The sequence below is a fragment of the Sphingobacterium sp. UBA5670 genome (genome assembly GCF_002420705.1).
Taxonomy (GTDB): Bacteria; Bacteroidota; Bacteroidia; order Sphingobacteriales; family Sphingobacteriaceae; genus Sphingobacterium.
This window is the reverse complement of sequence record NZ_DIIM01000005.1, coordinates 595,048-637,656: the sequence shown is the minus strand read 5'-3', so window position 1 is coordinate 637,656 and position 42,609 is coordinate 595,048. Positions and strand designations below refer to the sequence as shown.

Sequence of the window (42,609 nt, the reverse complement as noted above, 5' to 3'; positions counted from 1 at the left end):
TAAATTTCTTAAAAAGAACCGATCATTGCAACCGGCTCTTCCTTTAGTAGCGGGGACCAGACTCGAACTAGTGACCTTCGGGTTATGAGCCCGACGAGCTACCAACTGCTCCACCCCGCAATATATTTTTGAACAAAATTGCTTTTTTCTTTTGAAAAAACAAGATTATGATCCTTCCGAATTGGAGTACAAAGATATATTTTGTTTCTTTGTAATCCTAATAAAATTTAGAAAAATGTCACATAAAGCAGGATTCGTAAGTATCATCGGAAAGCCAAATGCTGGTAAGTCCACCCTAATGAACGCTTTAGTGGGTGAAAAAATGTCTATCATTACACCCAAAGCGCAAACGACAAGACACCGCATTATCGGTATTGTAAACGATGAAGACCATCAAATTGTGTTTTCGGACACCCCTGGTGTTATCAAACCAAACTATTCTTTGCAAGAATCAATGATGAATTTTGTCCAAGGATCGTTGATCGATGCAGACATTATTTTATTTGTGACAGATATCCACGAAAAATACGATGAGAACGATGTCCTGGAGAAATTGCGTAAAACAAATTCCCCTGTTGCTGTGCTCATCAACAAAATTGATAAATCTTCGGAAGAAGAGGTTAAAGCGAAGATTGAATTCTGGCAGGAAAAATTAAATCCTGATACTATTTTTGCCATTTCAGCAAAATTAAATCATAATGTCGCCGCTGTGATGCAATACATTAAGGACAAACTGCCAATTCACGAAGCTTATTATGAAAAAGATGAATTAACGGATAAATCCATGCGCTTCTTCGTCTCTGAAATGATTCGTGAAAAAGTATTCAAACTATACGATAAAGAGATCCCCTACAGTACAGAAGTAATCGTTACATCTTACAAAGAAGAAGCAAATATTACACGTATTGCTGCCGAAATTATTGTTGAGCGCGATTCTCAAAAAAATATTATCATTGGAAAAGCAGGAGCGATGATCAAAAAAGTCGGCACCTATGCGCGTCAGGATATTGAAGAGTTTATCGATGGGAAGGTATTTCTCGAACTTTTCGTGAAGGTAATCCCCGACTGGAGAAGTAAAAAGAACTACCTTAAACGTTTCGGTTATGACGATTAATTTGCATTGAAAAGTTCGTACGGGGATCTTTTTGTATCGACCCCTGCTGCACGAACCTCTCTTCATTTAAATTTTTACTTTGCAAAATATTCACGAAGTGCTTTAATCTGTTTCAGATTAAGCACTTTTTTTAGCTCTTCATCTGAGGCTTCTTTCACTCTTTTCACCGATTTAAATTCAGTTAATACTTTCTCAACAGTTGTTTTACCTATGCCCGGAACATTTTCCAGCTCTGAAACGAAGGTTTTCCTACTTCTTTGATTACGGTGGAAAGTGATTCCGAAGCGATGGGCCTCATCCCGAAGATGTTGAATAACCTTTAAGGTTTCAGATTTTTTATCTAAGTAAAGCGGATATTGATCCCCTGGATAGAAAAGCTCCTCCAGTCTTTTAGCAATACCGATGACAGTTACCTTCCGCTCGATACCCAATAAGCGAAGACTCTTCAGAGCCGCACCCAATTGCCCTTTTCCACCGTCAATAATGATCAATTGTGGCAAAGGCTGATCTTCATCCAATAATCGTCTATAGCGTCTAAAAACAGCTTCCTCCATCGTGGCAAAATCGTTGGGTCCTTCCACTGTTTTCACATTAAAGTGGCGGTAATCTTTCTTCGAAGGTTTTGCGTCCTTAAATACAACAATAGCCGATACGGGATAATTTCCCTGAATATTCGAGTTATCGAAACATTCAATATGCTGTGGGAGCACATTCATGCGAAGATCTTTCTGCATTTGCTTTAAGATGCGCTCGGTCCGGATATCGGGATTAAGCTTTTCATATTGCAACAACCTCTCTTTTCTGAAAAATGCCACATTCTTTTGGGAAAGCTCCAGCAATTTTTTCTTTTCGCCCAACTTTGGAATCGTAAATCGAATCCGTTCGTTCTCTTCAATATCCAATTCAAAAGGCACGATAATTTCTCGTGAAAGGCTTTTGAATCGCTCCCGGATCTCTGGTATCGCCAAGGACAGAAGCTCCTGTTCACTCTCATCCAAACGCCTTTTCATTTCGAGAGTTTGTGTTTGAATAATAACACCGTTCATGACCTTCAGGTAATTAACAAAAGCGTAACCGTCATCTGAAGCAATGCTAAACACATCCACATTTGTAATGGATGAGTTTACAACTGTAGACTTGCTCTGGTAATTGTCCAGCTTATCCAACTTCGCCTTCATTAACTGCGCTCTTTCAAAATCCAAAGCTGCTGCTGCGGTACCAATGCTCTCCTTTAAACGATTGGTCACCACAGCTATTTTTCCGTTCAGAATATCTTTGATATCACTTAGGTTCTGATCGTAGTCTTCTTCGGACTGATACCCTTCACAGGGCCCCTTACAATTTCCAATTTGATATTCAAGACAGATCTTAAACTTCCCTTTCCGTATATTTTCCTGTGTGAGAGCCAAATTGCAGGTACGGAGGGGAAACAATTCACGGATCAGATCCAATACAATATGCATCATCCCCACCGAAGGATAGGGACCATAATAGCGGGAACCATCCTTGATATATTGTCTGGTCCAAAAAACCCGCGGAAAAGGTTCATTCTTGATGACAATCCATGGATAGGTTTTATCGTCCTTTAACAGAACATTATATTTGGGTTTGTGTTTCTTGATTAATGAATTCTCAAGCAACCAAGCATCAATCTCTGTATCAACTATAGTAAAAGATATACGATTGATCTTCCGAACCAAAACACGGGTTTTGCCATTCAGCTGATTTTCATTAACGAAATACGAACCGACCCGATTACGCAGATCCTTCGCTTTACCGATATAAATCAGCTCGCTATTTTTATCAAAATACTGATAGACTCCCGGTCGATGTGGTATCTTTTTTAATTCTTCTCTATAATCAAATACGTCCATTACGTTCCTATATCAAACATTTCCAGCAAAAAGGCCAGACAACAAATCTCGAAAAAATTTATTATCTGGCCCAATGGTATTCGTTAAAATAACTTAGAAACCTAAGCGATCATCTTTTAATTTAGTCGCATCTTTACCGCTTGAATCCGTAGACCCATCTTCGACATCGGAGCCTCCACCGCCCCAATACTGATTACAGTCAATGACACGGGTAAGCCCACCCTGAGGTTGCTCAAAATCACCCTTGGTATACTTCAAATTTGAATCTTTATACACTTTCTGCATGTAGTAAGCGAATACAGGCATAGCTGCCGCTGCCCCCTGCCCGTACTCCATCCTGTCAAAACTGATGCCGCGATCTTCTGCACCAGTCCAAACCCCTGTAACCAGTTCTGGTGTAATACCGATAAACCAGGCATCTGAGTTATCATTGGTTGTACCTGTTTTACCACCAATTGGATTTGTGAGCTTATACATCCATTGAATACGTCTCGCCGTACCTTGTGAGACTACCTTCTTCAACATATCAACAATAATATAAGCAGATTCACTGTTTAGCGCTTTTACGACCTTTGGTGCTTTATCATAGATCGGTGTACCATTTTTATCTTCAATCCGTAAGATCGCTGTTGGCTCAATCCAAGTTCCTTGATTCACAAAGGCCGAATAGGCTCCCACCATATCAAAAACAGATGCTTCATAAGCCCCTAATGAGATCGAAGGATAATTAGGCACATCACTTGTTATACCCATCCGTTTTGTCAATGCAGCTACTTCCGCAGCGCCCACTTCGTGCACCAAATAGGCCGTCGCATAGTTTTGCGAATAGGCCAATGCTTTCGCTAAAGTAATGGGGTTTCCACCTTGTGCATTTCCTCTTGGTGTCCATCCATTATAGGTTTGTTGGTAATTCGGAATACTGTAACATGGTGAATAACCATTGTCAATCGCCACTGCGTACGTAAATGGTTTCGCCGTTGATCCGACTTGACGCGTACCCATTTTCACCTGATCATATTTGAAGTGGTCAAAGTCAATACCTCCTACCCAAGCTTTGATATGTCCGGTCTTCGGTTCCATAGACATCATTGCATTGCGCAACATGAGTTTATTGTACTTAATGGAATCCATTGGCGTCATCATCGTATCTACGCTTCCTTTCCATGTAAAAATGTTCATCGGAACCTTTACATTGAAAGCTTTTTTGATCTCATCTTCATTCAAACCTTCTTCTTTCAAAATACGGTAACGGTCAGAGCGCTTCATTCCACTAATGAGCAACTTCGCTTTATCTCCTTTAAAAGGATCTCTATTTTTCCATTGCGCAGCAAATTTAGATTGCAATTGCTTCATCCACTCTCTTTGCGAATCTTCTGCATACTGCTGCATCGACATATTGATCGTTGTATAGATCTTCAATCCATCGCGGTCAAGATCATAAGGAGTACCATCTGGTTTGGTGATGGACAATTTTGCAAATTCTTTTTTGATTTCATCCTTTAATACCGCTCTAAAATATGGCGCCAAACCTTCACCGTAATTTGCGATCTTAAGTTCTAAACCAAGTGGTTTTTCTTTCGCTTTTGTCGCCTCCTCAGCCGAAATAAAATTAGCGGCGACCATATTGTTCAACACCGTATTACGACGAGTACGTGATTTTTCGGGATACCGCACTGGAGAATATGCCCCCGGGCCTTTCAACATACCCACCAAAAGAGCCGCTTGATCGGCTGTCAGTTTATCCGGAGTCGTATTGAAATAAGTCCGTGATGCAGATTTGATTCCGTAGGTATTGTAGGCACCAAAGTCCACCGTGTTAAAATACATGGTAATAATCTCATCTTTGGTATAATTTCTTTCCAAGCGAACCGCTGTAATCCATTCCTGAAATTTTTGGATAACACGTTTCAAAAAATTCTTTTGCCGTCCATCTGAAAATAGATTAAGTGCCAACTGTTGTGTAATTGTACTCCCCCCTTGTTTGTTACCTGTCAAAGTGTGAAAAATAACTGTAAATGTACGGGAATAATCGATCCCAGAGTGATCGTAGAAACGTTTATCCTCGGTCGATACCAAGGCTTTGACCAAATAAGGAGACAACTCACTATACTTTACATTGGAACGATTTTGAACATAATAGGTCCCCAATACTTTATGATCCTCCGTAATAACTTCAGAAGCTAAATTGCTTTTTGGATTTTCCAAATCACTGAAGGATGGTAATTTTCCAAATAACCCAAGACGTATACTCAATATAAACAAGAAACCTACCGCGACGATCCCGACGATAATTTTCCAAAAATTGAACGTATACCGCTTAATATCAGCTTCAGTAAGTTGATTTTTTTTTGATACTCGTTTCATCTATTTACTAAATTTCAGACGTAAATATTATTCATTTAAAAGATCGTACTACATAGCCCATGTTTCCATCCACAATTGTGTTTTTGTAAACTTTGATCCTGTATTATTTTGATCTTTACAGACTTCAATTAAGACATTAATGCTCACTCTAACAGATAGTGTGCCAAGAATCCCTGCTTTGGCAAAGGTATTACTAATTGGGCCAAATGCAAGAATTTAAACGTGAAAATATTGAGGCGAACTACGCGCGTTCAATCAAGCAAACCGCATAGGCAACCACCCCTTCCTGACGACCGATAAATCCCATTGTTTCATTGGTTGTTGCTTTGATAGAGATGTCGTCGATATCCAAACCCGTTGCTTCAGCCAGTTTAACTTTCATTTGTGGGATATAGGGTTTTATCTTCGGTGCTTCCAGACACAGCATCGCATCAATATTGCCAAGCGCGTACCCCTTCGCAGCAATCAGCGCCATACATTCTTTTAACAACAATAAACTGCTAATACCTTTCCAGCGCATATCTGTATTCGGGAAGTGGTAGCCAATATCTTCTAAATTGGCGGCGCCTAAAATGGCATCACATATCGCATGGACCAATACATCGGCATCAGAATGCCCAAAAGCCCCAGCATGATGCTCCAATTGCACTCCGCCGACAATAAATGGATGACCTTCTTTCATCTGATGGACATCAAATCCAAATCCTACCTTAATTTTCATTACACGAATTATAGCTATGGTGTTTGTTCATATCCTAGAAACATGCCCAAGCACGCGATTTATATACAATAAAATACGGTCAATGTATGCTATTTGATAAGCTAGCATAGGTACAGATCAAACCTGGTTCATCTTCGCTGAGATCCCCTGGTATGAACATATAAAGACAATGACAGATTACTGCGAAGATAGCAATTCGCAGCTATATTTTACCGCTGCAAAAGGTTTCTAGCTGCCACCGTAACCAAAATCATTGCGTTAACAATTCGCCCAAACGAAAAAAACGCATAAAAAAAGACTATCCTTGAGAATAGCCTTTTTTTATATTATTGTCTATTTGTTTTTCGAAACGCTTCGAAAGAGAAAGCTTAAGCTTCTACTTCTTCGGGCGCAAACTGATCATATACTTCTCCAAAAGCATCGTAGTCCTGATCGCCATTAGGCTCAAAAACCTGAATATCTTTGGATCGAGCAAAATCAACTATTTCCGTGTTGACATTTTCGTCAGCGACAACCACCATATCGGTAAAATGCAAAGCACCTTTATAGATCGCCTCATAACTACCATCACCGTACACCTGCGCATCCGCAGCTTTAAAAGAGCCCTCTGGCGCCATTTCAGCATACTTCGTACCTAATGTACCTTTAAACTCTTCATTGAACAAAGAGTACATCACTTTTGCATCCTTGAATGTTGGGTCGTCTTTATACGTTGTCTTCACGTAAGCAGGTACCAAAGCAGAGAACCATCCATGACAGTGCACTACATCAGGGGACCATCCTAATTTCTTCACAGTTTCCAACGCTCCTTTACAGAAGAACACCGAACGCTCATTATTGTCTGCAAAGAATTCACCATGCTCATCACTAAAAACTTTTTTACGCTGAAAGTAGTCTTCATTATCCAAGAAATACACCTGCATACGGGCCGCAGGTAATGAAGCAACTTTAATAATTAGCGGATTATCATTATTATCCACAACAATGTTCAAGCCTGAAAGACGAATAACCTCATGTAATCTATTTCGACGCTCATTGATATTCCCAAAACGCGGCATTAAGATACGGATCTCAAAACCCTTTTCTTGCATCGCTTGCGGAAGTTGACGTGTAATTTCAGAAATTTTAGTTAATTCGAGGAAAGGCGACATCTCGTGAGTAATAAACAATATCTTCGTTTTTGCCATCTCCAGTTATTTTTATTTATTATTTTCGAACAGTAAAATCGGTCTACAAAGGTACGAAAAAAATACTTACTATGCAATTTACTATTAATCATCGTTTTATATTCCCAAAATAATATGCACCTTTGCCAACAAAAAACTAAATAGCAAAGTGGAAATTTTCAAAACGAAAGCATCTCTCCAAGCATACCTGCAAGAAGCCCGATCAACAGGTCAAAAAATCGCCCTAATCCCTACGATGGGCGCTTTACATGAAGGACATTTATCCTTATTAAATTATGCAAAACCAATCAGTGATATTCGTGTTTGCAGCATTTTTGTTAACCCCACGCAATTTAACGATCCGAAAGATCTCGAAAAATATCCACGGCCCATCGAAAACGACATCAGCTTACTGGAATCCGTCGATTGTGACATCCTATTCTTACCAAGCGTTGATGAGATGTACCCCGATAAAAATGAGGTCTGGCATCTCGATCTTGGTGAGCTGGACCAAATTTGGGAAGGTGAAAAACGCCCCGGGCATTTCCAAGGTGTCACCCAGGTGGTCTATAAATTATTTACATTGGTACAACCGGACATTGCTTGTTTCGGGCAAAAAGATTTTCAGCAGGTCATGGTCATCAAACGCATGATAGCAATGAAAGATCTCCCGATTCAATTGGCAATATGTCCTATTATTAGAGATCAAGATGGCCTGGCACTGAGCTCTAGAAACATGCGCTTAAGCGAAGCTGGAAAAAGAACAGCTCTGGCACTCTCCCGTTCGCTACAATACGTAAAAGATCATATACATGACCCTATCCCGCTAGCAGAAATAAAAAAGGAGGCGCTGAAAATTTTAACAGACACCGATGGACTTAACGTTGAATACTTTGCAATATGTGAAAGTTCTTCTTTAAAAGAAGTCAATCACATCGATTTCAGCAAGCAACATGTCGCACTTGTCACAGCCTGGGTCGAAGGAGTCCGTTTGATTGATAATATGATTCTTAATAATTTGTCAAATTAATCGACAAATCTTTCAAATTCAGTAGAAAGCCCTACCTTTGCGCCATGGTTATAGAAGTAATGAAATCCAAGATTCACCGCGTTAAAGTCACACAAGCGGAATTGAATTATGTGGGTAGTATCACAATAGATGAAGATTTGATGGATGCCGCAAATATCATCGCTAACGAGAAAGTTCAAATCGTAAACAACAATAATGGAGCCCGTCTTGAAACATACGTCATCCCAGGTCAACGTGGTTCAGGTATTATTTGCTTGAATGGCGCCGCTGCCCGCTTGGTCCAAGTGGGCGATATCGTCATCATCATTTCCTACGCAAACATGGACTTTGAGGAAGCCAAACAGTTCAAACCTTCGGTTGTATTTCCAGACGACAACAATCATCTGATTAAATAACATGAAATTATAGTTGACAATCGGACAAAAATTAGCTATCTTATTGTCAACTTATTTTTCTTTCATTCCGACATCTTACTTCCTATTATTTAAACGGTACTACTAAAAATAAGTCCATCAAAGTCCGCCGAAGCCCATTAAAGTCCGTCAAAGTCTGCCTTAACAAGCGCTTATCCTCATCTTAACATATACTCTACCCCTTATCAATTGATATTGCTTATTTTGTGTAGCGCAATGGATATACTTAAAAATAAAATCGTATTTTTGAAGCGTTACCCTAAAAAGTAACATTTTTTATGTACAGAAAAACAACAAAAAACCCACGTCAGTTCATCGCATTTTGCCAATTGGTATTAATGTCGCTGATTATTATTTCGGGTGTTGTTTTTATGCACAAAGAAGTAAAATCAACTGGTGAAATTGTCATGCACACTCACCCCTATGATTTTACAAAAAAAGAGAAGCCACAAGAAACAGATGACCAAATCGAATACCTGAATGTCATCTATCACAATACCTACGTACAGACCGAATTTACCGTCCTTGAACTTCCAGTTCCACGCGAAGTAAAACAGACGCGCTATAATTCCTTTTGTCCGGAAGCGATTACCTCAACCATTGACTATCACCACTTACGTGGTCCCCCCAGCTTAGCATAAAACTAAAATTAGAGATTTCGAGAACCTGTATGCTGGAATAACAGAACTCAACGCAAATAAGCAGGACATACTGCATGCGCCGGGTAACCTTATTCTATTTCTATTGTATGAAATACAGTTATCGGTACACCATCTTTGATGAATTTCTTATTGGCCTCTTTTTCGAGAATTGTCTTTAATCCCAAGGCGACAGCCTTCGTTGGACTCCTTTATCATGGTTTCATTGAAGCCATTGGAATAAACAACCTTGCAGCGAGACAAGTTATTTTCTTGTTTCCTATCAGCGTCCGATACCTTGAACCCTGTCATCACGAGGAATAAACAAATCTATATGAGGCTTGTATTTTTAAAATTTTTATAAAATTACGATGCTAAAGCAATACACTTTATTGGCTACATTACTGGCTAGTACATCCACTATATATGCCCAGTCAAAACTTGAAGGCTACTTATTCAATAAAAATCTTGAGGCGATTCCTTCTGGTAACCTAACTTTAAAAAATAGCAAGCTCGCAACTACATCTGATACCGATGGGCACTTTAAGTTGGCGGCAATAACAACGCAAAAAGTAACTTTAAATATATCCGCAGTAGGTTACCGCTCTATCAGCAGAGTCATCTCTTTAGATACGTTGAAGGCGCCTTTACAAATTCAACTGGAAGAAGACAACCTCAATTTGGATGAGGTTGTTGTTTCGGCTACACGCTATGGCGTAAAGCGCAAGGACGCGCCCGTGGTTGTTAATGTCATAGGTCCAAAATTATTTAATGCGACACAATCTGTCGCCATGTCGGAAACGTTGAATTATCAACCGGGTGTACGTGTAGAAAACAATTGCCAAAATTGTGGTTTTTCACAAGTTCGACTTAATGGTCTCGAAGGCCCCTATTCACAAATACTGATCAACAGTAGGGCGGTATTTTCCGCACTAAATAGCGTATATGGATTGGATCAAATTCCAACGAGTATGATCGATCGTATCGAGGTGGTGCGCAGTGGCGGTTCGGCACTCTTTGGCGCCAATGCGATTGCTGGAACAATCAATATTATTACAAAAGATCCTGTCGAAAACGACTGGCAAGTCAAATCCACCAACTCACTCATTGGTGGCAAAAGCTGGGATAACACAGTTGATTTTAATACTTCCACAGTATCGGAAGACCTCAAAAGAGGAGCCACATTCTACGGTATGCACCGTAATCGGGAAGCTTATGATGCCAATGGTGATGGTTTTTCGGAAATAACCAAACTCCGTAACACCACTTTCGGCACAAAGCTATTTTACAAACCGAGTGATCTTGATAAGATAACTGTTGATTTCAGCACCGTGAATGAGTTCCGTCGCGGTGGCGATCAACTCGACAAGGTGCCGCACCTGACGCAAATCACAGAACAATTGGAGACCAGTTCACTTGTTGGCGGAATCACGTACGATCATTATTCCACAGATTATAAGCAAAAAATATCGCTTTATGGCTCTGTACAGAAAACTGTTCGCGATAGCTATTATGGCGGTCTTGGGGGCGGAACAACACTTGCCGACAGCACATTAGCTGCAAATGCTTATGGCAAAACAAATGATATCGCGCTAGTCACCGGGGGACAATATACTTACAACTTTGACAGAGATGTATTTACTGCCGGAGTGGAGTTTTCATACAACGATACCCAGGATGAAATACCGGGGTATAAACGAACCATTGATCAGCAGAACAAAGGACTAGGTAGTTATGCCCAATACGAATGGAAGCCTTTAAGCAATTTTAAAACGTTAATCGGAGCACGATATGATTATACCTATGTCGACGGCAAATATAGTCTCGCAGGTATAGATCGAAACTCAGATCAGCGCTTTGGTACTTTTAGCCCACGGTTGACCATCTTATACGATATCACAAAAGATCTTCAATTTAGAGGGGGCTATGCTCGCGGCTTCCGCGCACCACAGGCATTTAATGAGGACATGCATGTCACTTCCATTGGCGGAAACCAAGTATTTGTATTGATCGGTGAAAATCTAAAAACAGAATACTCCAATGCGTATACAGGTTCATTTAGTTACAACAAAAATTTTGGAAATGTACAGACAAGTTTGCTCGTGGAGGGATTTTACACGGATCTCAACAATCAATTTGTCAACGTGATGGCATCCGAAAAAGATGGATTGATCATCCAGGAAATGCAAAATGGTGAAGGTGCCCGGGTATATGGCTCCAATATCGAAATCAATATCGCACCGTCTTCCTGGTTTTCGTTTCAAACGGGCGGAACAATCCAGCGCTCACGTTATAAGAAAGATCAACTTATCTATGAGGGGAAAGAAGATGGACAGGATATCCTGACCAAAAAATATGTCCGTACACCCAATATTTATGGCTATATGAATAGCAATCTAAAGGTTACCAAACAATTTGCGATCGATCTGACAGGCGTGTACACGGGAAAAATGATTGTTCCACATATTCAACAGGATGTGATGACGCTCAAAAATGCCAGGGACTTTGTGGAATTAAATCTCCGTTTGGGTTATACCTTCCCAATACATAAGGATTTCAGCGTTGAAATCTTTGGTGGTGTACAAAACATGTTCAATGCTTTCCAGAAGGATTTTGACAAGGGAGCGCTACGTGACTCAGACTATATCTATGGTCCAACGCGCCCCCGTACCTATACGTTTGGCCTTCGTGTTGGTCATTTTCATTAATATAATTTGGGATATGAAGCATTTCCAAAAAATATATGTGCTCTTGATCCTATTCTTTTATCCGCTCTGTCATTATGGACAGGAGCGGATAAATTGGATTGATTTTACGCAACTGGATTCACTTCTGACCGTTGCCCCACGCGAAACACTGCTCTTTATTCATACAGATTGGTGTAGCTACTGCCGGAAAATGGAACAGGAAATCTTTACAAAAAAAGAGATCGTCCAATTAATCAACAAGCGCTACCACGCCGTTCATTTAGACGCTGAATCTATTCAGGACATTGCTTTTGACAACAGTATATGGAAGCCTAAAAACAAAAGAAAGAAAACGGGGCAATTCCATCCATTAGCATTACAGCTGCTACAGGGACGAAAAATAATCTTTCCAACTCTCCTACGTTTTGACAGTGAATTTCGTCTAAAAAGTATACAGCAAAAATACCTGAATTCAAAAGAGTTAGCTGCTTTTTTAGAATAATTTAACATTCACTTGTAGCGAACTCCTGTATTCCTGCGTTTTGGATTTTATAATTAATACACACTTTAAGAAATTATGAAAAATATCACGAAATTTTTAATGGCGTTTTTGTGTCTGGGAACAATCTTCGCATCTTGTAGCAAAAGCGATGGTATCGACTGGGCAGCTGAACAAGAAAAACAAAGATTAGAAATGATCCGAATTGATTCTACAAGAAAAGCTCAGGCCCCCTTACTTGAACAATATGCCAAAACACATTTTCAAAACCCAGTTAAATCTGATTCTTCCGGAATCTGGTATGAAGTTCTTGCTGTTGGTCAATCAGATTCTTATGATTATAAAAATGGCTACCCATCAATCAGTGTAAATTATACTGGTCAACTTACAGATCAAAATGGAACTGTTTTTAGTAAAAGTAAAGAAGGTACTCCAGCAAATTTCACTAATTTATTATTGGCCATTAGACAAAATTTTGGAATATGCTGGTATTATGCATTTGTGCCACAAACACTTAACCAAAATGGCCAAGATGCTAAATTAGGTGGTTTGCTACCAAAAGGTTTACAAAAAGGTTCTAAGATTCGATTTGTTTCATCTTCGGTATTCGCTTATGATAATCAAGAATATAAAGGTACAGAAAATGTAACTGTTCCTAAAAACTCTCCAGTTGTATATACTATTGAAGTAACAGATATTGCTAGAGCTACTTCCAACTAAGAAACACACACAGTGCATTCATCAAAGCCATTTTCCAAGTGAGAATGGCTTTTTTGTAAACAATCGCCAAGAGATCGCCAATGCACTAGCATATCAAACATGTTGATATGAGTAATTACGTCGGTTCAATCCCAAACAACTTACTCCACTTTTAGAAGTGTAAATTACTGTATCAAAATGTTAATTATTAACGCGAAAACTTTTAACGAAGAAAAAATAATATACATTTGCAAAGTTACTTTCATAAAGAAAATAGCTTTTCCTTGAAAAACCAATAAAAAATACAATGAAAAAACTGTTATCACCACTATTCATGGGAATTGCAACAATCGCTTTCCTAATTGTCAGCTGTAACAAAAGCGATGATGCCCCCGTTTATGATGCAAATGCTCAATTTAAAACGGATTCCATTACGCTGAAAAATTATGTTAGCCAAAATTACCCTGATGCACAATACAACAGCGAAACAGGAATTTGGTATGAAATTCTAGCCGAGGGGACAGGAAACTATGAATATAAAGTGGTTGACACATTAAATGGCAAATACTTAAAATTTAAACCGACTGTAAAATACGTTGGAAAATTATTGAGCGGAAGTGTGTTTGATCAAACAGATACGGCCAAAGAATTTGAAATCATCACAAACACGGGGTATCAATATCCATTTTACAGCACAATTATCCCTGCTTGGACCTTTGCTTTTGCTCCGCAAAAAATCGGTGATATGAATTTGGGCGGCTTAACAGAAAAAGGCTTACAAAAAGGCAGCAAAATTCATATCATGGCACCTTCGCTATATGGATACCAAAACCAATCTGTGGGAACTATTCCGGCAAACTCCCCATTGGATTTTGTAATTGAAGTAACGGATATCAAATAATTAACGCTTCTTTTGAAGCAATAACGGATAGAAGCTCCTAAAATGATTTGATTTTAGGAGCTTTATCGTTCAATAGGATCTTCAACAATAAACCTGCGCAAATATCATCGCATTGTGCCGGCCCTTCTCTGTGGGCAAGTATCTTCCCGCAATCTCTTCAAAATAGCGAATACCGATTAATACGATCAACGCATTTCCATCATCTAGTATCCGATCAATTAAAAATCTCGCTTCGCTCCATCATTCAACCTACTGTTAGATTACTGAACGATAGTTGTAATACAAGCAAGAAATACCATAGGCCTAAACTTGAAAAAGAAAGAAATTTAGCTGTAAAAAATAAAAGCTCGAAGTGGGGAACTCCGAGCTTTACCTAACCAATTATTAACCTAAATTATGAAAAGTTCTTTATATATTATTTTTAAATATCTTTCGTTTCTTTTGATATATCAAAGGTACTACAGATCTGCTTTCATGTCAAGAAATTTAACAGCATTTAACGTTGTTAAAATTATGTTAAAACAATTTAGCACTCCCTTATTCTAAAATAGTTCGCTTTTTTATTCACATAAGGTCAGACTGAGTATCAAAAAAAAGAAATAAATTTGTGAGAAGATCCACACGTAATTGGTATCTTATTTTAGTTATACGATTAATAGCATATGAAAATAGCTTTAGCACAGTTGAATTACCATATCGGTAATTTTGAAGCAAATACTAAAAAAATAATTAGCGCGATCCAACAGGCCAAAGAAGCAACGGCCGATCTTATTATTTTTGCCGAACTCGCTATTGGTGGTTACCCTGCCAAAGATCTTTTGCGGAGCAAGGCATTTAAACGTCAATGCGATGAAGCCGTTCATCAAGTCGCTGCTCATTGTAAGGATATCGCCTGTATCATTGGGGCTCCAGTCAAAAACAGCGATCCTGAAGGCAAAGAACTCTATAACACTGCTATATTTATTGAGCATGGGGCCGTCCGAAACATTGTTAAAAAAGGCCTTTTACCCGATTATGATGTATTTGACGAATATCGTTATTTTGAACCCAGCAGACGATTTGACTGCATCGAACTGAACGGAGTAAAAATTGCGCTAACAATCTGTGAAGATTTATGGGATGATGACGAAGGTGGAAATTCTTACGTTGGCGATCCAATGGAAGAGCTGAGAAAAGAAAACCCGGATCTGCTCATCAACATCGCCGCCTCCCCTTTTTCCTATACGCATTTTGATGAACGGATCAAGGTCCTAAGCAAACAGGTAACAAAGTCTAGCAGACCGCTAATTTATGTCAATCAGATTGGCGCTCACATGGATATTATCTTTGATGGCCGCTCGATCGCCCTAAATAATGAAGGAACAAAAATTGCTGAATTAAAAAGCTTTGAAGAAGATCTTCAATTTGTCACCTATCATCAACAAAATATAACCTCCACCACAGCTTCTTCGAAAGAATCTATAGCTGAGATAGCTCTTATACATGATGCACTGATCCTTGGGCTTCGCGATTATTTTCAGAAATCTGGTTTCAAAAAAGCCGTTTTGGGTTTGTCCGGTGGACTGGATTCAGCCTTAGTTGCCGCTTTAGCCTGTGAGGCTTTGGGGGCCGATAACGTGTTAGCCATACTCATGCCATCGGTTTACTCTTCTGATCATTCGATAAAAGATGCGATGGATCTCGTCAACAATACGGGTTGCAAACATTTTATTGTTCCAATCAAAGATATCGCCAACGCCTACGAACATAGTTTGGCTCCTCTTTTTGAAGGACGGCAGCCAGATACAACTGAAGAAAATATTCAAGCCCGCGCACGTGCAGTAATTTTGATGGCTGTTTCCAATAAATTCGGCAATATTTTACTCAATACATCCAACAAAAGCGAGGCTGCTGTAGGATACGGTACCCTCTATGGTGATATGGCAGGTTCCATCTCTGTAATCGGCGATGTTTACAAATCCAAAGCCTATGATTTAGCGCGCTATATCAACCGGGAACGGGAGATCATTCCAATCAATACCATTGAAAAAGCACCTTCTGCAGAACTTCGGCCTGATCAAAAAGATTCAGACTCCCTACCGGAATATGAACTATTGGATCAAATTCTGTTTGAACTCATCGAAAATGAGAAAGCAGGATCTGAGGTTGTAGCAATGGGCTTTGAAAAATCGTTAGTAGAAAGAGTATGTAAATTGGTTAATAATGCTGAATTCAAACGTTTTCAAGCTCCTCCGATCCTGCGGATTAGTCCAAAGGCATTTGGTCCCGGAAGACAGATTCCGCTAGTGGCAAAATATCCCTATTAATTTTATAATGAGGATTAAACCATCTCTATAGTTTTTTGTCTAAAGTAATAGATTGTAAAATCAAAAAGGATAATTGCATCCCGAACGATTAAAAAAAATTGCCATAAAGACCGTCAACTGTACTATTTTTACAATTGAAAGGCATGCGGGTAAAGAATAAAAACAAATTAAATAAATATAAGTTCCATATAGGCCATGAACCATCATGAGTGTGTTTGCCAAATGCGACAACAAAATACTCATGGTAGATTCATCACAGTTGATAAATAAATTACTACGATGAAAAAGATTCTATTATTTTTGGTGCTTTGCGTTGCACTCGCATCATGTTCGTCTTATCAGTACAATACCACTCGGGTAGAAAAGATGGATTTTACTCCTTTTAAGACGTATGCTTGGTTACCTCCGGTAGACTCACTTTCGAAGTCTTATTTTGACAATGATATCGCTAAAGCCAATATCTTGGATGCTGCGAATACTGCGTTGGAGGCAAAGGGCTTACAATATTCCAAAGATAATCCTGATTTACTATTCCGCTACATTACCATTGTCAATAACAAAAGCCGTTTGGTCTATGGCGGAGGCGGTTATTACGGTTGGGGTGGTCCCTGGGGCTGGTATCGTCCATGGTTTTCACCTTATTACTATGGTGGAGGCTATTACCCAGTTGCAAAAGAACGCTATCGCTACGGCCATCTTATTATCGAAGCTATCGATCGCAAAACAAACTCGGTAATATGGCAAGCACGTGGTTCAGGCGATGTCGATAACCCAGAAAAAGCAATTAATAACATCAGCAAGGTGGCAAAAGGAGTTATTGACTTGTTCCCTGTAAAAACAATAAAGAAATAAACGAATTTATAAATTCACAAAAGGAGAGACTGGTTTACTCAAATTAACCAGTCTCTCCTTTTGTAAGCATCTGTTTCTTTTGCCCAAAAGAACCTTCGATTGCTTTTCCCCTTATTAGTTCTAAAGGAGTTTTATATTCAGTTCATAGCATTCATAAAGGGCATATAATCCCATCTTGAGACTATACAGACGGCCTCAGCTTCAAGTAAAATGGTACCTCTACACGATCTTTGGATTTATTGATGATCAGTTCGGCAGCCATCCTTCCCATCATTTCAAAGTCGGTAGATATTGTTGTAATACCATTAAGAATAAATTTTTTCAATGGGGTTTCATTATAGGAAATGATGCCAACATCTTTTCCTATAACCAGTTTTTTTTGAATAACTTTGTTTAACAATTTAACCAAGTCGTCTTCAATGATATTGATATAACAAGTGCCTTTCTCTACTTTCTCTTCATCGATATCAGAAACCAGCTCATGTTCAAAGGCATATTGTTGGCAAAATTTATAAAAACCTTTGATAATGGCTTTTGGGAAATCACTATAATCAGGAAATACCAGCTTCAAGCTTTTATACTTACTCAATACTTCATTAGCTTCCTCCAATGCGGAGTAAATGTCATGTTCATAATTTTCATAAACCGCAGGAAAATCACCGGGAACATCTTCAATGAATTTCCCAAGCAACATCAGCTTTTCGGCTGGAATCTTACGGATGATATCCGGGGCTTTATCCCTTCCTTCTTTAAAATGAGGGAAGAGCACATAATGGTCATAAGTTTTCGTTAGACTTCCGAGTAATGTATTCAGATACGATAAGTCTGAATTGTAAACAAACAAATCTAAATTGGCATAATCACTAAGTTCTCTTGCAAAGGAATCGTACACTATTTTCTTATGTGCACTCAGCTTATTGAGAAAAAGCGCGATCTTAAGTTTCGACTGTACATCAGTTTTATTTACATAATATCCTTTTCCTGGATTGGATGCAATGATCTCATTTTTCTTTAGGTAACGGTATGCTTTTTCAACTGTATCACGTGATATTTCTAGATAGGCGCTCAGCTCATTAATGGAAGGCAACATATCATCTCTGACCAATATTTCATTTTTAACAGCATCAATGATGGTATTTGCCAGTTGCAAATACTTTGGAGTAGCGGAAAAATCACTAATTTCTAAAGTTTTCAAAAATTGATTTACGGAATTGGTCATTGTTAGATTTTAAGAAGTATAAAATTAACGATTTGTTTATAAATATTTTAAAAAACTTTAAACTGACAAATTTAAAACCCCGCCTCTAAGCAGCCCATAATAAACGGGCCAGTCGCTTTGCTGTCATTTGCACGAATGCGTTCACCCACATAGTAATCATAGCTACCGTCCCGATAAGGATTTCCACCCAAACCGGCGACAGCATTACACTGTGTCAATATCCATAATCCATTTTCATGCTTTAATAACTTCTTTTGAATCCCCTGATACAGTTTATCAACCAACCCTCTATATTTTTTTGAAAGGTATTTTCTATTCATACCTTTCGAGTATGCATACAGAAACATGCTATTTACTGACGCTTCCTGATAATTTTTTTCTCTCCCAGCTTGATCTATTACCTGCCACCACAACCCTTCATTATCCTGATATTTAGCCAAGTTCTCGGCAAGCGATTGAACAAGTGCAATTAATTCACCTCTACGTGAATGATCTACCGGTATCCCTTCCAAAACATCAATGATCGCCATAAAATACCAACCAATGCTTCGTCCCCAAAAATTGGGCGACTGGCCCGTCTGGGGATTTGCCCAGGTTTGTTTTTTACTTTCGTCCCAAGCATGATAATACAATCCCGTCTTTTCATCACGTGTATGTTTAGCTGTAATCAAAATTTCGTCAATGGCTTTATCGTAATACCGATCTTGTTTGCTCAATTTAGCGTATTTCACTAAAAATGGTGCTGTCATATATACCCCATCCAGCCAAACCTGATGTGGATAGATCAATTTATGCCAATAGGCACCTTCAAGGGTCGTCGGTTGATATTTCAATTGATGGATCAATGTTTCAATCGCCAAGCGATATTTTTCTTTCTTGGTTTTCTCATAAAGTTCAAAGAGTATCTTCCCAGAATTGACATAATCCACATTATAGGTACTAAGCTCATATAGATGGATTTCACCCTTTTCATTGATGAGCGTATCTGCCCACCTTTCTACATAGTCAAAATACTTCCTATCGCCTGTTTCTTCGGCCACTCTTAACATAGCAAGACAACCTAAACCTTGTGCATAACCAAAATAAAGTCGTTTACCATGATCTAATTGCCATGCTTCAGGGAAACGCTGCATTTCTGAATCGGCAAATTGTTGATACAATGGCTGTGCTCTTGCCCCAAGCGCATAGATCAAAAGATACAGTATGAAGTTTATTTTTCGGAATATCATAGCATTCTTATTACGTAAAATATTCCCTGCAATTAGCACTAAGACAAGAGCAAACACTAATCGCAGAGAATACTGTCTTAATAAAGTGGATGTTGCTGCCCTGCAAGCCCCGGGTTATTATCTATTGTTGATGTACTTAGGGGCACTAGTTCAACTTTATTCTTTTCCAGGCCTCTATAAATATTATTCACCCAAGTTGCCGTCGGGGTCAATGCATTTCCGAAAAAGATTGATTGATTGCTATACATGTCTAATAAGGTATAACCCTGTGCAGTCAATTCGGCTCTTTTTACCGCATCGGGAGCCTCTTTAAATGAGATAAATTCCTGTACAACCAATGGATCATTAAATGTATTGGCGGGAGTCATTTTATACGCGCGGAATAGATCAACCTGTGCATATTTTCCTTTATGTGCTGCCAAATCCAATAATTCCTGTTTGGTTAAGGTCAGCTTCTCAAACAATATCCCCCAACGAATCAAATCAGTTCGCCGCCATCCTTCAAAGCCGAGCTCCAGCTTACGCTCTTGAATAATCGCATCTTTAAATCCTTGGTAGGAGCTCGGTGTTAACCCAATTTTAGATCTATCATTTTTAAATGCGCGCAGACGTACTTGTTCGTATAAATCTTTTGCGATTGCAGTTGGCCCCTGATTAATTTCATTTTCAGCTTCGGCATACATCAATAAGATATCTGCATACCGTAATTCAATCCAATTGATATCCCTTTTATTTACAGCGATACCTTTTTCTGCTTTCCAATTGACACGGAATTTACCAATGGTATTGCTCGCGTAGGTATTCATTTGGTGCTTGCTATCTGATGTAATAGAATAAGATGCAATGGTGACATCCCGCCGGCTATCACCCGCTTCAAATTCAAAATAATAAGTAGGAAATGCGGCCATTGCCGGCTGCGCTTTGCCATAGAAAGAATTTGTATGCGAAAAGAATCCATTGGTATAACCGATCTGCGCATCATTTCGATCTGCACCTTTTTGTCCATATTCCAGCATAGACTCATTGTCATACTTTCCATTAATGAGGTTTCTAAAAATCGTTTCGTAATCAATCAAATTATTTTCACCACGCTCTACGACCGCCTTACAAGCATCCCTAGCAATTTGATATAACTGCTGTATTCTACCCTGATCCGAACGCCTATTCAACTGTACACTACTTGCTGCATATGAATTTAAATCCCAACGTAGGGAATATCCCGCCGCATACAACGCTGTTCTAGCCAAAAGACCATATGCTGCATTTTTTGAGATACGTTCAACCGATAACCCTGATTCACCTTTCCAAGGAAGTAACGTGATAGCTTTTTGCAAATCTTCAATACAACCGTCTAATATCGTATCCCGGCTTACGCGAGAAGAAGAAAAACTTCCAGCATCGACGATAGGAATACGCGGAAAGGGAACATCACCAAAATAACGTACCACATTCAACATATTCTTGGCCCGTATAGCCAATGATTCTCCAAGTAGCATATCCAGTTTTTTCTTTTCTATTTCTGTTCCCGGCTGCATTAACGGAATATTCTTTATCAATACATTGACCTGTTCAACACCCGAATACATTGCTGTATAGGTAGAAGACGGACTTGTTGCCGGGGTATAGATATAATTAGATACCTGATTCTTTGAGTTTGTCTCTCCTTCCGTCGAAAAACATTCATCTGTCCCCATACCGAATTGGTAATATAATTCAGAATTAAAGACACTTGTATAAGCACCCAATAATGCCATTTCTACGCGATCGGCATTTTCAAAAATGTTACTGCTATCGTAATCACTTTGGGAAGGAAGGTCTAGAAATTTCTTACATGCCCCTGTTATCAATAAACAGGCTATACCTCCTATTATTACAATTCTTTTCATTGGAATATAATTGTTTTATCTCTTATGAATCTGCCACGCTCCTGAAATTGGTCTCATAGCTTGCATTTCATAGAAATTATTTTTCTGTTTATAAACGGGTCTTCAAATCCTGATATATTATTTATCAATCTTTTCAGCTCCATTTTTCTTTACACATCTTAATTCAATCAAAAGGTCAAATTAAGGCCTACGACAAAACTTTTTGTCCTCGGATAAGCGGAGTTGTCTACACCCCTCGTTAAAATCGATGATGTTGATGCCACCTCAGGATCATATCCTGAAAACTTAGTGAACGTATGAATATTGTTGAGGGTAAGGAATACTCTCATTTTTTGAATAAATGCACGTTTTGACAATTCTTGGGGCATGGTATAACCCAACGTAATATTGTTAATGCGTAGAAAAGAGGCATCTTCCAAATAATAGTCTAAAGCGTCGCTAATGGCAATATTATTGGTCGAATTTAGACTCCAGACCTGGTCTTTCTGGTATTGATTGGGGTTCAGTTCGGCCAAACGATTGAGATCTTTTGTTTCGGTTCCTGTAACTGGATCGACCAGTGTAAACCGCTCGGCCATCTTTCCCAGTGAATTCTGGTTCGGTAAATAGGGGCCCATAAAACGTTGTGTATTCATATTAAATGCCTTATTACCATAAGCAAAATTCAGAAATACATTTAAATCGAATTTTTTATAAGAAAAGGTATTCCCCAGTCCGCCGAAAAACTTCGGTTCAGGATTCCCTATCACCGTACGATCATTGGTCGACCATACAGGATTACCGTTACTATCGGTCTCCCCTGCTGTCGGCAAGTATTTGACATCTCCAGGTTTAATACTCGCTCTGTTTTTTCCCTTCAAAGAGGCTACGCCATCTTTCAAAGTATAGCTACCATCTGCGTTTTGGGTAAAATTATCGGTGGTATATACACCATCGTATTTGTATCCATAAAATTGCCCCACTGTTTCGCCAACCCTTGTAATAAAGTCTATCCTAGAGCTGAGATTATTTAACATAAAGTCACTATTTTCACTACTGGAGCCATACAGTCCCAGTGTTTTCGATCTATTGAATGTAATATTAAAATTGGTCTGCCACTGAAAGTCCTGCTTTTTGATATTCACTGTTCGCAAGGTAAACTCCACTCCCCGATTGCGTAGAGCGGCAACATTCTGATTTTGATAACGATAGCCAGTTGACGTTGGAATGGTCTGTTTCAGCAAGAGGTTGCTCGACTTGTTGGAATAAAAGTCTGTAGTTAAACTAATCCGATTCTTTAGAATAGCGATATCAAGCGCAATATTGGACGTCTGTGTCTTTTCCCATTGTAATTCAGGATTACCCAGCAAATCACTTGGCTTCAAACCAATAACTTCTGTATTGTTAATGGCTGCGATTGTGGATCCATATAATGTAGCGTAAGTCACGTTACCGATATTATCATTCCCTGTAGATCCATAACCAGCACGTATCTTTAACTGGTCGAAAAAGGCCTGTCCTTCCATAAAATGTTCTTTATGTATATTCCAGGCTGCAGATGCTGACGGGAAGTACCCCCATTGATGGCCTTCTTTGAATTTAGAATTACCATCCGCGCGCAAGGTGGCCGTTAACAAGTAGCGGTCATTATAATTATAAATTCCGCGTGCAAATCCAGAGACCAATCCATATCGGCCTTCGTCAATATCTGCACGGTCTATCCGGGTCGCCAGGGATACATCATTCAATCCAAAATTACTTTGTGGAAACCCATAATATGTATGTCCTAAACTTTGGTCTTTGGAATAAAGGATTTCATGACCAATCATGAGATTTAAATTGTGCTTTTCCAGCTGTTTCATCCAGGACAACGTATTGGTCAACTGCCACTGATAGCCTTCGGCATTACTCCTTGAACCGTAAGGACCACCATTATTGCGGGCGTTAACAGTACGTCCATCATCCCACATATCATTTCTTGTCTGCTTCCACTGATATGAACCTGCAGTACGAAATGTAAAATCATCGAGAAATTTAATATTTAAACCTAAGTTGACCACAGCTAAACGACTTGCTTTCGTCTTCGTAACAGCATCATTCATGATGATCGGATTATAAATGTCATATTGCGAATCTACCGCCTGAAGCTCTTCTGCTATATCTGCATGCAACAACTGTTCGTTAGTAAATCGGATCCCCCCTGTTACGGGCTGCAAAATAGACATCTTAAGCATCCCTCCCAACGATCCCCCTCCTTGTGTATTTGCATCTTGTAATAGCGAATTGAAGTCCAAATCTACTCCCTTAAAAAGATTATGATTGATTTTAGCTCTTATACTGTTACGATTATAACCAGATTTGGCCAAAATCCCATCTTGACTCATGTTATTGTAACTCAACATCAATTTGGTCTTTTCATTTCCACCATTAATATTGACATTATGATTCTGCAAGATCGCCGAGCCGCCAAAAACTTCGTGTTGCCAATCGATTCCAGCCCGCCCCGCGTAATCCTGCTGTATACGAGCATAAGCATTACTCGCAAAATCCGGGGCTGTGGCATCGCCCCCAAACATGGCAGCAAATTGCTGCTGTCTCCCCCCTAAAGCCTGATACTCATATTGGTATTTCACATACTCCTCGACAGCTAACAAGTCTAATTTTTTACTTAATTTTTCAAAGCTGAAATAGGTATTGTAATCGATATTGGTCCGACCCGATTTTGCCGATTTTGTTGTTATCAATATAACACCATTGGCTCCGCGGGAACCATAAATAGCCGATGCAGAAGCATCTTTCAGTACATCGATACTTTCAATATCACTAGCATCAACATTGCTTAATCCACCATCTAAAACAAACCCATCAACAATAACCAATGGATTACTCGATCCTGTAAAACTTGTTCCCCCACGAATAGTGACATTCGCCGCCGCCCCCGGTGCTCCACTTTGCGTCACAATATTAACCCCCGCAATCTTACCTGTCAACGCCTGAGCAGTAGTTGTTACTGGAATATCCTTAATTTCAGCACCTTTTATAGATCCGACAGCCCCAGTCAAATCTCGCTTTCTAGCGGTACCATATCCAATAACCACAACTTCATCAAGATCCTGGTTGGATTTTCTGAGCTGTACTTTTATTGGCGTATTCCCTTTCACAACAAACGTTGCTGTTTCAAAACCAACACTCGACAATTGTAAAATGTCTCCCTCTTTAGCAGCATATTGGAATGCTCCTTTCGAATCTGTTCGGATCACGGAATCTGTGCCTTTGACACGAATGCTAACCCCCATCAGTGGCGTATTAGCATCATCGACGACCACGCCGGAGATCTTGTTTGACTGTGCCCACAAATGAACTGGCAAAACTATTGCAACCAGTGCAAGTCTAAGCTTTGAGCTAAACAACGCAGACTTGCCCTGCGACATTCTTTTTAACATGAGTAGATAATTTAGTGTTGACGTTTAGCGTTTTTTGACTCGCACCGGGCTTTAATCACATCTGGAAACCCATTGTCTGAATCTGTTTTAAAAATTTTCCCTCTTTGGAACAGGAAAGAATGAATGCCCAGAAAAATAAATGATACATATATATTCATAACAATGAAAGTTTCAAGCCAATTGTTGTCAGCTTTTGGTTTATAATTGTATAGTATTGGTTTACTCAATATTACCTAATGCAACCGGTTTCATCATCCTGCACTGTACTGTTGTATGTCCAAATGACACCACTGTATTTTAGCCTGTTTTCTGCAAATAAAAAAGGGCTATCCAAATCGTTGGACAGCCCAATAATATGATCAATAAACTTGCTTTCTACAGTCTTTACCATGGAACTACGACATCGTCTTTCTCAGTAACACCACTGACTTTGATACTGAAATTTCCTACTGCTGGATTTATAAACAGATCGACATCATATAATCCAAGTCATCCGCGATTGTATTCGTATTAAAATCTATAATCACTGGTCTATCTTTTAGCAAGTTTATATACTTCCGTTCCAGCCAGAAGGAAGCAACCAAGCCCGTAATCTTCAAAATCTGGAATTTTATCAACAGTAACAGGCTGGCCATCTTTGGGCTCTTTTCCTGTCGATTGCACATATCCTAAAAATCCGTTCGGTTGCAGCGATTCTTTAGAAATTGCGTTCCATCCCTTTTCCACCGCTGGTAAAAAATCTTTTTTCGATAAATGTCCAGCATTTATTCCCCAAGTCATTCCATAGACAAACAATGCTGTACCCGAAGTTTCTTTTCCACCAAAGTGATTCGGATCATGCAAACTAACATTCCAAAAACCATCCGCTCTTTGCAATGGAAGCAATGCGTTCGCAAGTTTTTGGAAGTCTCCCAAATATTCTGCATAATGTGCATCGGTCTTAGGTAATTCTTGCAATACCAAGGCCAAGGCAGCTAGAACCCAACCGTTTCCCCTCGCCCAATAACAGTCTTCACCGTTGGGCTCTTTATAAGGGGGAACGAAGTCCCTATCACGCCACCATAGATTATCTGCAGCATTGAAAAGTCCTCGTCCCCCTTCCTGGTACTTAATATGGCTATACATCTTATACATATAGTCAAAATATTTTGTATCGTTTAACGTTACGCCGAGTTTAACAAAAATAGGCATCGCCATTTGGATCGCATCGATCCAAGTCCAGTCATCATATCGACCACTGTTAATAACAGAATCTATATTTGCTTTGATTGCTGCCAGGCGTTCGGGTTTCGGATCAATGCGATATAGATCAATATAAGTCATCCCACAATTTTGATTATCGGCATGTCTTGTATAAACTTCTCCACGGACAGGTTTCCAATGATGTTTATCCCCCCATTCTACAGCATAATCATAATATCGTTTCTGTTTATCGATCTTATAAAAGGCCATGAGTCCTTCATAGTATACGCCGCGGGTCCAGATATTGGCTGGTCTTTCTTTATTTGTAATAATGGTCTTGACCGGATCGGGCCATTTATTCATAAAATAGTCATTAGCAGAACGCAGCTCACGCACGATCGTTGATTTACCGGGCAATTCCTGAGCCATCGTCGCCGCTGTTCCACAACCCAAAAGCAGTAGTAATATTATTTTCTTCATCATATATTAGGGCATTTTTTTAAATCCTTCTTTTTTTATAACCCATGAGCCATCTTTTGGAAACCCTGGTAAATCACCTGTAGACGCATCCCAACCTTCAAGCATCATCGCCACCGTCGTCAGCACCCCACCATTGCCTGGCAAATAGATCCGCAGGCGTCCATCTTGATAATTATGTCCATTTTTTAAATAAGTATTGGTTTGAATCTTCATAAATAGTGCATCAAGTGCTTTATCGGGAAGATTCAAACGAGCAGCGTTCATGGCCGTCATAGGGAAATCCCAACCCCAGGTCTTTTCCCAATGCCATTTCTTCCAAACGACATCCAGCGTATTTTTCATCACATCTTTATTTAACTTCGGTGATTCAGGAACCATTCCTAATGCACCAAGTACCGCAGGATGGTCTGTCATCCAACGATCGTAAGTATAAGAATCGGGAGCAGTTTCAGTGGCCAAATAGACGTTTTCCTTACTTGGTAATGGGGCCAATTTTTCAATAACTTGATCCCATTTGCTCACTCTTGGTTCTCCCAGACGCTCTTTCCATTGTTGGGCTATGCGAAGTGCCCAATCCCAATAGGCGACCTCATAGGTCGGGTTCATCGTCTCGGAAGCTTTGAAAACTTCTTGTGCAGGAATAACCCCCTTGCCTACATTATAGCGACCTGTTGCCTGATCATAATGTGCAAAGTCAGCCATGAAATCAGCTGTGGCAAATACGAGATCCTTGTATTTTTTTAGGACGGCGAGATCCTTTTTGTCCCGGTAGGCCAATTCGGTCATATAGATAATATGTGGCTGTTGCCAAACTAAAAATGCAGCTACCGACGAGGGGCTTTCATTCCCTTCGTTATCTGACATTTTGATCCATCTAACCCCTTGATAGCCCTGTCGCTTTGCAAGTTCCCTCGCTTTTTCAAAGGTCCTAAAATAATAATCCAATGTTTTTTCCATAATTTCTGGACGTCCCCATAATGCAAAATGCACAGCATGCCACCAATGCATTTCCGTGTGTGGTTTTCCATACCAACTATTAAAAGTGAGGCCTGTTTCCTGGGGTGGATTACTTCCCCCACACTGTACTTTTGTCAGGTATTGAGAGAGTACAACTCTTCTTTCCAATTCATTGGCTCTTGGGTCTGTGCTGCCCGCAAAGTCTACCGCAGCACCACTTTCCCAAAAATGCTTCCAGGACCTTGCACTTTCATCTGCCGCATCAGTATATCGGACGCTCTTCTTATCAAAGTTGTTTGTCGCAGCAAATGCAAATGAAAAATCAAATTCTCCGAGCGCAGCAGCCGGTTGGTACACAAAATAGTGTGAAGCCGTATTTTTTAAAGTTCCCTGCGAGTAATCCAATTGTGTAAAATAATTCGCTCCCTGCAACTGATGATTTATCACTGCAGCATTCACCGCTTGAGCTACGAGGGTTGTTTTATGATCATTCACCTGATCATAGTTGGTACCTTCATCCAGAAATTTTCCGCTTGGGTAAGGATAATGAACAAATATTTTCAGCCTTTGCTGTGCAATCAATGGCGAAGCGACATGTACTGCTATGCGGTCACTGCCTTGATACGATGCGGTTTTTACAGAAACAGGTTCTCCTTCAATTCGAAATTCACTTGTGATAACACCCGTCCAAAGGTTCAGCTCCTGTCGAATATCCTGGATATGTTGTATAGTTGCCCGTTGCCCATTTTTCAAATAAAGTTCCAAACCTACATTACCCAATTGCAGACGATGTTTATTTTCTCTAAAATAGTTGACAGCTTCCGCATTGCGCTCCGGTTCTTTCAATTGAATACTATATTTTGCGTTCCGCCCTTCGTTGTTAAAATCGTAGGATTTTAATGTTTCTTCAAATTTATAGTTCTTTATATTGGGGAAGGAATCCCACCCCCACTCGGACTGTGTTCCCAAAGAAACCCCATTTTTATAATAAATGGGAAAAGACTGCATTCCCGTAGCATCAACCGTATAAGCAAAGGTACCATTACCGACCGTGAGCGAAGCTAATGTATCCATGGCGTGATTGGAAACATTATGCCTTTTAACGACATTTTCTCGATTAATTTTTGTCCCTTGCTGAGCTAGGACCAACATAGGACTTAAAACACTTACAAGGAAAGTGAAAATAATACTAAACTTCTTTTTCATCTATATTGGATTTTTATACATACTCTATCCCGAGTTCAAGATTTCTATTAGAAATTTCGGAGCACATTTTTAATATTTCTTAATTTATCTATCGCATTAAAGTGAGACCTATCAGCCCGATGACCGCATCGTTTGCTACGGCAATAAGTTCTGCTGATTGAAGTTTCTTTTTTTTGTTTAGGGGCAAATCCAATAATGTAGCTGCCCCGCCATCAACTCCACGGTTGCTATATCCTTTTATATCGGTATAACGGTTCCAAGTTCCTCCCTTATAAAGCTCTCCAGACTTCAAACTGATTCGGTAAGGAATTTGTTCATCGGGGAGTTCAAAAGCGTGGTTGTCATCGAGGTAATCCTGTTCGATAGGCCACCAGTTTATAGGATTGATGAGATCTAGCGTATCTAAAGTTCCATCGGTATAATTGACCCTAATCTTGGCGTTGATAAACTGGGATTGCATCGGATTTGTAGAACCGGCGACCAAGAGATACATTTTGCTGGCCTGGCCTGCTAAAGGTATTTTGACGCTTGTCGGATAATTATCCCACTGGCTGACAAAGACAACATTTTTGGTGTCATTTTTTAGCTGAAACGGAATACCTAGGTATGTTAGATCCTTCTGCTCGGCTTTTTTCATGATTCCGCTGTCATCGATATTCGCCGTCGTCAATGGATAACACCAATTGCCTATCCCCTGCCGAGGCAACTGCAAGGTCGGCCCTTCCGGTCTTGGCGAAAGATATTTCTGTTGAAAGATATCCGTCAAACGGGCATTGTAATAACTCGATAAGTTTTTTTCGAAAAAATCAGGTCTATCATCGATAGTCCAATCAATGTAATTTACTTTTTGGCGATAAGTTCCCACAACCAGGTCAATGCTATTTGTTCCCTTTGAAAAGATATTGATGGGAAGTTCCAGTTTTTTTGTTTCTCCAGATCTCAAGTTTAAGGTTGCCTGAAAATCCTGATGATCAATCGCCAGTCGTTGTGGCTGCCCCGAAAGGTTTTCTACAACTAGATCATAACTAACCTGTTGTTTTACAATAGTTGCTTTTAATGGCGGCAATAATCGAATATCAACAGCTTGCCACCAAACCATATTCCCTTGTCGGAGCTTCGCAAAAAAGGTTCCTACACGCTCTTCCTGGACAAAAGAAAATTTGTGACCTATCCGATTTTGAATAATTCCTTGAGGATCGTAACTTTCCAACAATTGGGTGTTAGCAGGTAAAGGAAAAGCCCATTGATCGGTGAATACTTGGGCCACATTTTTAGTATCCATCTTTTCGAGTTGTCCATCACCTATGATTGTGACGTCGAAATTCCGCTCAGTTTCAGATTCAATAACAATACATGGCCCATTTATAGCGGAAGATTTTAGCGACCACTTGACTTCCTTTCCGTTGACCTTAACAGCACTCACCTGGGTAAAATCTACGGGAACTTCCAATGCAAGTTTTACGGGCATCGCATAACGCGTGTTAATCTGAAATGTAATAGCAGTTTTAGTTTTCTTATACGTATAACTCCACTCCGGCATTTCAATCTGTGCAAAATTCCATGTCGATGGGAAACCAGGTTTAATAAACAATTGTTTGTCCAATAGACGCGGATCCACGCCAAATAATCCCTCGACTAAGGTACGAGATGCCACACCAATAGGGTCGGCAAAATCACGGTACAATTCGCCTCTAAATGCATCATAATGGGAAAGCTGCTGAAAGTTGGCAGGACTGATCCCATGGTACATACTTTCCATGAGGTTGCTTTTCCAGAGCTGATAAGCATCATCTACCCGACCAGATTGCCAATAGGCCAATGCTGTCTGTAGATTCTCTGCCAAAGCAACATTATTGATCGACCAAGTGTAGGGCTGCCATGTCGTCGTAGGCAATGTATATAGGTCATGCTGTTCTTGTCCTTTGACACGAATAGGAATCTTTGGCAAATAATTAGTTACATATTGGAGATTTTGGTAGCTTTCAAAATCATCCAAGATAGCTACGTCCGCGGCATGATAAATAGTCCACAAACCAGCATTTTCGTGTATAAGCTGATTGCCAAGCGCATCCTGGAACTCAGCAAAATGACCTTTCTTTTGTAGCCAAAGTCGATCTTTTAACGCTTTTTTAATCTTATTTGCCTCTTCTTGATAGGGTCTAGGATTTTCTCCAATCACCTGCGCCAATTGAGCCATCATGTGATTGGCACGGTACATATAGGCGCTTGTGTGCGTGACAGCGCCACCGGAATATTGTAAACCATCACTGGCCCATATTGCACAATAGGCATCGTATAAGCCATCATTGTCCCGATCGAAATTTCGCTTTTCCCAATCGAGATGCCGAGTCAGCGTGGGCCACATCTCTTTGATATATGCGACATCTCCTGTATAATTAAAATGCGACAACAATTGATCGATAAAGACCAAGTTCATATCGTAGTGATGGGCTACTGTGTTATTGTTTGGGTTACGAGAAATATAGCCGCTTGAAAACATCGAGGTACCCATTTTTTCCAAATGTCGAGCTAAGTGCAAGGTTGTATCCATCACAACTGGGCCGTAACTCGGTTCGACCACCTGTGAATTGGCATAACTGGAAAAGTGCTCCTTCGCTCTGTCGTGCCACCCCAATGCATCTGCAGTATACGCTCCCCGCCAGGCATTCAAACGCATACGCCATGCCACTGCCCCATGCAAAAATGTAGGTGACTCCCAAATACCATCAGCAGCGACCGACAGTGCTGCCCCCAAATTATTGATATAGCGATCCGGTGTGTTTATTTTAACCCGACTAGCCAGAGAAACCCTTTTCTGATCCGCTTGCTCATAAACCTTTTCTAATGTGCTTTCGGAAAATTTTGCAGCAGAGAGCTTACCCTTAGCGATTTGAATATAAGATGGTTCTTTAGCCAGAATATATTCCCCAACAATGATAGGGTTACCCTGATTCTCCGTCTTACCCAGACGCGATAAATCCTCCAGGACCCTTGCATCTGACATCTGCAGTGTTGAAAGCCCTGAAAAACTACCTTGAATAAACTGGGCTTCATTTTTCTTATTTTGATATGTAAGTTCAAAACTATTTTTTTCTACTGTATACTGATTATGTTCACAATATGCAGGGAGAAGATAAAACCCCGATTCCGGATCCGCGCCTATGTCGCCGTTTCTGCTAAAAGTTTTTCCGCTAGCCCCGCCATAAATAGCATAAAGATGTGCTTCAGGCTTAATATCCGTTCCGTGTATTTTTACGATCATTCCTTCAGCGTCGACCTGCGCCATCACAACGATATCGATATAACCTTTGCCAAGTAATGCGTCTTTGATTCGATAATGCATAGCTCCCGATCGATATCTTGTCTCGATATGATCGGCGTCAATCATTTTCTTTCGCAGCTGTCTATTGCTTAGGACAAATTGTAAATTCCCCGCCATCCCTGGCATGTACAGCGCAAATTCAGGTAAATCGCCTGCTTCTACCCGGGATGCTAGGTTATTACCATAAAGCGCACGATTAAATCGATATCGTCCTTTAACCAACAGAAAGTCACCCTGATCTTCCGTATAATGAAGTGTACGGTCATTGTCTTTCCAATGTTTTGACTGGGCGACAGCTGCCTGTAAGACAGCCCCTAATAACAGACTGCAAAAAATCAAACACTTTCGTATCATATCAATAGTTATTCATGAATTAGCTATGCGTAGATCTTTTTCATGATCGTTATGCTACTTCGTAATCACAGGAGCTTATGCTTTCCATCGAAAGAGATGTTATGTTAATCGAAAGACTTGATTTCTTTTCCATTGACAATGACATTTTTTAGCGAGACATTCTTGAGGTAATCAACTTTGAACGCTTCTTTTACACCATCAATCTTACAATTAACCATCGTAAAATCGGTTACAGGGGATGATTCGTACGCCGCGGAGAGCACAGCATACTTTCCGCCGCCTTTAACCTGAAGGTTTTCGACCCAGATATTGCGAATCGTCGGAATATGTTTTCCGGGTTTTTCATAAAACATATTAAATCGTACAGCCGCTTCCTTATATTGCCCTACTTCCGTGTTATAAAAAAACACGTTTTCAATGATCCCGCCTCGGCTGGAACTAGTTTTTATCCGTAGAGCCCGATCCAAATTTGGACTGTCCATCACATTGTTAAGTGCATAAATATTTCTGGCTCCACCTGCAATTTCGCTACCGATAACGACGCCACCATGACCATCCTTCATTTCGCAATTTTCGATGATATGATTCTCCGCAGGTCGACCAATATTACGGCCATCTTCATCTCTTCCGGATTTAATAGCAATACAGTCATCGCCGGTATCAAAATAACAATTTTTGATCCATACATTTTTACTTGCTTCAGGATCGCAGCCATCATTATTAGGTCCATGACTCACCACTTTCACGCCATCTATCAATACATTCTCACATAGAACAGGATTGAGATTCCACATCGGAGAATTAATCAGCTTGACGTCAGCAATCCAGACATTTTTGCATAAATAAGGCTGTACAAAATTGGGACGAAGAAAATTTCCATCGCCAAATACTCTTTTATGCGGGTCCATCTCTTCGGCCATCTGCTGATGCAAAATTGCCCGGGCAGGCTTTTGTTCGCCAGGACGACCTTCGTGCCAACCATATTTTCGGGCACCACACCAATACCACCAATGATCATTATCGGCATTTCCATCCAGTAATCCTTTTCCTGTAATAGCAATATTCTCTTCTTTATACGCATAGATGAACGGAGAAAAATTGATACATTCCATGCCCTCCCAACGCGTGAATACCATCGGATAATCAGCACTATCCCGACTAAATAGTATTGTTGCCCCTTCACTCACATGCAGATTAACGTTGCTTTTCAAATAAATAGCACCAGTCAGATAGACACCTTTTGGCACAATCACACGTCCTCCCCCCTGCTTATTACACGTTTCAATAGCTTTTTTAAAGGCCACTGTATTTTTCGTCCTACCATCTCCAATAGCACCGAAATCAGCGATGGAATAATCTTTCTTTTTAAATGTAGGAGCAACAATGATCTTTTTAAGCTGTTCTATTTCCTTTAAGGGTTGCTGTGCACTGGCCCAGGTTATTTGTTGCCCTTGACTTGCTACACATGCAAAAATTGCTAGGAGCATACTAAAAATCTGTTTCATTGGCTTATAATTGTTTCTCGTTATACTTGTTATATCAGCTGTCAAATTCAGCTCACTTCTATCGATCTTCAACATACAGAAGCAAAACTTTGCAGTTATTTTCTCGAATTAAACACGATTATGGCAGATTCTTCACACGATCTCAAATACAAAGGCTGTCGAGGTTTCTGCTATTCCGCCTTGCGTGGCTCCAAAAAGGAAGCGAGGTTTATCCGTTATTTTATCCATCAGGATCATAGGTCTTTCAAGTCTGCCAAAGCGCTTCAAGTTTGCGGGTGGCGGCGGCTCCTGAATATATGTTGATAAATTTAAATAAGCTACTTGCGGTTCAGACCATTTAACGCCATCCAATGATTTTAAGATCAATCCATATTCGTGATTGTAAAACCCCATATCCCTAGCTAACAAACAATACTGTTCATCCTGTTTCCATACAAAAGCATCTTCAAGCTGTGCATTATGAGGACGATCAGAAAAATCAATTACCGGGTGTTCGGATACTTTCACATAGGGTCCCAATGGATGTTCAGCTTTGGCCAATCCATACTTTCGATTTCCTCGAACAGGACCTTTATCCTGCAGGTATTCAGCCGTATTCCAAGATTTATAATACAGCCAAAATTTACCATCGTTACCTTTTAGAAATGCTGGGTTCGTCGTACAATGATCATCCCATGCACCTTCCGCTCCAGGCAACAAAATGGGATTATCGCTCCGTTTCCATGGCCCATCCAAGCTTGTAGAGGTTGCCACACCGATCCTCTTCGTATCTGTTTTTCCATTGGAGTTTCCCATATAAAAAAGATAATAGGTATCCGCTATCTTTTTTATCAGTGGATTATGGCAGGTTGTACTATCCCAAAATCCTTCCCGAGCTTGTAGAACAACATCCTTATGTTGGAATGTTTCATAGGGAGAATCAGCAACTGCGTGCGCTATCTCAGAACCTTTGATCCAGCCTCCCATCCCTTTTTCCTTTCGCCAACGTGAATAAAAAAGATGCACCTTACCATCGTTCCCCCAAATCGGAGATGAGCACCAAATAAAATAATCCTGTAATTGTAAAGAACGACCAATCGGTTTCAATTTGAAATAGGGAGACTGCATCCTGCTTTTTTGGGCCGATGTACCTAAAGGTAATATCGCTGTCATCCATAAAAATGCATTTGACTTTAAGAAGACTCTTCTATCCATGTGAACATTTCCCTTCCGTTGATTTACAATTTGGTTTACTTAGATCCGCAATGTTATACGAATCAAGCCGTAAGATACCAAAACTAGCTAGGGAACCTATCCTGCGCTATCCTGCAACCGAAATCATCTTTACAAAAAAACCTACCCATTCAATTCAGAACAGGTAGGTCAGGTTCACGTTTATTACCCTCAAAAATTAATATCCCGGGTTTTGCATAGCCTGCTTTTCTGCAGGCGTCAATGCTGCGCCACTTTCACTGGTGGTTGCATCCAAGAAAGATTGCGGAATCGGTCGATAGTAATGTGTATTTGGATTAAAGACGGTATTCCCCCGTACATAACCATCGTTAAATGCTTTCCATCTCGCTTCTAATGTTTTGGTACGGGCTAAATCTTCCCAGCGGTAGAGTTCACCGCACAATTCACGTGTGCGTTCATTCAACAGAAAAGCCATCATTTTCTGCGCATTACTTGTTGCTCCCAATTTCTCATAAATTGGAGCATCAACGGCTGAATTATAAATATCAGCGACAGAATTGATCAGCATCTGTGTTTCGGAAGATGCCGTAGTTTTCGCAATATCATTATTAGATTCGTAGTATGAGTTTCCTTCCCAATAGATGGCTCCTTCCGCCGAAAAGCCTCCTCCTTTCCCAACAGCATAGGAATTATTCTTATAGGCTTGTCCGCCGTCAACATTCTTCGCGCGGTCTTCACCATTTTTATAGCCCGCACGGCTGCGCAATTTATTGATCCATTGTATTGCGTTAGCATACTGTCCTTCCCCCTTACGGATATAAGCTTCAGCCACCATTAAGACATCTTCTGCCGAGCGCGCCATGACAACATCGCGGGTACCATTGGCAGATGCAATACTGACCCGATAACCATCTCTGAACTTCGAAAGTGATACATAACGTGATTGCACACCGAAATAACCATTATTTCCATGTTTACCTACCCAAGCTTGTGGTTCCCCTTGAAAGTAACGCACAAACGTATGCGTATTCTGCATGACGCCATTTTTAAGAACTCCTGTTGCATCGCTAGCCACTGCTTTGTAGCGCGTATCGCCAGCGTTGTTGACAATATATTTAATACCCAGCTCACCACCTTTGAATCGCTTCGCTCCAACAACAGTTCCTTCAGGGCCAAGCGATGCATTAGCTGCAGTCCATACAGGGGCATTCGCGGTATTATTCGCGCCATACATCGTAATAAAGGATTTCCAGAAACGGGAATCATTGACGCGATCAAAAACATCTAAGGTATAGTTTGTGGTACGTGCATAGGAAAATTCACGATCGCCTGATATGTCTCGACTCGTTCCACCTAAATCTTGATAAACAGCAGGGTAGTAAAGATGGATCTGATTTCCATAACGTCCCCAGGTTGCCTGGTCGTCCGAAAACTGTGCCGAAAGAACAACCTCAGAGACTTTTTCATTGGCACTATTGGCTTTTTGATAGTCCCATAGTTTTACGTAATCATCCACCAAGGGGTGTGCCGCCACGACTTCCGTTCCATATTTGATAACAGCATCTAAGTCTTCTGCAGTATATTTTGAATTCCAAGAAGCATATAACTCACTCGCCCGAGTCAGTCTGGCTTTAGCAACGTAATGTGCCGCAGCTGATTTGGTCACCCGTCCAAATTCTGTCGCCGAAGCGGGCAGCAAGGCATAAGCCTGCTCCAGATCAGAAATGGCCTGCGCAAAACAAGCGTCTTCCGAAGCTCTTGTAAAATAAGATTCTACTTTTTCGGTTGGTGTCAGTTTCAAGGGTACACCACCGAACTGAACAATTAACTGCAAGTAAAAATATCCCCGCATAAAATATCCTTCGCCTAAACGTGTATTATAATTGGCATTGGATTTATCATAATACAGCGGTACATTTTGAATCAGCGTATTGGCCGATTCGATACCGCTATACATATTGTCAAACACCGGCTGGATATTGCCACCACCATAAGTTGATTCAGCAGGATTAAGATCCATACTATAACTATTAAAACTTGGGGAAGCATTATTTGCATCCGTAAACTCATCTACACCCAAATTGAACAAGGCCATCCCCCAGGTATAGTTATATTTAAATTTCAATTTGGAGTAAACCCCTGTTGCCAAATCATCTAACCCTGCCTGTGTTTTGAAATAGTCTGTATCCGGTATGGTGATCTGTTCCTCTTTTAAAAAGTCTTTGCTGCAGGCATTCAATACCAACAATCCAGCAGCACCAAATATGGAAGCAACTAATATTTTATAATTTTTCATGAGAATCACTTTTTTAAATCCTTTTTGCTGCTTAAAATCCTATGTTCACACCGATCACAGCCCCTCTTGTCGTAATCGAAGAACCAGCTTGTGTCGTGTTATTATTATAACTTGCTAAGTCTGGATCCAGAAAATCCACTTTTGAATACAACATCGCTGGGTTCATGATCTGTGCATAAACCTTAAAATTACTGATGCCAAGTTTTTGTAATTTTGTTTTAGGGAAATTATAACCTAAACTTACATTCCTTAGCTTGATAAATGATCCATCACGGTAGTTCATGGAAGAATTCCAAGGATCTGCCGCTTCGCCGTTCGAGCCTGGCTGATAATACTCAGCATCTTCATGAACTCCTGGAATAAAGTAGTCCAATTTGCGTTGCATGTAACGACCATCCAATGTTGCAGCCCCAGCATTGATTGTCTGTCCCCAACGGGAGAAAATAAAGAAGGATAGATCAAAGTTTTTATAGGTGAATGTATTCATAATTCCGCCAGACCATTTTGGACGATAAGATCCCAAAACTTGTCGGTCATAATTGCGATCTACTTTACCATCAGGCACTCCATCGGGGCCACTAATATCCTTCACTCGAATTTGCCCAGGCTTAGCACCGTATTTTGCAGCTTCTTCCGCTTCCGAAGTTTTCCAAATACCATCATAAACCACATCATAAGGGACTTGAATCTCCTGACCTACAATCCAGTTATTGGTTAGATCTTCTTTCCGTCCATTGTTCAATTCAAGTATTTTATTCTTGTCTTTGGACCAGGTCAACGTCGTATTCCATTGGAAGTTGTCATTCTTCACATTGACAGTATTGATCTGGAGATCAATACCCCAACCCGAAGTCTTTCCAACATTTGCCATTGTAGCACCATACCCTAAAACGGAGTTTAGACTCATCGCTAACAACAAATCATTTGTCTTCGTTTTATACAGATCTAAAGCACCGCTGATCCGATTATTTAGAAAGCCATAGTCTATTCCTAAGTTATACTGAGTCGTACGTTCCCATCCCAATTCAGGATTCGCCATTTTCTGTGGGTTAGCAGCAGAAGGGTCTGAAGCTACATATCCTGGTGTCGAATTCGTCGCACTCCAGTTGTAAAAATTTTGCGTCAATAATCCTTTCGTCTGATAAGGTCCAATTGCGGCATTACCAACAATACCAGCTCCCAGACGTAATTTTAGGGTGTTGATAAAGCGGGCTTCTTTCATGAAATCTTCCTGATCAATACGCCATGATGCGGCTACAGAAGGAAATGAACTCCATTGATGCCCTGGTGCCAATACCGAAGATCCATCCCAACGCACAAATGCTGTTAACATATAACGATCCTTATAGCTGTAATTCACCCGAGCCATATAGGACTCCATTTGCCGCTCGGATAAACCCGTTCCCCAACTACCGATAAAACCTCCAGAATTAATATTATACCATAATTCTCCAGCACTATACACATCCGTCGCCTTCATATTGCTTGATTCAGAGTTATACTTGGAGGAACTTTGCAGCAAGGTAACACCAAGATGGTGATCCGCTCCAAAATCACGGTCATAATAAATCAAGTTGTCTAATGTCCAAGCTAAATTGCGGTTAGTGGAATAAGTGACTGCATTATTTCCATCACCGTTGATACCCTCTGCAGCATTCGCTAAACCCAAACGATAATACCTAAATTCTGGACCAAATTGCATCCGATATTTCAAACCCTTCAACGGTGCATAGATCTGTCCAAAATCTACCTGGCTAAAGAAACTGCCATTCGCACCAAAAGTCTGCCGTTGATTGGTATTATATTCCAGTTCATTAATTGGATTGATGATATTAATGTCTCCGGCTGCAGGGTTTCTCAGGTAGTTTCCATTATCATCATAAGGTACTGTCCAAGGCAACATTCCTCGTAAAGCATTGTAGTAATCGCCCGCTCCAGTGACCGATTTCGAAAAGTTATACCCATAATCCTGATCGGAGAAAAAGGTATTTAATGACGCTCCCATGGTAAACCACTTAGTCGGAGTCGCCTCAAAGCTTACCTTCGAAGTATAACGATTAAATTTTTGTCCCGGCTGTGTTGCATCTTGCTTCAAATAGCCAAATGAACCATAGCCTTTCGAGTTCTCTCCACCGCCTGAAACGCTTAAGGTGTGCTCAGTTGATAAGGCGTTTTTACGTCCGAGGTCTGCCCAATCATAGTTACCGACCAAGCTCGGATCCCAAACTGTATTATTATTGGTCCAACCTTTGGCAATATTTGACCAGGAGGCCGCTACAGAACCCCATTTGGCAAAATCCTTTTCATAATCTGGTGTCGTTGTTCCGAATTTCGCTAAACGCGCATACTCCAACCATTCCGCAGCATCCATGTACTCTGTGACATCATACATCTTTTCAAATGTCGCTGTACCTGCATAATTCAACATTAAGCGGCCTTTTTTACCCTGCTTTGTCGTCACCAAAACAACACCGTTCGCCCCACGTGAGCCATACACAGCTGTTGCAGAAGCATCCTTTAAGACATCGATGGTCTCTATATCGCTTGGATTGATATTATCAATGCCACCTGCCTGCAATACCATCCCATCAACGACATAAAGTGGCCCTTGATCAGCAGTGATTGATCGAACCCCTCTTATAGTTATACTTCCTGTAGTTCCTGGTCTCTGATTCGATGTAATATCAACCCCCGCAACCTTACCTTGCATTGCCTGCAAGGCATCTTTTACGGGCATTGCTTTCAGTTCCTTTTCTCCCACACTCGCTATCGACCCCGTTACATCTTTCTTTTTCATGGTGCCGTAACCAACCACCACGACTTCGTCCATGACATCGACTTTTTGTGCGAGAACCACATTGAAGTTATTTTGACTTCCAACAGAAATTTCTTGGGGTTCAAAACCTACACTTCTGAAGGCCAATACATCTGATGGCATCGCATTGATGGTAAATGAACCGTCGGCATTGGTCTTTACCGTCATGGCTTTTCCTTTTACCTGTACCGTCACACCTTGAACAGGTGAACCTTTTTCATCGTTTACCTTTCCAGTCCTCGTTGTTTGAGCAAATAAATTTAACGTACACAGCATCGCCATAAACAGCAAAAAAGTGTACTTCTTTACATGATGATCAAACCTAATTGTTAAATAGTTTATCATTAAAGTATTATTTAGGTATTATTTTATTCTTTCCCTTGTTGATCTTCGGTAGTGAAAATCGTTTTGCATTATACAAGACAATGAAAATATTGTATGATCTTTACTTATTGCTTTATACGATGACTGGCTTAAAAAAGATAATCAGAATTCTCCTCAGGCTTATAATGTTGGCTAAAAATAACAGGATGATTTGTAATAACCATCCTGTTCAATCCTGTCATTAGCTGGCGCCAAAAATAAAAAAATCGCCCTTAAATGCTAAGGGCGATTAAATTAATCAACATATTAATATCCGGGATTCTGTGTATACAATCCGGGACTGTTATCTATTTCTGACTGTGGCACGGGGTATAACACATAATTGACTTGAAAAGCAGACATTTGTTTTCCCGTATCTTCTTTTGCAATCCAAGCGTTCATGACGGACTCCACAGTGCCAGCTCTTATCAAATCAAACCAGCGTGTTCCTTCACCAATAAACTCCCTCCTCCGTTCGTCCATCAGTTGTGATTTAGTGACATTGGTCAGCTCAGTTGTCAATCCAGCGCGTTTTCGGATTTGATTGACGACCGCATCGACATCGGTTTGATGATTCCCAGAAGCACCATTCAATACACATTCCGCTTTTAGCAACAGTAAATCCGTATAGCGAAATACAATGTAATTTATTGGCCAATCCGTACGGCTCGCAGGCACTTTCGTCACATCGACAAATTTTTTAACGAAAGGTCGATTTTCAGCCACCTTATTGTAGACAAATCCCTCTTGGACACAAAAAGATCTCCGCACATCATTGGCGACATAAGTGTTCATAAAATCGCTTGACACTGGTCGGATCGTCAATCCACCTTGCGTACCCAAACCAAGCGAATTAAACCAGTTATCGGGAACCAATACCCAGGGAAATGTCGAACCAACAATCGGATTCGCTCCACTGGAAAACTCAATGTTAAATATAACTTCCTTGTTATGTTCATTATTATAATCGAATATATCAGTATACCTATCTAACAAACTAAATTCGTTACTCGCGATAACTGCATTGAATTGTTCGAGCGCCTTTCCCCATTCATTACTATTCAATCCAGCTCCTACTACACCTAGCGTAGGACCGGATTTGGTCATATACACCAATCCCAACAACATTTTTGCTGCATATTTATTCGCATGCCCTTGGTCAGCCTCGGCATAGCCTCCCGGTGTAGGTAAAATTGCTACTGCTCTATTGAGATCGCTGACAATTAAGGCATAAATATCTTCGACATTACTACGTGGAATTGTTTTGGCTTCTTGTGCCGACACGACATGATCAATCAAAGGCACCTTCCCAAAGTAACGTAGCAGATCAAAATATAAAAAAGCCCGCAAAAACTTCGCTTCACCCTCCATGCGATTCCGTAAATCCTCATCTGTAATCACAGTTGTACCCCTAGATTGCAACTGCTCCAGAAAATTATTCACCCGAAAAATCGCGTTGTAATTTGTGTACCAAGCTTCTTGCACATAGGGATTACTCGCAATCGTCTTATGAAAACTGTTGATTCCTTCCCAATCACGTACGCCACCGTCCGAGACCGCATATAAATTATCTGAGCGAGTTTCTGAAAGGTTCATCAAACGATCTGGATACTTTTGGATCCCATTGTATAAGGCATTCACGCCTTGTATAAAATCATTTGGTGTTTGAAAAAAAGTTTCAGAAGTTGCTTCTGAAATGGGTTGTTGATCCAATTCCATTTTACAGGAACCAAACAATCCTAATAGCAATAAAAATATATTTAGCTTTTTCATGATTTTAAAAATTTACATTTAAACCAAAGGTGATCGTTTTCGGAATTGCTAAACCGCCATAATCTCCAGCTTCTGGATACGTATCGCTTCCGCTCAAATTGGTATTGGACGATTCCGGATTGACACCACCATCATACTTGTCTTTACCCCAAAAATTTTCCAA

The 42,609-nt window shown here is 40.2% G+C and carries 27 protein-coding genes and 1 tRNA gene (1 of these 28 only partly in view); 10 read left to right on the top strand and 18 right to left on the bottom strand.

What is annotated here, in order from left to right; genetic code table 11:
• Window positions 1-47: 47 nt before the first annotated feature.
• Window positions 48-120, bottom strand: a tRNA-Met gene (locus B3C94_RS07885).
• Between the two features lie 115 nt (window positions 121-235).
• On the opposite strand from B3C94_RS07885, the gene era reads away from it, so the two are divergent.
• Window positions 236-1,114, top strand: coding sequence for a GTPase Era (gene era / locus B3C94_RS07880; protein ID WP_293901579.1), 879 nt, complete (start codon window positions 236-238; stop codon window positions 1,112-1,114).
• 74 nt (window positions 1,115-1,188) lie between these two features.
• Here the strand turns inward: era and uvrC are convergent, their stop codons facing one another.
• The 4 genes from uvrC to B3C94_RS07860 form a co-directional block, all read right to left on the bottom strand.
• Window positions 1,189-2,988 (bottom strand): excinuclease ABC subunit UvrC, encoded by a 1,800-nt coding sequence (gene uvrC, locus B3C94_RS07875; protein ID WP_293901576.1) that lies wholly within the window; start codon window positions 2,986-2,988, stop codon window positions 1,189-1,191.
• Window positions 2,989-3,081: 93 nt separating this feature from the next.
• A complete protein-coding gene (locus B3C94_RS07870) occupies window positions 3,082-5,352 on the bottom strand; it encodes a transglycosylase domain-containing protein (RefSeq protein WP_293901573.1) in 2,271 nt (756 codons plus the stop codon).
• Between the two features lie 241 nt (window positions 5,353-5,593).
• Complete coding sequence (ispF, locus tag B3C94_RS07865; protein ID WP_293901570.1) at window positions 5,594-6,073, bottom strand: 2-C-methyl-D-erythritol 2,4-cyclodiphosphate synthase; 480 nt, start codon at window positions 6,071-6,073, stop codon at window positions 5,594-5,596.
• Between the two features lie 368 nt (window positions 6,074-6,441).
• Complete coding sequence (locus tag B3C94_RS07860; RefSeq protein WP_070570107.1) at window positions 6,442-7,260, bottom strand: glycogen/starch synthase; 819 nt, start codon at window positions 7,258-7,260, stop codon at window positions 6,442-6,444.
• 148 nt (window positions 7,261-7,408) lie between these two features.
• Between B3C94_RS07860 and panC the strand changes: the two genes are divergently transcribed.
• The 9 genes from panC to B3C94_RS07815 all read left to right on the top strand — a co-directional run bounded on the left by panC (window position 7,409) and on the right by B3C94_RS07815 (window position 17,264).
• Window positions 7,409-8,269: a pantoate--beta-alanine ligase gene (gene panC, locus B3C94_RS07855; RefSeq protein ID WP_293901566.1), complete on the top strand. Its 861-nt coding sequence runs from the start codon at window positions 7,409-7,411 to the stop codon at window positions 8,267-8,269.
• A gap of 44 nt (window positions 8,270-8,313) precedes the next feature.
• Window positions 8,314-8,664, top strand: a complete 351-nt coding sequence (panD, locus tag B3C94_RS07850; RefSeq protein WP_070570112.1) for an aspartate 1-decarboxylase — start codon at window positions 8,314-8,316, stop codon at window positions 8,662-8,664.
• A 296-nt stretch (window positions 8,665-8,960) separates the two neighbouring features.
• Window positions 8,961-9,323, top strand: a complete 363-nt coding sequence (locus B3C94_RS07845; RefSeq protein WP_293901561.1) for a hypothetical protein — start codon at window positions 8,961-8,963, stop codon at window positions 9,321-9,323.
• A gap of 368 nt (window positions 9,324-9,691) precedes the next feature.
• On the top strand, window positions 9,692-12,028 hold the full coding sequence (locus tag B3C94_RS07840) for a TonB-dependent receptor (protein ID WP_293901558.1): 2,337 nt from the start codon (window positions 9,692-9,694) through the stop codon (window positions 12,026-12,028).
• A 13-nt stretch (window positions 12,029-12,041) separates the two neighbouring features.
• Window positions 12,042-12,509: a thioredoxin family protein gene (locus tag B3C94_RS07835; protein WP_293901555.1), complete on the top strand. Its 468-nt coding sequence runs from the start codon at window positions 12,042-12,044 to the stop codon at window positions 12,507-12,509.
• Window positions 12,510-12,584: 75 nt separating this feature from the next.
• Complete coding sequence (locus B3C94_RS07830) at window positions 12,585-13,226, top strand: FKBP-type peptidyl-prolyl cis-trans isomerase (RefSeq protein WP_293901552.1); 642 nt, start codon at window positions 12,585-12,587, stop codon at window positions 13,224-13,226.
• A gap of 286 nt (window positions 13,227-13,512) precedes the next feature.
• On the top strand, window positions 13,513-14,106 hold the full coding sequence (locus tag B3C94_RS07825) for an FKBP-type peptidyl-prolyl cis-trans isomerase (protein WP_293901549.1): 594 nt from the start codon (window positions 13,513-13,515) through the stop codon (window positions 14,104-14,106).
• 662 nt (window positions 14,107-14,768) lie between these two features.
• Window positions 14,769-16,412, top strand: coding sequence for an NAD+ synthase (locus tag B3C94_RS07820; RefSeq protein WP_293901547.1), 1,644 nt, complete (start codon window positions 14,769-14,771; stop codon window positions 16,410-16,412).
• A 279-nt stretch (window positions 16,413-16,691) separates the two neighbouring features.
• Window positions 16,692-17,264, top strand: a complete 573-nt coding sequence (locus B3C94_RS07815) for a DUF4136 domain-containing protein (protein ID WP_293901545.1) — start codon at window positions 16,692-16,694, stop codon at window positions 17,262-17,264.
• Between the two features lie 181 nt (window positions 17,265-17,445).
• Here the strand turns inward: B3C94_RS07815 and B3C94_RS07810 are convergent, their stop codons facing one another.
• From B3C94_RS07810 to B3C94_RS07750, 13 genes are all read right to left on the bottom strand, one after another.
• Window positions 17,446-18,483: a GntR family transcriptional regulator gene (locus B3C94_RS07810; protein WP_293901542.1), complete on the bottom strand. Its 1,038-nt coding sequence runs from the start codon at window positions 18,481-18,483 to the stop codon at window positions 17,446-17,448.
• A gap of 71 nt (window positions 18,484-18,554) precedes the next feature.
• Window positions 18,555-19,712 (bottom strand): glycoside hydrolase family 88/105 protein, encoded by a 1,158-nt coding sequence (locus B3C94_RS07805; RefSeq protein WP_293901539.1) that lies wholly within the window; start codon window positions 19,710-19,712, stop codon window positions 18,555-18,557.
• Between the two features lie 77 nt (window positions 19,713-19,789).
• Window positions 19,790-21,598, bottom strand: coding sequence for a RagB/SusD family nutrient uptake outer membrane protein (locus B3C94_RS07800; protein WP_293901536.1), 1,809 nt, complete (start codon window positions 21,596-21,598; stop codon window positions 19,790-19,792).
• A gap of 167 nt (window positions 21,599-21,765) precedes the next feature.
• Entirely contained in the window at window positions 21,766-25,020 is a 3,255-nt protein-coding gene (locus B3C94_RS07795) for a SusC/RagA family TonB-linked outer membrane protein (RefSeq protein WP_293901533.1), read from the bottom strand.
• 531 nt (window positions 25,021-25,551) lie between these two features.
• Window positions 25,552-26,685: a glycoside hydrolase family 88 protein gene (locus B3C94_RS07790; protein ID WP_293901530.1), complete on the bottom strand. Its 1,134-nt coding sequence runs from the start codon at window positions 26,683-26,685 to the stop codon at window positions 25,552-25,554.
• A gap of 3 nt (window positions 26,686-26,688) precedes the next feature.
• Window positions 26,689-28,845 (bottom strand): hypothetical protein, encoded by a 2,157-nt coding sequence (locus B3C94_RS07785; RefSeq protein WP_293901527.1) that lies wholly within the window; start codon window positions 28,843-28,845, stop codon window positions 26,689-26,691.
• An 88-nt stretch (window positions 28,846-28,933) separates the two neighbouring features.
• On the bottom strand, window positions 28,934-32,521 hold the full coding sequence (locus tag B3C94_RS07780) for a DUF4450 domain-containing protein (RefSeq protein WP_293901524.1): 3,588 nt from the start codon (window positions 32,519-32,521) through the stop codon (window positions 28,934-28,936).
• Between the two features lie 104 nt (window positions 32,522-32,625).
• Window positions 32,626-34,026, bottom strand: coding sequence for a glycoside hydrolase family 28 protein (locus B3C94_RS07775; RefSeq protein WP_293901521.1), 1,401 nt, complete (start codon window positions 34,024-34,026; stop codon window positions 32,626-32,628).
• 132 nt (window positions 34,027-34,158) lie between these two features.
• Window positions 34,159-35,220: a glycoside hydrolase family protein gene (locus tag B3C94_RS07770; RefSeq protein ID WP_293901518.1), complete on the bottom strand. Its 1,062-nt coding sequence runs from the start codon at window positions 35,218-35,220 to the stop codon at window positions 34,159-34,161.
• A 196-nt stretch (window positions 35,221-35,416) separates the two neighbouring features.
• A complete protein-coding gene (locus B3C94_RS07765; RefSeq protein WP_293901515.1) occupies window positions 35,417-37,495 on the bottom strand; it encodes a RagB/SusD family nutrient uptake outer membrane protein in 2,079 nt (692 codons plus the stop codon).
• Window positions 37,496-37,526: 31 nt separating this feature from the next.
• On the bottom strand, window positions 37,527-40,655 hold the full coding sequence (locus B3C94_RS07760) for a SusC/RagA family TonB-linked outer membrane protein (RefSeq protein ID WP_293901512.1): 3,129 nt from the start codon (window positions 40,653-40,655) through the stop codon (window positions 37,527-37,529).
• A 285-nt stretch (window positions 40,656-40,940) separates the two neighbouring features.
• Window positions 40,941-42,446 (bottom strand): RagB/SusD family nutrient uptake outer membrane protein, encoded by a 1,506-nt coding sequence (locus B3C94_RS07755; protein WP_293901510.1) that lies wholly within the window; start codon window positions 42,444-42,446, stop codon window positions 40,941-40,943.
• A 4-nt stretch (window positions 42,447-42,450) separates the two neighbouring features.
• A protein-coding gene (locus tag B3C94_RS07750; RefSeq protein WP_293901507.1) for a SusC/RagA family TonB-linked outer membrane protein crosses the window boundary here: on the bottom strand, window positions 42,451-42,609 show its final stretch. The gene runs 3,015 nt beyond the window's last position; only the last 159 of its 3,174 coding nucleotides appear in the window; its start codon lies off the right edge, out of view — the gene reads right to left on this strand; it ends in the stop codon at window positions 42,451-42,453.

What these genes read in the sequence shown, in the direction of transcription:
- era (WP_293901579.1), top strand. Translation starts at nt 236, where the DNA reads ATGTCACATAAAGCAGGATTCGTAAGTATCATCGGAAAGCCAAATGCT.
- uvrC (WP_293901576.1), bottom strand. Translation starts at nt 2,988, where the DNA reads ATGGACGTATTTGATTATAGAGAAGAATTAAAAAAGATACCACATCGA.
- B3C94_RS07870 (WP_293901573.1), bottom strand. Translation starts at nt 5,352, where the DNA reads ATGAAACGAGTATCAAAAAAAAATCAACTTACTGAAGCTGATATTAAG.
- ispF (WP_293901570.1), bottom strand. Translation starts at nt 6,073, where the DNA reads ATGAAAATTAAGGTAGGATTTGGATTTGATGTCCATCAGATGAAAGAA.
- B3C94_RS07860 (WP_070570107.1), bottom strand. Translation starts at nt 7,260, where the DNA reads ATGGCAAAAACGAAGATATTGTTTATTACTCACGAGATGTCGCCTTTC.
- panD (WP_070570112.1), top strand. Translation starts at nt 8,314, where the DNA reads ATGGTTATAGAAGTAATGAAATCCAAGATTCACCGCGTTAAAGTCACA.
- B3C94_RS07845 (WP_293901561.1), top strand. Translation starts at nt 8,961, where the DNA reads ATGTACAGAAAAACAACAAAAAACCCACGTCAGTTCATCGCATTTTGC.
- B3C94_RS07840 (WP_293901558.1), top strand. Translation starts at nt 9,692, where the DNA reads ATGCTAAAGCAATACACTTTATTGGCTACATTACTGGCTAGTACATCC.
- B3C94_RS07835 (WP_293901555.1), top strand. Translation starts at nt 12,042, where the DNA reads ATGAAGCATTTCCAAAAAATATATGTGCTCTTGATCCTATTCTTTTAT.
- B3C94_RS07830 (WP_293901552.1), top strand. Translation starts at nt 12,585, where the DNA reads ATGAAAAATATCACGAAATTTTTAATGGCGTTTTTGTGTCTGGGAACA.
- B3C94_RS07825 (WP_293901549.1), top strand. Translation starts at nt 13,513, where the DNA reads ATGAAAAAACTGTTATCACCACTATTCATGGGAATTGCAACAATCGCT.
- B3C94_RS07820 (WP_293901547.1), top strand. Translation starts at nt 14,769, where the DNA reads ATGAAAATAGCTTTAGCACAGTTGAATTACCATATCGGTAATTTTGAA.
- B3C94_RS07815 (WP_293901545.1), top strand. Translation starts at nt 16,692, where the DNA reads ATGAAAAAGATTCTATTATTTTTGGTGCTTTGCGTTGCACTCGCATCA.
- B3C94_RS07810 (WP_293901542.1), bottom strand. Translation starts at nt 18,483, where the DNA reads ATGACCAATTCCGTAAATCAATTTTTGAAAACTTTAGAAATTAGTGAT.
- B3C94_RS07805 (WP_293901539.1), bottom strand. Translation starts at nt 19,712, where the DNA reads ATGATATTCCGAAAAATAAACTTCATACTGTATCTTTTGATCTATGCG.
- B3C94_RS07800 (WP_293901536.1), bottom strand. Translation starts at nt 21,598, where the DNA reads ATGAAAAGAATTGTAATAATAGGAGGTATAGCCTGTTTATTGATAACA.
- B3C94_RS07795 (WP_293901533.1), bottom strand. Translation starts at nt 25,020, where the DNA reads ATGTTAAAAAGAATGTCGCAGGGCAAGTCTGCGTTGTTTAGCTCAAAG.
- B3C94_RS07790 (WP_293901530.1), bottom strand. Translation starts at nt 26,685, where the DNA reads ATGATGAAGAAAATAATATTACTACTGCTTTTGGGTTGTGGAACAGCG.
- B3C94_RS07785 (WP_293901527.1), bottom strand. Translation starts at nt 28,845, where the DNA reads ATGAAAAAGAAGTTTAGTATTATTTTCACTTTCCTTGTAAGTGTTTTA.
- B3C94_RS07780 (WP_293901524.1), bottom strand. Translation starts at nt 32,521, where the DNA reads ATGATACGAAAGTGTTTGATTTTTTGCAGTCTGTTATTAGGGGCTGTC.
- B3C94_RS07775 (WP_293901521.1), bottom strand. Translation starts at nt 34,026, where the DNA reads ATGAAACAGATTTTTAGTATGCTCCTAGCAATTTTTGCATGTGTAGCA.
- B3C94_RS07770 (WP_293901518.1), bottom strand. Translation starts at nt 35,220, where the DNA reads ATGGATAGAAGAGTCTTCTTAAAGTCAAATGCATTTTTATGGATGACA.
- B3C94_RS07765 (WP_293901515.1), bottom strand. Translation starts at nt 37,495, where the DNA reads ATGAAAAATTATAAAATATTAGTTGCTTCCATATTTGGTGCTGCTGGA.
- B3C94_RS07760 (WP_293901512.1), bottom strand. Translation starts at nt 40,655, where the DNA reads ATGATAAACTATTTAACAATTAGGTTTGATCATCATGTAAAGAAGTAC.
- B3C94_RS07755 (WP_293901510.1), bottom strand. Translation starts at nt 42,446, where the DNA reads ATGAAAAAGCTAAATATATTTTTATTGCTATTAGGATTGTTTGGTTCC.